The 53764-nt window shown below is 62.2% G+C and carries 63 protein-coding genes, 1 tRNA gene and 2 pseudogenes (2 of these 66 cut by a window edge); 45 read left to right on the top strand and 21 right to left on the bottom strand.

What is annotated here, in order from left to right; translation table 11 throughout:
* The 3 genes in view from trmB to nhaA are tightly spaced (at most 53 nt apart) and all read left to right on the top strand, a layout consistent with a single transcriptional unit that may run on beyond the window.
* Nucleotides 1–34, top strand: partial view of a tRNA (guanine(46)-N(7))-methyltransferase TrmB gene (trmB, locus tag ACZ5TB_RS01780; protein ID WP_464791787.1) — the final stretch only. 662 nt of this gene lie to the left of the window's left edge; only the last 34 of its 696 coding nucleotides appear in the window; its start codon lies off the left edge, out of view; it ends in the stop codon at nt 32–34.
* On the top strand, nt 35–292 hold the full coding sequence (locus tag ACZ5TB_RS01775) for a hypothetical protein (RefSeq protein WP_464791786.1): 258 nt from the start codon (nt 35–37) through the stop codon (nt 290–292).
* Between the two features lie 53 nt (nt 293–345).
* Nucleotides 346–1542, top strand: coding sequence for a Na+/H+ antiporter NhaA (gene nhaA / locus ACZ5TB_RS01770; RefSeq protein WP_464791785.1), 1197 nt, complete (start codon nt 346–348; stop codon nt 1540–1542).
* On the opposite strand, the gene ACZ5TB_RS01765 is transcribed toward nhaA, so the two are convergent.
* The gene (locus ACZ5TB_RS01765; protein WP_464791784.1) at nt 1520–2830 is read right to left on the bottom strand and encodes an SLC13 family permease; all 1311 of its coding nucleotides are present in this window, start codon (nt 2828–2830) and stop codon (nt 1520–1522) included. The genes nhaA and ACZ5TB_RS01765 overlap by 23 nt on opposite strands.
* 103 nt (nt 2831–2933) lie before the next feature.
* On the opposite strand from ACZ5TB_RS01765, the gene ACZ5TB_RS01760 reads away from it, so the two are divergent.
* The 3 genes from ACZ5TB_RS01760 (at nt 2934) to ACZ5TB_RS01750 (ending at nt 5199) form a co-directional block, all read left to right on the top strand.
* On the top strand, nt 2934–3800 hold the full coding sequence (locus ACZ5TB_RS01760; RefSeq protein ID WP_464791783.1) for a hypothetical protein: 867 nt from the start codon (nt 2934–2936) through the stop codon (nt 3798–3800).
* Between the two features lie 66 nt (nt 3801–3866).
* A complete protein-coding gene (locus ACZ5TB_RS01755; RefSeq protein ID WP_464779112.1) occupies nt 3867–4733 on the top strand; it encodes an SDR family oxidoreductase in 867 nt (288 codons plus the stop codon).
* On the top strand, nt 4726–5199 hold the full coding sequence (locus tag ACZ5TB_RS01750; RefSeq protein WP_464791782.1) for a hypothetical protein: 474 nt from the start codon (nt 4726–4728) through the stop codon (nt 5197–5199). Before ACZ5TB_RS01755 ends, ACZ5TB_RS01750 begins: the two co-directional genes overlap by 8 nt.
* 515 nt (nt 5200–5714) lie before the next feature.
* Here the strand turns inward: ACZ5TB_RS01750 and ACZ5TB_RS01745 are convergent.
* From ACZ5TB_RS01745 to ACZ5TB_RS01730, 4 genes are all read right to left on the bottom strand, one after another.
* Nucleotides 5715–6263, bottom strand: a complete 549-nt coding sequence (locus tag ACZ5TB_RS01745; protein WP_196225515.1) for a hypothetical protein — start codon at nt 6261–6263, stop codon at nt 5715–5717.
* Nucleotides 6264–6491: 228 nt separating this feature from the next.
* Nucleotides 6492–6857 (bottom strand): winged helix-turn-helix domain-containing protein, encoded by a 366-nt coding sequence (locus ACZ5TB_RS01740; RefSeq protein WP_464791781.1) that lies wholly within the window; start codon nt 6855–6857, stop codon nt 6492–6494.
* Between the two features lie 43 nt (nt 6858–6900).
* A complete protein-coding gene (locus ACZ5TB_RS01735) occupies nt 6901–7149 on the bottom strand; it encodes a hypothetical protein (protein ID WP_464791780.1) in 249 nt (82 codons plus the stop codon).
* Between the two features lie 107 nt (nt 7150–7256).
* Nucleotides 7257–7490 carry a hypothetical protein gene (locus ACZ5TB_RS01730; RefSeq protein WP_464779107.1) on the bottom strand — a complete coding sequence of 78 codons (234 nt, stop codon included), beginning with the start codon at nt 7488–7490 and terminating at the stop codon, nt 7257–7259.
* Nucleotides 7491–7900: 410 nt separating this feature from the next.
* Between ACZ5TB_RS01730 and uvrA the strand changes: the two genes are divergently transcribed.
* From uvrA to ACZ5TB_RS01685, 9 genes are all read left to right on the top strand, one after another.
* Nucleotides 7901–10846, top strand: coding sequence for an excinuclease ABC subunit UvrA (uvrA, locus tag ACZ5TB_RS01725; RefSeq protein ID WP_464791779.1), 2946 nt, complete (start codon nt 7901–7903; stop codon nt 10844–10846).
* 26 nt (nt 10847–10872) lie between these two features.
* Nucleotides 10873–12498, top strand: a complete 1626-nt coding sequence (locus ACZ5TB_RS01720; protein ID WP_464791778.1) for a hypothetical protein — start codon at nt 10873–10875, stop codon at nt 12496–12498.
* A gap of 47 nt (nt 12499–12545) precedes the next feature.
* Nucleotides 12546–12728: a type II toxin-antitoxin system RelB family antitoxin gene (gene relB, locus ACZ5TB_RS01715; RefSeq protein WP_464791777.1), complete on the top strand. Its 183-nt coding sequence runs from the start codon at nt 12546–12548 to the stop codon at nt 12726–12728.
* Nucleotides 12728–13003, top strand: coding sequence for a type II toxin-antitoxin system RelE/ParE family toxin (locus ACZ5TB_RS01710; RefSeq protein WP_464791776.1), 276 nt, complete (start codon nt 12728–12730; stop codon nt 13001–13003). Before relB ends, ACZ5TB_RS01710 begins: the two co-directional genes overlap by 1 nt.
* 95 nt (nt 13004–13098) lie before the next feature.
* A complete protein-coding gene (locus ACZ5TB_RS01705; protein ID WP_464791775.1) occupies nt 13099–14061 on the top strand; it encodes a hypothetical protein in 963 nt (320 codons plus the stop codon).
* Nucleotides 14062–14474: 413 nt separating this feature from the next.
* The gene (locus tag ACZ5TB_RS01700) at nt 14475–14687 is read left to right on the top strand and encodes a cold-shock protein (RefSeq protein ID WP_449471421.1); all 213 of its coding nucleotides are present in this window, start codon (nt 14475–14477) and stop codon (nt 14685–14687) included.
* Between the two features lie 64 nt (nt 14688–14751).
* Nucleotides 14752–14961 (top strand): hypothetical protein, encoded by a 210-nt coding sequence (locus ACZ5TB_RS01695; RefSeq protein ID WP_464791774.1) that lies wholly within the window; start codon nt 14752–14754, stop codon nt 14959–14961.
* Nucleotides 14962–15209: 248 nt separating this feature from the next.
* Nucleotides 15210–15449 (top strand): hypothetical protein, encoded by a 240-nt coding sequence (locus tag ACZ5TB_RS01690; protein ID WP_464791773.1) that lies wholly within the window; start codon nt 15210–15212, stop codon nt 15447–15449.
* Between the two features lie 217 nt (nt 15450–15666).
* On the top strand, nt 15667–16005 hold the full coding sequence (locus tag ACZ5TB_RS01685; RefSeq protein WP_464779097.1) for a glycine zipper 2TM domain-containing protein: 339 nt from the start codon (nt 15667–15669) through the stop codon (nt 16003–16005).
* Between the two features lie 65 nt (nt 16006–16070).
* Here the strand turns inward: ACZ5TB_RS01685 and ACZ5TB_RS01680 are convergent, their stop codons facing one another.
* The 4 genes from ACZ5TB_RS01680 to ACZ5TB_RS01665 all read right to left on the bottom strand — a co-directional run bounded on the left by ACZ5TB_RS01680 (nt 16071) and on the right by ACZ5TB_RS01665 (nt 19639).
* Nucleotides 16071–17000, bottom strand: coding sequence for an electron transfer flavoprotein subunit alpha/FixB family protein (locus tag ACZ5TB_RS01680; RefSeq protein ID WP_464791772.1), 930 nt, complete (start codon nt 16998–17000; stop codon nt 16071–16073).
* A gap of 107 nt (nt 17001–17107) precedes the next feature.
* Nucleotides 17108–17857: an electron transfer flavoprotein subunit beta/FixA family protein gene (locus ACZ5TB_RS01675; RefSeq protein WP_464791771.1), complete on the bottom strand. Its 750-nt coding sequence runs from the start codon at nt 17855–17857 to the stop codon at nt 17108–17110.
* 107 nt (nt 17858–17964) lie between these two features.
* Nucleotides 17965–19164 (bottom strand): ADP-forming succinate--CoA ligase subunit beta, encoded by a 1200-nt coding sequence (sucC, locus tag ACZ5TB_RS01670; protein ID WP_464791770.1) that lies wholly within the window; start codon nt 19162–19164, stop codon nt 17965–17967.
* Nucleotides 19165–19306: 142 nt separating this feature from the next.
* Nucleotides 19307–19639, bottom strand: a complete 333-nt coding sequence (locus tag ACZ5TB_RS01665) for a hypothetical protein (protein WP_464791769.1) — start codon at nt 19637–19639, stop codon at nt 19307–19309.
* Between the two features lie 62 nt (nt 19640–19701).
* Between ACZ5TB_RS01665 and ACZ5TB_RS01660 the strand changes: the two genes are divergently transcribed.
* Nucleotides 19702–20100 carry a low affinity iron permease family protein gene (locus ACZ5TB_RS01660; RefSeq protein ID WP_464791768.1) on the top strand — a complete coding sequence of 133 codons (399 nt, stop codon included), beginning with the start codon at nt 19702–19704 and terminating at the stop codon, nt 20098–20100.
* 15 nt (nt 20101–20115) lie between these two features.
* Here ACZ5TB_RS01660 and ACZ5TB_RS01655 read toward each other — a convergent pair whose 3' ends face one another.
* Entirely contained in the window at nt 20116–20295 is a 180-nt protein-coding gene (locus ACZ5TB_RS01655) for a hypothetical protein (protein ID WP_464779091.1), read from the bottom strand.
* Between the two features lie 274 nt (nt 20296–20569).
* Between ACZ5TB_RS01655 and ACZ5TB_RS01650 the strand changes: the two genes are divergently transcribed.
* Entirely contained in the window at nt 20570–21049 is a 480-nt protein-coding gene (locus ACZ5TB_RS01650) for a glycosyltransferase (RefSeq protein ID WP_464791767.1), read from the top strand.
* Between the two features lie 81 nt (nt 21050–21130).
* Here ACZ5TB_RS01650 and ACZ5TB_RS01645 read toward each other — a convergent pair whose 3' ends face one another.
* Together ACZ5TB_RS01645 and ACZ5TB_RS01640 are read right to left on the bottom strand one after the other, a co-directional pair.
* Nucleotides 21131–21973 (bottom strand): hypothetical protein, encoded by an 843-nt coding sequence (locus ACZ5TB_RS01645; protein ID WP_464791766.1) that lies wholly within the window; start codon nt 21971–21973, stop codon nt 21131–21133.
* 56 nt (nt 21974–22029) lie between these two features.
* Nucleotides 22030–22305: a DUF6471 domain-containing protein gene (locus ACZ5TB_RS01640; protein ID WP_464791765.1), complete on the bottom strand. Its 276-nt coding sequence runs from the start codon at nt 22303–22305 to the stop codon at nt 22030–22032.
* Between the two features lie 50 nt (nt 22306–22355).
* Here ACZ5TB_RS01640 and ACZ5TB_RS01635 point away from each other — a divergent pair, with 50 nt between their 5' ends.
* A complete protein-coding gene (locus tag ACZ5TB_RS01635) occupies nt 22356–23312 on the top strand; it encodes an IS1595 family transposase (protein WP_464792463.1) in 957 nt (318 codons plus the stop codon).
* Between the two features lie 170 nt (nt 23313–23482).
* Here the strand turns inward: ACZ5TB_RS01635 and ACZ5TB_RS01630 are convergent, their stop codons facing one another.
* Both ACZ5TB_RS01630 and ACZ5TB_RS01625 read right to left on the bottom strand, forming a co-directional pair.
* Nucleotides 23483–23761, bottom strand: coding sequence for a DUF3892 domain-containing protein (locus tag ACZ5TB_RS01630; protein ID WP_464791764.1), 279 nt, complete (start codon nt 23759–23761; stop codon nt 23483–23485).
* Nucleotides 23762–24035: 274 nt separating this feature from the next.
* On the bottom strand, nt 24036–24509 hold the full coding sequence (locus ACZ5TB_RS01625; RefSeq protein ID WP_464791763.1) for a hypothetical protein: 474 nt from the start codon (nt 24507–24509) through the stop codon (nt 24036–24038).
* Between the two features lie 68 nt (nt 24510–24577).
* Here ACZ5TB_RS01625 and ACZ5TB_RS01620 point away from each other — a divergent pair.
* The 4 genes and pseudogenes from ACZ5TB_RS01620 to ACZ5TB_RS01605 form a co-directional block, all read left to right on the top strand.
* Nucleotides 24578–25504, top strand: a pseudogene (locus ACZ5TB_RS01620) (glycosyl transferase family protein); the annotation flags it as partial.
* 8 nt (nt 25505–25512) lie between these two features.
* A complete protein-coding gene (locus ACZ5TB_RS01615) occupies nt 25513–26580 on the top strand; it encodes a hypothetical protein (RefSeq protein ID WP_464791762.1) in 1068 nt (355 codons plus the stop codon).
* Nucleotides 26581–26640: 60 nt separating this feature from the next.
* A complete protein-coding gene (locus tag ACZ5TB_RS01610; RefSeq protein WP_464791761.1) occupies nt 26641–27555 on the top strand; it encodes a sulfite exporter TauE/SafE family protein in 915 nt (304 codons plus the stop codon).
* 2 nt (nt 27556–27557) lie between these two features.
* On the top strand, nt 27558–28316 hold the full coding sequence (locus ACZ5TB_RS01605; RefSeq protein WP_464792462.1) for a TIGR02186 family protein: 759 nt from the start codon (nt 27558–27560) through the stop codon (nt 28314–28316).
* 4 nt (nt 28317–28320) lie between these two features.
* Here ACZ5TB_RS01605 and ACZ5TB_RS01600 read toward each other — a convergent pair whose 3' ends face one another.
* Nucleotides 28321–28752 carry a DUF488 domain-containing protein gene (locus tag ACZ5TB_RS01600; RefSeq protein WP_464791760.1) on the bottom strand — a complete coding sequence of 144 codons (432 nt, stop codon included), beginning with the start codon at nt 28750–28752 and terminating at the stop codon, nt 28321–28323.
* Between the two features lie 81 nt (nt 28753–28833).
* Between ACZ5TB_RS01600 and ACZ5TB_RS01595 the strand changes: the two genes are divergently transcribed.
* The 8 genes from ACZ5TB_RS01595 to ACZ5TB_RS01560 all read left to right on the top strand — a co-directional run bounded on the left by ACZ5TB_RS01595 (nt 28834) and on the right by ACZ5TB_RS01560 (nt 35514).
* Nucleotides 28834–29829 carry an aspartate carbamoyltransferase catalytic subunit gene (locus ACZ5TB_RS01595; RefSeq protein WP_464791759.1) on the top strand — a complete coding sequence of 332 codons (996 nt, stop codon included), beginning with the start codon at nt 28834–28836 and terminating at the stop codon, nt 29827–29829.
* Nucleotides 29826–31049: a dihydroorotase gene (locus ACZ5TB_RS01590; RefSeq protein WP_464791758.1), complete on the top strand. Its 1224-nt coding sequence runs from the start codon at nt 29826–29828 to the stop codon at nt 31047–31049. The genes ACZ5TB_RS01595 and ACZ5TB_RS01590 overlap by 4 nt, the downstream gene beginning before the upstream one ends.
* A gap of 57 nt (nt 31050–31106) precedes the next feature.
* Nucleotides 31107–31182: transfer RNA gene (locus tag ACZ5TB_RS01585), tRNA-Trp, on the top strand.
* Nucleotides 31183–31350: 168 nt separating this feature from the next.
* Entirely contained in the window at nt 31351–31557 is a 207-nt protein-coding gene (gene secE / locus ACZ5TB_RS01580; protein WP_464779084.1) for a preprotein translocase subunit SecE, read from the top strand.
* 57 nt (nt 31558–31614) lie between these two features.
* Entirely contained in the window at nt 31615–32151 is a 537-nt protein-coding gene (gene nusG / locus ACZ5TB_RS01575; protein WP_464779083.1) for a transcription termination/antitermination protein NusG, read from the top strand.
* 250 nt (nt 32152–32401) lie between these two features.
* Nucleotides 32402–32833: a 50S ribosomal protein L11 gene (gene rplK / locus ACZ5TB_RS01570; protein WP_007709087.1), complete on the top strand. Its 432-nt coding sequence runs from the start codon at nt 32402–32404 to the stop codon at nt 32831–32833.
* Between the two features lie 4 nt (nt 32834–32837).
* Nucleotides 32838–33536, top strand: a complete 699-nt coding sequence (gene rplA, locus ACZ5TB_RS01565) for a 50S ribosomal protein L1 (RefSeq protein ID WP_196225489.1) — start codon at nt 32838–32840, stop codon at nt 33534–33536.
* Between the two features lie 229 nt (nt 33537–33765).
* Entirely contained in the window at nt 33766–35514 is a 1749-nt protein-coding gene (locus tag ACZ5TB_RS01560; RefSeq protein ID WP_464791757.1) for a DEAD/DEAH box helicase, read from the top strand.
* Nucleotides 35515–35580: 66 nt separating this feature from the next.
* Here the strand turns inward: ACZ5TB_RS01560 and ybaL are convergent, their stop codons facing one another.
* Nucleotides 35581–37221, bottom strand: coding sequence for a YbaL family putative K(+) efflux transporter (ybaL, locus tag ACZ5TB_RS01555; protein ID WP_464791756.1), 1641 nt, complete (start codon nt 37219–37221; stop codon nt 35581–35583).
* An 813-nt stretch (nt 37222–38034) separates the two neighbouring features.
* Here ybaL and rplU point away from each other — a divergent pair.
* The 6 genes from rplU (at nt 38035) to ACZ5TB_RS01525 (ending at nt 42791) form a co-directional block, all read left to right on the top strand.
* A complete protein-coding gene (gene rplU / locus ACZ5TB_RS01550) occupies nt 38035–38331 on the top strand; it encodes a 50S ribosomal protein L21 (RefSeq protein WP_340265563.1) in 297 nt (98 codons plus the stop codon).
* A gap of 30 nt (nt 38332–38361) precedes the next feature.
* A complete protein-coding gene (gene rpmA / locus ACZ5TB_RS01545) occupies nt 38362–38631 on the top strand; it encodes a 50S ribosomal protein L27 (protein ID WP_007683600.1) in 270 nt (89 codons plus the stop codon).
* Nucleotides 38632–38904: 273 nt separating this feature from the next.
* Entirely contained in the window at nt 38905–39480 is a 576-nt protein-coding gene (locus ACZ5TB_RS01540) for a GNAT family N-acetyltransferase (RefSeq protein WP_464791755.1), read from the top strand.
* 111 nt (nt 39481–39591) lie between these two features.
* Entirely contained in the window at nt 39592–40686 is a 1095-nt protein-coding gene (obgE, locus tag ACZ5TB_RS01535; protein ID WP_464791754.1) for a GTPase ObgE, read from the top strand.
* Between the two features lie 54 nt (nt 40687–40740).
* The gene (gene proB, locus ACZ5TB_RS01530) at nt 40741–41871 is read left to right on the top strand and encodes a glutamate 5-kinase (protein WP_464791753.1); all 1131 of its coding nucleotides are present in this window, start codon (nt 40741–40743) and stop codon (nt 41869–41871) included.
* Between the two features lie 23 nt (nt 41872–41894).
* A complete protein-coding gene (locus tag ACZ5TB_RS01525; protein ID WP_464791752.1) occupies nt 41895–42791 on the top strand; it encodes an NAD-dependent epimerase/dehydratase family protein in 897 nt (298 codons plus the stop codon).
* 3 nt (nt 42792–42794) lie between these two features.
* Here the strand turns inward: ACZ5TB_RS01525 and ACZ5TB_RS01520 are convergent, their stop codons facing one another.
* Together ACZ5TB_RS01520 and radA are read right to left on the bottom strand one after the other, a co-directional pair.
* Nucleotides 42795–43313 (bottom strand): CvpA family protein, encoded by a 519-nt coding sequence (locus tag ACZ5TB_RS01520; RefSeq protein WP_464791751.1) that lies wholly within the window; start codon nt 43311–43313, stop codon nt 42795–42797.
* Between the two features lie 10 nt (nt 43314–43323).
* Nucleotides 43324–44691, bottom strand: a complete 1368-nt coding sequence (gene radA / locus ACZ5TB_RS01515) for a DNA repair protein RadA (protein ID WP_196225480.1) — start codon at nt 44689–44691, stop codon at nt 43324–43326.
* Nucleotides 44692–44838: 147 nt separating this feature from the next.
* On the opposite strand from radA, the gene ACZ5TB_RS01510 reads away from it, so the two are divergent.
* From ACZ5TB_RS01510 to ACZ5TB_RS01500, 3 genes are all read left to right on the top strand, one after another.
* Nucleotides 44839–45534, top strand: a complete 696-nt coding sequence (locus ACZ5TB_RS01510) for an endonuclease/exonuclease/phosphatase family protein (RefSeq protein WP_464791750.1) — start codon at nt 44839–44841, stop codon at nt 45532–45534.
* Between the two features lie 151 nt (nt 45535–45685).
* Nucleotides 45686–48079, top strand: a complete 2394-nt coding sequence (locus ACZ5TB_RS01505; RefSeq protein WP_464791749.1) for a patatin-like protein — start codon at nt 45686–45688, stop codon at nt 48077–48079.
* 58 nt (nt 48080–48137) lie between these two features.
* Complete coding sequence (locus tag ACZ5TB_RS01500) at nt 48138–48506, top strand: hypothetical protein (RefSeq protein WP_464791748.1); 369 nt, start codon at nt 48138–48140, stop codon at nt 48504–48506.
* A 13-nt stretch (nt 48507–48519) separates the two neighbouring features.
* On the opposite strand, the gene ACZ5TB_RS01495 is transcribed toward ACZ5TB_RS01500, so the two are convergent.
* A complete protein-coding gene (locus ACZ5TB_RS01495) occupies nt 48520–48813 on the bottom strand; it encodes a 4a-hydroxytetrahydrobiopterin dehydratase (protein WP_464791747.1) in 294 nt (97 codons plus the stop codon).
* 40 nt (nt 48814–48853) lie between these two features.
* On the opposite strand from ACZ5TB_RS01495, the gene ACZ5TB_RS01490 reads away from it, so the two are divergent.
* The 4 genes from ACZ5TB_RS01490 to ACZ5TB_RS01475 are packed head-to-tail and all read left to right on the top strand — an operon-like array spanning nt 48854 to nt 51391.
* Entirely contained in the window at nt 48854–49261 is a 408-nt protein-coding gene (locus ACZ5TB_RS01490) for a metallopeptidase family protein (protein ID WP_464791746.1), read from the top strand.
* The gene (gene ccmA, locus ACZ5TB_RS01485; protein ID WP_464791745.1) at nt 49258–49860 is read left to right on the top strand and encodes a heme ABC exporter ATP-binding protein CcmA; all 603 of its coding nucleotides are present in this window, start codon (nt 49258–49260) and stop codon (nt 49858–49860) included. The genes ACZ5TB_RS01490 and ccmA overlap by 4 nt, the downstream gene beginning before the upstream one ends.
* A gap of 5 nt (nt 49861–49865) precedes the next feature.
* Nucleotides 49866–50504, top strand: a complete 639-nt coding sequence (locus ACZ5TB_RS01480; RefSeq protein WP_464791744.1) for a heme exporter protein CcmB — start codon at nt 49866–49868, stop codon at nt 50502–50504.
* A complete protein-coding gene (locus ACZ5TB_RS01475; protein ID WP_464791743.1) occupies nt 50501–51391 on the top strand; it encodes a DMT family transporter in 891 nt (296 codons plus the stop codon). Before ACZ5TB_RS01480 ends, ACZ5TB_RS01475 begins: the two co-directional genes overlap by 4 nt.
* Nucleotides 51392–51427: 36 nt before the next feature.
* Here the strand turns inward: ACZ5TB_RS01475 and ACZ5TB_RS01470 are convergent, their stop codons facing one another.
* A complete protein-coding gene (locus tag ACZ5TB_RS01470) occupies nt 51428–51622 on the bottom strand; it encodes a helix-turn-helix domain-containing protein (protein ID WP_464792461.1) in 195 nt (64 codons plus the stop codon).
* A gap of 60 nt (nt 51623–51682) precedes the next feature.
* A pseudogene (locus ACZ5TB_RS01465) lies at nt 51683–51964 on the bottom strand (chorismate mutase); the annotation flags it as partial.
* 96 nt (nt 51965–52060) lie between these two features.
* Here ACZ5TB_RS01465 and ACZ5TB_RS01460 point away from each other — a divergent pair.
* Both ACZ5TB_RS01460 and ACZ5TB_RS01455 read left to right on the top strand, forming a co-directional pair.
* A complete protein-coding gene (locus ACZ5TB_RS01460) occupies nt 52061–53101 on the top strand; it encodes a polyprenyl synthetase family protein (RefSeq protein WP_464791742.1) in 1041 nt (346 codons plus the stop codon).
* Between the two features lie 124 nt (nt 53102–53225).
* Nucleotides 53226–53764: the 5' portion of a TSUP family transporter gene (locus tag ACZ5TB_RS01455; RefSeq protein ID WP_464791741.1), read on the top strand. Its footprint extends 208 nt past the window's final position; 539 of the gene's 747 nt are visible here — the first part of the coding sequence; the start codon lies at nt 53226–53228; its stop codon lies off the right edge, out of view.

Here is a 53764-nt window from a genome sequence, read left to right as displayed (position 1 = left end):
TGAAGTCTGGTATTTCCGTTACAGGCGCAAGTGAATGAACGAACATCCGACATACGCAATCCCCTGGGATCAGCCCGCCACCCTCATCGACCTTGAAGGCCGCGCCCCCGTCATCGGCACGATCCGTGACTGCGCCCAGCACTTCGCGGTCTTCAAGCCGCACGCCCGCGAACAGGCGCGCGTCCTCCTGACGCAACCCATTCACCGGGCGGGGCGCAAAACCCGCACCTGGATCCTCGAACCCTTCGAAATCGAGCAACTCGCCGACCGGCTCCGCACGGAAACGCACTGATCCACCGACCGGAAGCGGTGGCCCTGTGCCGAATTGGCCGTTAGAACAGCGGGATGAGCGTTCCTCCCCTGATCACCCGCCCCCTCTCGATGATGCGCGCCTTCCTCGCTGCGGAAGCGGCTGGCGGCATCATCCTGATCGCGGCGGCGACCCTGGGAATGCTCATCGCCAACTCCGCCCTGTCAGCCGCCTACTTCGACACGCTCCACATCGACCTTGCGGGGCTCAGCCTGCTCCACTGGATCAACGACGGCCTGATGGCGCTGTTCTTCCTGATCGTGGGCCTCGAAATCAAGCGGGAGGTGCTGGACGGGCAACTCGCCCGATGGCCCGACCGCCTGCTCCCCGGCCTCGCAGCGGCGGCGGGCGTGATCATGCCCGCCCTCATCTATGTCGCCATCAACAGGGGAGACGCGATCGGCCTTCGCGGCTGGGCGATCCCCGCCGCCACCGACATCGCCTTTGCGCTCGGCGTGCTCGCCCTCCTCGGCCCGCGCGTGCCCGGATCGCTCAAGATATTCCTGGCGGCGGTGGCGATCATCGACGATCTGATCGCCGTCCTCATCATCGCCCTCTTCTACAGCGGACAGCTGAGCCTCCTGCCCCTCGCCCTGGCCGTCGCAGGTCTCGCCTGCCTCGCGCTCTGCAATCGGGCGGGGGTCAACAGCCTCTGGCCCTATGTGCTGATCGGCGTCTTCGTCTGGTTCTGCGTGCTGCAATCCGGCATCCACGCCACGCTGGCCGGGGTGGCCGTCGCGATGACCATCCCCTTGCGAAAGACCCCAGCCGCCCCCGACGACCAGCATTCGCCGCTGTCCCGCCTCGAACATGGCCTCCACCCCTGGGTCGCCTACGCCATCGTGCCGCTGTTCGGTTTCACCAATGCGGGCGTATCCTTAAGCGGGGTCGCGCTATCCGACCTGGCTCAGCCCGTCCCACTGGGCATCGCGCTCGGCCTTTTCGCAGGCAAGCAACTCGGCATATTCGGCACCGTCTGGCTCCTGTCCCGCCTCGGCTGGGCCAGCCGCCCGGCCCATTCCACATGGGCGCAAGTCTATGGCGTCGCCCTCCTCTGCGGCATCGGCTTCACCATGAGCCTCTTCATCGGCGGCCTCGCCTTCGCGCCTCATCCGGACACAGGCGATGCGGCAAAGCTCGGCATCCTGCTCGGCTCACTCGCCTCCGCCACCGCCGGTTTCCTTATCCTGCGGCTGGCGCCCAGCCTGATCAGAACGGAAAAAACATACTGATCGCCGCCACCGCGACCACGCAAGTGATCAGATTCAAAGGCAACCCCACCCGCACGAAATCCATGTAGCGATAACCGCCCATCTGGTAGACGATCACATTGGTCTGATAGCCAAAGGGCGTCGCAAAAGCCGCGCTCGCCGCCATCATCACCGCGACCAGAAACGGCCGGGGACTGACCGCCAGACTATCCGCCAGCGCCACCGCAACCGGCGTCACCAGCACCGCCACCGTCGCGTTCGACAGCAACTCCGTCAGCACCAGCGTCACGATGTACAGCACGACCAGCGCGATCAGCGGGCTCAGCCCATGCACGCTGCCGATCAGCATCCGCGAGGCGTCCGCCGCAAGCCCGCTCTGCTCCATCGCGATGCCGATCACCACCATGCCCGCGATCAGGATCAATATCTGCGGCCGCAGCCCGCTATAGGCCTCGTCCGCGCTGATCACCCGCAGCAGGATCAGCACCACCGCCCCGGCAAAGGCGCTCGCCGCGATCGGCGCGACATCGATCGCCGCCAGCCCCACCGCCGCCGCAAAGACACCCAGCGCGATCGCCGCCTTCGCGGGCTTCAACGGCCGCGGCTCGGCGAACACCGCCGGGTCGCCCACCTGCGCGCTGTATACATGCATGGCATCGATCGGCTGCGCTTCCCCCTCCCGCTCATCCGCCTCATGACGCCCGCCGAGCAGCTTCTTGCTGAAGAGGAACAGGTACAGCCCACCCGCAAACGCCATCGGCAACCCCACCGGCGTAATCTCGAAAATGCCAAAGCGCGGCTGCCCCGCCACGCTCGCCATGTCATCCACCAGCAGATTGGTGGACGTGCCGATCAACGTGCAGCAGCCGGTCAGGATGGTGATATAGGACAACGGCATCAGGAACCGCTTGGGAGACAGGCCCAACGCATTGGCGACGTCACGCACGACCGGCGCGCCCAGCACCACGATCGGCGTCGAATTGAGGAAGCAGGACACCGCGCCGATCATCGACAACAGCAGCCACATGCCCGTCGCGCCCATCCGCCTGCACATCGCCACCGCCATCGCGATCGCCCGGTCCAACAGCCCCGACAGCTCCAGCGCATAGGCAATGACGAACAGCGACGCGAGCGCGATGATCGCCGGGCTAGCGAACGCACCCTGCACATCGACGGGCCGCACAACGCCCGTCATCAACAGCACCGCCGCCCCGGACAGCGCGACGACATCGGCGCGCACCTTGTCCCAGATCAGCGCCGCGACGACGGCGGCCAGCACCAGCAGCGTCAGAACTTGGTCAATCGTCATGCGCCCCCTGCCTCGTGCCTGCCGCCGCCCCTGTCAACGCAGCAAGCAGGAAAAAAGATGTTTATGCTCTGGAGGATGAAGCCATTTTTGCTATCAATGGCTTATGCGTGAACCCAGTGCCCGAACCAGCCGGCTCGCCATAGCCGCAGGGTTAGCCGCTTTCATCGCCATCGGCGCAGGCGGTTTCCTGCTGGGCCGCGCCACCGCGCCAAAGGCTCCGCCCCCTGCCCCCGCGCCGGTGGCCGTCATCCCTCCGCCATTCCCGGTCCAGCCGCAATTGCCGCGCCTCTGGGGCCGCGCGGAGATAGCTGACCTCGCCCGCCGCGCTGCCGACGCCCTGTCATCGGGCAAGCCGTTGCCGGACAACATCGCCGGGGCCGTGGGCCAGCGGTTCGATCTCTCACTCCCCTTTGGTTGCTCGGGCGCTGCGAAAAAGGACAGCACCACCCCCATGCGCTGGCGCTATGATGAAGCGGCTGGCGTGCTCCGCGTCCATGTCATGCCGATTTCGTGGCAAGCCGCCGATTTCGGACTCCCCAGCGAAGGGGAAGGCCATGATGCCGAGGGCTTCTGGATGCAGCGACCATGGTCGACCAGCGACGAATGCCCCGCCCTCTCAAAAGCCACCGCGCCCGAACCGGACGGAACCACGCCCACGCCCGACCAAAGCCTGGCCCTCGCCCAATTCGGCCAGAATGACGGCAACGACCTATGGCGCCACGGCCGTCCCTTCGAAAAAGTGCTGCGCCTCGCCCCTGAAGACTTCACCCCTTCGCGCGGGCTGAGGCTCAGGCTCATCGGCCGCATTGAACGCGTGCCCGGAAACGGCCCGGTCCACTGCGCCCAGCCGCTTGGGATCGAACAACGGCCCGTCTGCGTCCTCGCCGTCACCCTGCGTGAAGTCCGCATGGAAATGCCGGGCGCGGACGCCCCGATCGCCATCTGGGAAAATCGCAGCACCCGCGGTTAAGCCGTCCGTCGCAACGCCATGAACCATCCCCTCCCCCAAGTGTTGGCCGGGAAAAGGAGATGCGCCATGCCCGACACCCCATCCGACAATCATGAAGATATGATCCACGAAGACGGCTTGCCCGGCCACGAAAGCAAGCTGGAACCGAAGCCCGAATGGGAACCCCGCTATCCCGGCTCCGGCCGCCTCGAAGGAAAAGTCGCTCTCATCACCGGCGCGGACAGCGGCATCGGCCGCGCCGTCGCCGCCCTCTACGCCCGCGAAGGCGCCGACGTCGCCATCCTCTACCTGTGCGAACATGACGACGCGAAGAAAACGGCGCAGATCGTGGAAGCAGAAGGCCAACAGGCCCTCACCATCGCCGGAGACATTGGCGAAAAATCCTTCTGCGACGACGCCGTCAAACAGGTGGTCGACCGCTTCGGCCGCCTCGACATCCTCGTCAACAATGCCGGGGAACAGCATCCCGATCAGGACATAACCGACATCAGCGAGGAACAGCTGCGCCGTACCTTCCAGACCAACATCTTCGGCATGTTCTTCCTGACCCAAGCCGCCCGCCCGCACCTCAAAAAAGGCGCGACAATCGTCAACTGCACCAGCGTCACCATGTATCAAGGCTCATCGGAACTGCTCGACTATTCAAGCACCAAGGGCGCCATCACCGCCTTCACCCGCAGCCTGTCGGAAAATCTCGTGAAGGACGGCATCCGCGTCAACGCGGTCGCTCCCGGCCCCATCTGGACGCCGCTCAACCCATCCGGCGGCGCAAGCCCGGAAAAGCTGGAACATTTCGGCGAATCCACCCCCATGGGCCGCCCCGGCCAACCCAATGAAGTCGCCCCCGCCTTCCTGTTCCTCGCCTGTGAAGACAGCAGCTATATGTCCGGCCAGGTCCTCCACCCCAATGGCGGCACGATAGTGAATGGATGAACCTCTCACAAAAATCGCTCCCCACGACTTGACGCTACGGACCCTAGGCCAAACGACAGTTGCGCAGCGCGCCGTCATCCGACAAGTGAATCCGATGGCAGAGGAACGCTTTGAATTTGTGGCAGGACACAAGCCCGGGACGCTGCGAATCGTCTTTCGAGGCTTTTGGGATGGCGATGCCGTGGACAGCTATCTCGCGGCGCTACGGCAACGCGCCGCCATGACCGCCAGACCCTCACCGATCAACCGCGTCCTGCTCGATATGAAAGCATGCACCGTTCAATCCCAAAATGTCATGAACAGCTTCATGAAGATCATCACCAATTATGCCGCCCAGATCAGCGAATATGGAGTCCTTCTCCCCGAATCCGCTCTCCTCAGACTGCAGATGGAACGACTGATGCGAGACACCCCAGCGGTGTTCTTCAGCGAGGAAAGCCAAGCCTTGCAATGGCTGGCATCCTGAGTAGAGCAGGGAAAGCGCCCGAGAATAGCCTTCCCAAATCCTCCCTGCGCGAAGCCTGGGGAGGGGGACCAGCCGCAGGCTGGTGGAGGGGAAAATGGCACGACCTATGAGATTTCCCCTCCACCATCCGCTTCGCGAACGGTCCCTCCAATCTCGCGATGGGGGAAGGATGAACCTCCCCAAACCACCCACCTCCGTCATCCCAGCGCAAGCTGGGATCTTGGGAGGCTAGTCCGAACGCTATCGAGCTGGAAGGGAGACGGCGACTAACGACCAAAATCAGACGTTCCCCTCCCGCAAGCGGGAGGGGCTAGGGGTGGGCGCGAGCAACGCGAGCTTCTGCGTCGGCCGTCCTGAAAACACGTAAATACTGCGCCAGCCTCCCCCACCCTGCGCTCGCGGAAGGGAGTGACAGGACCAACCATCCCCGCCACCCCCAAAAAAGCAACAGCGCCACGAGCCCCGCTCGCAGCGCCGTCACACCCTCACCCCTCCACCGGAAGAACGCCCGGACCTCAGTTCGCCTTACTCATATCCACCTTCTCCACCCACTCAGGGTAGAAGGTCGGCTCCCGATTAGACCACCCCACAGCCGTCGCCGCCGCTTCGCTGATCGACTGCAACAACGCCCGGCGCTTTTCCGGATGGAGATGCGGCAAGCTCGCCGCCGCGCAGAACGCTCCCGGCAACCACGGCCTGGCCCCCGCCCCCAACAGCCGCTCATACAAAAACCGATAAGCCGAAAAGCTGCTCAGCCGGTCCTGCCCCAGGTCGAATGCCGAAACCGTCACCAGCGGCGCCATGAACGGCTCCATCTGGTCCAGCCCGCTGTCATCGGGAACCCGCGCCTTGATCTCGTCCAGCCGCCCATAAATGCGGGCCTGCGCGCGGATGCTCGCTTCCTCCACCATGTCGCGCGACCATAGCTTCATGGCGTCGCGACGGTGAAGGCCGATATCCAGCGACCGGCGGATATAGCGCTGCGTGGCAGACGGGAAACTGGCGAATTCGCGCAATTCAGCCAGGGTGATTGCCCCGTCAGCCGGTCTTGCATTGGTGCCCATGCTCTTGCCCTCCGACTTCAAGTCGATCAGCAGAACATGCGCTCAACATGGTTACTGTAAGATTAAGCGCCGGTTCTGCCGACAACCACAGGGAATCACGTTTCTTTGTGCGTCGCAACATGTAATTTTTGTGAATGCGCTAAATAGAAACGTTCCAGCTCCGAATCGGTTCGCTGTCAGCTGGTCAGAATGCATATTTTTGCAGGCCCGGATAAATCGGCAGGCCTTTTACTGCGCGCCCTGCTCCGGCAACGGCTCGCCCCGCAATTCCCGCGCAAGGTCAGGCCAATGCGACCGTCCCGCCGCACTCGCCGCCGCCTTCTGCAATCCACGATATTGCGCCAGGACAGCGCGCCCCAAATCCGTCAGCACCGCGCCCTCGCTGGACGTCGCCACCAGCGGCGCGGACCAGCATCGGTTCATCACATCCACCAGCATCCAGCACCGGCGATAACTCATCTTCAGCTTCCGACCGGCCGCCGAAATCGACCCCTCGCTGGCAATCGCATCCAGCAGGTCGGCCTTGCCCGGCCCCATGGCGATCTCGTCGCCACAATAAAGCTGTATCTTGATCTTCAGGGCCGGGCCGCTCATCCGCCCGTTATGGCATGGGCAGGCCGCCCCGCCAATCGCTGCGTCAGGTTCGCCGTTCCAGCACCGCGCCGATCATGCTTCGCCATATGGCGACATCGCCTGCCTGCGCCATCTGCTCATCGGGTTCGCGCAGCGTGTGAAGGATGGCATAGGCGTCATCCACATGGTCCTGCCAGCTTGCATCCACCGCGCCCGACGCATGGGGATCATCGCCCTCGCCATTCAGGCTCAGCTGGCGTCCGGCCAGCACCCGGGCAATGCGTTCGATCGCGGGAGTAGCGGAAGTCGGCATCAATAAGGCTCCTCTCACCTTGCAGCGTCGTGCGCTTGGCGAACCGCCCGGCCACCGCCGATCCGGTTCGCCTCGCCCTTGGATCATATCACCAATATCGCCGCCGTCTATCGCCCAGCCTTCTCATCCTCATCTTCTTCTTCGTGGAATCCCGACGAAGGAACCGGGTCGCCATGGTCGCCCGGCTTGGTGGCCGATGGCGGATCGGACGCATCCATGCTGTCCATCAAACCTTCCTCCAGCTGCTCCTCGGGGGTGACGGCATGGTCCTGCGCATCGGTGGGGCGCTCATCATGCGCTTCTTCACGGCTGTTGGGACGGATATCGGTCTTCTCGCTCATCTTGCTCTCCTCGGCGCAGCGAACGTCGCGCGCCACGCAGGATCAACGGCCAGTCCTGATAGCCGGTTCCCAGCGAGCATCCTCCGCCGAACGGGTGCAGGCAGGCCATCGCAGCAACCAGACAAGAAAACGCCCCCGGCGCAAGGGATGGCCGGGGGCGTATCCGGGATGCTGTCGGGCTATCCGGGATCTCACACATTTCCAAAAGTCGAGACGCCACCACCGCAGCTTTCCCGTCGCGACCCTTATACACCTGATCGGTTAATATCGCTCTATCTTTCGGCGACCCGCCGCCTGCTCGCGCTGGAAAGCATAGGCCGCTTGCGAGCCGCCACCTGCTATCCCATATCCGCAGCCATAGCCCGGCAACGACCTTGCCCCCAAAGAACAAATCTGGAACAACACGCCCCATGAGTCTGACCACTATTTCCGTGCGCGGCGCGCGTGAGCACAACCTCAAGGGCGTGGACGTCGATCTTCCCCGCGACAGCCTGATCGTCATCACCGGCCTGTCGGGCTCGGGCAAATCTTCCCTAGCCTTCGACACCATCTATGCCGAGGGTCAGCGCCGCTATGTGGAGTCCCTCTCCGCCTACGCCCGCCAGTTCCTCGAAATGATGCAGAAGCCCGATGTCGAGCATATTGACGGCCTCTCCCCCGCCATCTCGATCGAGCAGAAGACGACCAGCCGCAACCCGCGCTCCACGGTCGCCACCGTCACCGAAATCTACGACTATATGCGCCTCCTCTGGGCGCGCGTCGGCATCCCCTATTCCCCCGCGACCGGAGAACCGATCAGCGCCCAGACGGTCAGCCAGATGGTCGACCGCGTGATGCAGCTTCCGCAAGGCACCCGCTTCTACCTCCTCGCCCCCGTCGTGCGCGGCCGAAAGGGCGAGTATAAGAAGGAGCTGCTGGAATGGCAGAAGGCAGGCTACACCCGCGTCCGCATCGACGGCGAAATGGTCCTGATCGAAGACGCCCCCGCCCTCGACAAGAAGTACAAGCATGACATCGAAGTGGTGGTGGACCGCCTGGCCGTGGACGCCGACATGGGCACCCGCCTCGCCGACAGCTTCGAACAAGCCCTGAAACTCGCCGACGGCCTTGCCTATGTCGATTTGGCTGACGGCACCGTTGCGGACTTATCCCCCCTCCCGCAGGCGGGAGGGGCCGGGGGTGGGCCAGCGCCAACGCCCGGTAAAATGAAAAACGCAGGCATCCCCGAAAACCGCATAGTCTTCAGCGAAAAATTCGCCTGCCCCGTCTCCGGCTTCACCATCCCGGAGATCGAACCCCGCCTCTTCTCCTTCAACGCCCCCCAAGGCGCCTGCCCCGCCTGCGACGGCCTGGGCGAACGGCAAGAATTCGACCCCGAACTCGTAGTCCCCAACGAGCACCTCACCCTCAAAAAGGGCGCCATCGTCCCCTGGGCTAAGTCCAACCCGCCCAGCCCCTACTACATGCAAGTCCTAGGCTCCCTGGCCAAGGAATTCGGCTTCAACCTCGAAACCCCCTGGCAAGACCTCCCGCCAGAGGTAAAAATCATCATCCTCCACGGCACCGCAGGCAAGCCCGTCACCCTCCGCTTCGTAGACGGCAAAAAATCCTACGAGGTCAAGAAACCCTTCGAAGGCGTCATCGGCAACCTCAACCGCCGCCTCCTCCAGACCGACTCCGCCTGGATGCGCGAGGAACTGAGCAAATACCAAACCGCCATGCCGTGCGAGACCTGCCACGGCGCCCGCCTCAAACCCGAAGCCCGCGCCGTCAAGATCGCGGGCGAGGACATCTCCATGTCCACCCGCCGCTCGGTGGTGGACGCGCTCGGCTTCTTCTCCACCCTCCCCGCGCACCTCACCGACCAGCAGAACCAGATCGCCAAGGCCATCCTCAAGGAAATTGTCGAGCGCCTCGGCTTCCTCAACAATGTCGGCCTCGACTATCTGAACCTCGACCGCACCAGCGGCACCCTGTCGGGCGGCGAATCCCAACGCATCCGCCTCGCCAGCCAGATCGGCAGCGGCCTGTCGGGCGTCCTCTACGTCCTCGACGAGCCCAGCATCGGCTTGCACCAGCGCGACAATGACCGCCTGCTCGTCACCCTCAAACGCCTGCGCGACCTCGGCAACACCGTCATCGTCGTGGAGCATGACGAGGACGCGATCCGCATGGCCGACTATATCGTCGACATGGGGCCGGGCGCAGGCGTCCACGGCGGCACCATCGTAGCCCAAGGCACCCTCAGCGAACTGCTAGCCCACCGCGACAGCCTGACCGCGGACTATCTCAACGGCACCCGCCGCATCGAAGTCCCGCCAAAGCGCCGCAAGGGCAATGGCAAGAAGCTCACCGTCCACAACGCCCGCGCCAACAACCTGCAGAACGTCACCGCCAGCATCCCGCTCGGCACCTTCACCTGCATCACCGGCGTCTCCGGCTCAGGCAAGTCCAGCTTCACCATCGACACCCTCTACGCCGCGTCCGCCCGCACCCTCAACGGCGCGCGCATAGTTGCTGGCCCCCACGACAAGGTCACCGGCCTCGAACATTGCGACAAGGTGATCGACATCGACCAGTCGCCCATCGGCCGCACCCCCCGCTCAAACCCGGCCACCTATACCGGCGCCTTCACCAACATCCGCGACTGGTTCGCCGGCCTCCCCGAAGCACAGGCGCGCGGCTACAAACCCGGCCGCTTCAGCTTCAACGTCAAGGGCGGCCGCTGCGAAGCCTGCCAGGGCGACGGCGTGCTCAAGATCGAGATGCACTTCCTCCCCGACGTCTATGTCACCTGCGACGTCTGCCACGGCGCGCGCTACAATCGCGAGACGCTGGAGGTGAAGTTCAAGGGCCACAGCATCGCCGACGTACTAGACATGACCGTCGAGGACGCGGTGGAATTCTTCAAGGCCGTCCCCCCCATCCGCGACAAGATGGCCATGCTCGCCGAAGTCGGCCTCGGCTACATAAAGGTAGGCCAGCAGGCCACCACCCTCTCCGGCGGCGAAGCCCAACGCGTCAAGCTTGCCAAGGAACTCTCCCGCCGAGCCACCGGCCAGACCCTCTACATATTGGACGAGCCCACCACCGGCCTCCACTTCGAAGACGTCCGCAAACTCCTCGAAGTCCTCCACGCCCTGGTCGAACAGGGCAACAGCGTGGTTGTGATCGAGCATAACCTGGACGTCATCAAGACCGCCGACTGGATCATCGACATGGGCCCCGAAGGCGGCGTCAAAGGCGGCGAAGTCGTCGCCGAAGGCACCCCGGAAAAGGTAGCGAAGAACGCCCGGAGCTTTACCGGGCGCTACTTGGCGCCGTTGTTGGGGATGGAGGCTGTGGCGGCGGAGTAAGTGCATGATCGAAGGGGGAAGCGGTCTTGGAAAACGGAATTAAGCTAGCCGAAGCGTTGGCATGGCCGGTTGCGGCGAGCATCATCGCTGTAGTCGCACTGATTATTGTTTGGAGGGTTACGAGTTCCGCTGGCGATTTGAGTTTCAACTTCAAAGATTGGGTGAAACTCGACAGAAAGGCTTCTGCGGCAAGCGGAATGGGAACTGAAGTCGTCCCGCTTCACACAGAATCTATCGACGATACTCCTACGTCGGTTCAGACTCTTGCCGAAGTTGCTGAGGAGGACGTTTCGAAGAAGCGCGATTTGTTTTGGTTGTTTGATGACGCGGTTCAATTGGCCGAGAGTTTCAACAGATTCAAGGAGACCAGTTCATACCGAGACGACCCTGATTTTTGGGAAAGTCTGTATGTTGATCGTCGTCGAGAGCTTTCTTTGGGGGATGAAGGACCGGAACTTCGCAACCTTGCCGATGCGAATGTCACGTGGGTATGGCCGCTGATCTTTTTGATAAGGCGGTTTATGCGACTGCACGATGCCAATCGTGCAGAGCAAACACTTAATGAGGCGCTAGCTCGCCATAACCCAGACAAGCACTATTGGGTTCTGCGCGAAGGAGTTAGCTTCTATAACGACATCTTCGGCAACGAGCGCGCTCTGGAGTTTTGCCGCCGCCAGCTTGTTTCAGGCATCACCGATCGAGAAACATCTGCGATGTTTGACAAACTAGCAGAAGTTAGCGGTTCAGATGAAGATACATTTTCAAGAGCTATCTTGAGAGAGATCGTAGTTAACTATGATGCAAGCAACAAGAATGCGTTATTTAATTTAGCGTATTCTTACGGCAATAATTCAGAGACGAGAATCATCGCTTACCAGCGATACGCCGAGCTTGGGATAGGCGATAAGAGGTGGCAAAGCTCACCAAACAATATGGGCGTAGCGATTGGAAACGCTGACGAGTCAGTGCAGAACGAATACTTCGAACAAGCTCTAAAACTCGGTAGCGGAATCGCCGCAGCCAATTTGGCAAGATCGCTTGCCGAGAAAGGCTATGTCACGCGAGCAGAGATGATCCTCGAATCTGTTGATGATAGTAGTTGCGACGCTGTTGATATGGCTGCGCTCTTAGACGCACGATCTAAAGTATCTAACGCTCGAAGTGCGTTAGAAAAAGCGCGGACATCATTCGGGCAGCACGCTAAGGAGCAGGACCGAAAATATAGAGCGCTCCTTTTTGCCGCCTTTGATTTCTTCAGGGATCATGGCTCCGCCGAGAATGGCTCCTTCTGCTCAGATGACAAAACTTTCACCCTTGTCACAGATCCAGAGGGCGCAACTTGCACATATAAGCTGGGGGACATTACTCTCAGCGGACGCCTCGACAAGAAGCCATTATGCTATGAAGGTAGAATATCGGGGGGGAGTGGGGGACTCTTAAATTATACCTTTAAACGGGTATTAATTCTCCAAGTTTCGCAGGATACGGTGCGCGCGATTATATGGACCGATGCCATCAAAGAGCAGGATGCTATGCGCATCGTGACGCTGGCGAAAGTTGAAAGTATTGGAGCGAGTGCAACGGTGTTGCCGATGCTTGCCGTTGATCACAGCGTAGCGGCGGCCTTATCCGGTTTTAGCGCGCAGCCATAAACAGACAACACATTGGCATCGCAATTTCGACCTGATACATTATCGTTATGACCAAACTCACCCCCATCGAGTCCGAGTTCGCGACGACCGAGGAAGCCGAGGCCTATGACGCCTGGTTCCGCGCGCAGGTGGAGGCGTCCTTGGCCGATACCCGGCCCGGCATCCCGCACGATCAGGTCATGGCGGAACTGCGCGCGATCATTGAGGCGAAGAAAGCCAAGCACGCCTGATGCCGCACGTCATCTGGCGCCCGATCGCGCGCGAGGATGCGCGGCGCATCGTTGACTATATTTCCGATCGCAATCCCGCCGCTGCTGCTCGCCTCGCAGAATTGCTGGAATATACCGCCACTCGCTTGGCCGATCATCCATACATGTATCGCGCCGGTCGCGTCCCCGAGACGCGGGAAGCCCTCGTCACTCCCAATTACATGCTGGTCTACCGCGTCGGAGCCGACGTCATAGAAATACTGACCGTCAAACACACCCGCCAAGAATATCCCTGACGCCCCACCACCGTTCCCATTTTGTTCTGTCCTACAACCCCTCACCTGTTATACCGTCCCGGGCAAACCCTCCCATAAAAAGGAGCTTGCCGCCCATGTCCTACCACTTCTCCTCACTCCCCACGGCTGCCGATCAAGTCCGCGCCGACGGCTGGAGCCCCGCGCGCCAGCGGCTCTTCCTTGAAACCCTCGCCGCCACCGGCATCATCCGCTCCGCCTGCGACGCCGCGCAGATCAGCACCCGCGCCGCCTATGCCTTGCGCATCCGCCGCGACGGCGCGGCCTTTCGCCTCGGCTGGGACGCGGCCATCCTCATCGCCCGCGCGCGCCTCGCCGACGAACTGCTCGCGCGCGCCCTCACCGGCCATGAAGAAGTAATCCGCAAAGACGCCGACGCAGGCGAAATCACCCGCCACCGCCATGACAACCGCCTCGCCATGTCGATGCTCTCTCGCCTTGACCGCATGGCCGACAACCCGCCCGAAGGCTCCGACGCCGCCCTCGCCCGCGTCGTCGCGCAGGATTTCGCCGCCTATCTCGACATGCTCTGCCCGCCCGAAAAGGCCGAAGCCACCCACCCCGCCGCGCCGGATCGCCACGAAGACGCCCTTCCCGATCCCACCCAGTCCGACAGCATCGAAGCCACCGCCACCGCCCTCTCCCCCGGAGCCTCCGCCGCGCTCTTCATCGCCGCGCGCATGGCGCTGCATGACGGGAAAAAGGCCGATCCCCACCCCTCCCATGAACGGTGTGAACTTCGCCCCCAAATCGTCGATCGCGCCACCCTTCCACCCGACGAAGCCGCCGCCCGCCTGCGCGGCGCATGGTGGGATGAGGAGCGCGAAGCCTGGCGCACCGACTATCCCGCCCCGCCCGGCTTCACCGGCGAAGAGAGCGGCGACACCTACGACATAGACGCTTACGAACGCGCCCTGACCCCACAGGAAAGCGAAGCCCTGTCCGCGCTAGAGGAAGCCCAACGCCGCCCCTATGAAGCCGCCGCCGCGTTGGCCCGCGACGCCTTTTTCGGCTTCGCGGCGCTGGAAGAGGCCGGGTGATGGGAGGGGCAGGCCGAGCAATCAAGCCTGCGGGGCGTACGTCTCTTCTGCCCTACAACCCAACCTCCGTTCGGGCTGAGCTTGTCGAAGCCCTTCCCTTCTTCTTCTTCCCAGAAGGAAGTAGAGCCCTTCGACAAGCCTGTCCTGAGCCTGTCGAAGGGCTCAGGGCGAACGGAAGTGGATTGTCCCGTGACAAGCCCAGGCCGAACCGGAACCAGCCCCTCCAACCCCTCCCGCCAAGCCTCCACACGCCTCGCCCTTGCAATTTCCTCCCCCAAGCCCCACATAGGCCGGGCTACAGTCGCAAATCGACGGTCTTTCGGCGCTTTGCGGCACCAAACTTCCTTCTTTCCCTGCCCCTCTAGCGACCGGTCCGTCCACGCTGGACAGACCGTACGAACGAAGGAACTACCATGAGCATCACCGGAACCGTCAAATTCTTCAACGCCGACAAGGGCTATGGCTTCATCGCCCCTGACGACGGCACCCCCGACGCGTTCGTCCACATCACCGCTGTCGAGCGCGCTGGCCTGGCCACGCTGCGCGAAAAGGACCGCGTGACCTATGATCTGGAACAGGATCGTCGCGGCAAGATGGCGGCCGTAAATCTTCAGCACGCTGAATAAGCCATGCTGACCGTCCGGGCGCCGTTTCCATGGCGCCCGGGCACTATCTGACAAAGGAGCGCTTATGACGCACCCCGACTATCGCGCCCTCGCCGCCCAGGCTCGCAATGAAGCCCAGGCCGCCACCCTCACCAACGTCCGCGACCGCTGCCTCCGTTCGGAAGCGACCTTCCTCGCCATGGCCGAACGCCAGGACCTCGCCGACCGCAACCGCGCCCGCCGCGAAGCTGCCTCAGCCGCCGCGCTTGCACAAAGCACCGCCGCCAACGCCTGAAAGGCGAAGGCTGCGCCGCGACCCTGCCCCGCCCGAGACGATCGATCACCCGGCCGGGAAATGCGCCCTGAATGAAGCGCGGATTCCTGCGGCTCTGCCTTGTGACATCCCCGCCCGACGCCACGCGCTCCGGCACATCGCCACAGCCGCTCATCTTGTCGAATACTCCAAAGCGTCCGGAACCCGACGCCTCCTGACCGGTTATCTTCGCGACCCTGACAGGAACATCCGGCAAGGAGCTAGACGCAATGATCCGCACTCTGATTTTCGGCGCCATCGCAGGTTATGTCGGCAAAAAGCTGTATGACGAAGGCAAGCTGACCGAGTTCAAGGAAGACCTCGTCACCCGCTATAACAAGGCCCGCGACGACATCTCGAACCGCACCAGCAGCTCCACCAGCAGCACCCTCGGCGGCAGCAACATGCCCCCGGCGATCACGCCCACACAACCGCGCCACGCGACGTCGGGTTCACCCCTCGCCAGCTGACATCCGGCTGACACTTTAAAAATCCCAATCCGGCGGCTTATCCCTCTGGCCGCTGGCCACCGCCCGCCCGGCCCGCGTTTCCCCCCTTTCGCGGCGCCGTGGCGGGTGGACTATTTCCGCCCGCCCCTCTCTCCACAAAGCCGTTCCGCTCACGCAACTTACCCCGATTTGAAGGGTTGTTACGCAACCGGGGGGCCAAAGAATAGGAGAGTGACTGATGCGCACCCCGATAATCGCCGCTGCCTTGCTGGCCCTGCCGCTGGCGGCCTGCACCACGGATCGCTACGGCGACCGCTATGGCTACAACCGCCCCGCAGGAGGCTATTACGGCCGGGTGATCACCGATGACGACTATATCTACCGCGACAATGACGGCCGCTATTATTGCAAGCGCAACGACGGCACCACTGGCACGATAGTCGGCGCAATCGCGGGCGGCGTTTTGGGCAACATCATCGCCCCCGGTGGCTCAAAGACGCTCGGCACCATCCTCGGCGCAGGCGGCGGCGCAATCGCGGGCAACGCCATCGACCGCAGCAGCGTCCGCTGCGAATAAGAAAAAGGGCGCGACCACCGGCCGCGCCCTCTTCACTACCTTTACGGAATGTGACTTCCGAAGCCTTACAGCTTGCCAGTCAACTCCGGCACAACCTTGAACAGATCACCGACCAGGCCGATGTCCGCGACCTGGAAGATCGGCGCATCCTCGTCCTTGTTGATGGCGATGATGGTCTTGCTGTCCTTCATGCCCGCCAGATGCTGGATCGCGCCGGAAATACCCACCGCGATATAAACTTCGGGAGCAACAATCTTGCCGGTCTGACCAACCTGATAGTCGTTGGGCACATAGCCAGCATCGACAGCAGCGCGCGAAGCACCCACCGCCGCGCCCAGCTTGTCCGCCAGAGGATAGATGACTTCCTCAAAAGTCGGCCCATCCTTCAGCGCGCGGCCACCCGACACGATGATCTTGGCCGAGGTCAGTTCCGGACGCTCCTGCTTGGCGATCTCAGCGCCAACGAAGCTCGACAGCCCCTTGTCACCCGTCGAGGCCACAGCTTCCACCGCGCCCGAACCACCCTCGCGCGCCGCCTTCTCAAAAGCCGTGCCGCGCACGGTGATGACCTTCTTCGCATCCTTCGACTTGACGGTCGCGATCGCATTGCCCGCATAGATCGGGCGCGTGAACGTGTCTTCGCTCTCCACCGACAGGATGTCGCTGATCTGCATGACGTCCAGCAGAGCCGCAACGCGCGGCGCGATGTTCTTGCCGTTGCTGGTGGCAGGCGCGACGAACGCGTCATGGCTGCCCATCAGCTCGACGACCAGCGGCGCGACATTTTCGGCCAGCGCATGACCGAATGCCGCGTCGTCGGCGACATGGACCTTGCCCACGCCAGCGATCTTCGCGGCAGCCTCACCCACGCCGCCGACGCCAGCGCCAGCGACCAGCAGATGCACTTCACCCAGCTTTGCAGCGGCGGTGACGGCGGAAAGGGTCGCGTCCTTGACGGCGCCGCCCTCATGTTCAACCCATACCAGAGTCTTCATAATCTCGATCCTCTATCACCGTTCGCCCTGAGCCTGTCGAAGGGCCTTTCTTCTCTTCAAGAAAAGAGGCTTCGACAGGCTCAGCCCGAACGGGCTTGGAATGATGGTCAGGCAGCGACGCCCAAAGCTTTCAGCTTCGCGACCAGTTCATCGACATCGGCAACCTTGACGCCAGCCGAACGCTTGGCGGGCTCGGTAACCTTCAGCGTCTCCAGACGCGGCGCAATATCGACGCCATAATCGGCAGGTGCCTTGGTCGCGAGCGGCTTGCTCTTCGCCTTCATGATGTTCGGCAGCGAAGCATAGCGCGGCTCATTGAGACGCAGGTCGGTGGTGACGATCGCCGGAACGTTGAGCTTCACCGTCTCCAGGCCGCCATCGACTTCGCGGGTCACGCTGACCTTGTCGCCCTCAACCTCGACCTTCGATGCGAAGGTGCCCTGCGGCAGGTTCAGCAGAGCCGCTAGCATCTGGCCGGTCTGGTTGCTGTCATCATCGATCGCCTGCTTGCCCAGGATGATCAGGCCAGCCTGTTCTTCTTCCTGCACCTTGGCGAGCAGTTTGGCGACGCCCAGCGGTTCGACTTCGTCATCGGTCTGGATCAGGATCGCACGATCCGCGCCCATGGCCAGCGCCGTGCGCAGCGTTTCCTGCGCCTTGGCAACGCCGATCGACACCGCCACGACCTCGGTCGCCACGCCCTTTTCCTTGCACCGGATGGCTTCCTCGACCGCGATCTCGTCGAACGGGTTCATGCTCATCTTGACGTTCGCCAGATCGACGCCCGTCCCATCCGCCTTCACGCGCGGCTTCACATTATAGTCAATGACCCGCTTCACGGGCACAAGGATCTTCATCGCAACATCCTTTCGTTTAACGCCACAGCCCGCATATGCGGACAAGGACGCAGGCGGCCTCTAAAGACCGCCTGCGCCCCATGGTGTTCGATTAAGTGGCTTGGAAATCAGGCTGCCTTCCTCACTTCCGCCACGATCTTCTTGGCCGCGTCGCCCAGATCGTCCGCCGGGACGATGGCGAGGCCGGACGAGGCCAGAATGTCCTTGCCCTGCTGGACGTTCGTGCCTTCCAGGCGAACGACCAGAGGAACCGACAGGTCAACTTCCTTGGCGGCGGCGACGATGCCCTCGGCAATGATGTCGCACTTCATGATGCCACCGAAGATGTTGACGAGAATGCCCTTCACCGCCGGGTCCTTCAGGATGATCTTGAAGGCCGCGGTCACCTTTTCCTTGTTGGCGCCGCCACCGACGTCCAGGAAGTTGGCGGGGAATTCGCCGTTCAGCTTGATGATGTCCATCGTCGCCATGGCCAGGCCCGCGCCATTCACCATGCAGCCGATGTTGCCATCCAGCTTGATGTAGGCGAGATCATATTCGCTCGCTTCGACTTCCGCCGGGTCTTCCTCGGTCAGGTCGCGCAGTTCGGCAAGATCCTTGTGACGGAACATGGCGTTGCCGTCGAAACCAACCTTGGCGTCCAGAACCAGCAGATTGCCCTGCTCGGTCAGCGCCAGCGGATTGACTTCGATCTGCTCGGCGTCGGTGTCGAGGAACGCGGCGTAGAGCGACGATGCGACCTTGGCGGCCTGCTTCGCCTGATCGCCGGTCAGGCCCAGAGCAGCAGCGACCGAACGGCCGTGGTGCGGCTGGAAACCGGCTGCGGGATCGACGGTGAAGGTGTGGATCTTTTCCGGGGTCGAATGGGCGACCTCTTCAATGTCCATGCCGCCTTCGGTCGATACGACGAACGCGACGCGGCTGCTGCCACGATCGACGAGCAGAGCGAGGTAAAATTCCTTCGCGATGTCGGCGCCATCGGTGATGTACAGACGGTTGACCTGCTTGCCCGCTTCGCCGGTCTGGATCGTAACCAGCGTGTTGCCCAGCATGTCGGTTGCGTGGGCTTTAACCTCATCCAGGTTGAACGCCAACCGGACGCCGCCCTTGGCTTCGGGGGCCAGCTCCTTGAACTTGCCCTTGCCGCGGCCACCGGCGTGGATCTGCGACTTCACGACATAGAGCGGCCCGGGCAGCTTCTTGGCGGCTTCGACGGCTTCATCGACCGAGAAAGCGGCGTAACCGGCGGCGATCGGCGCGCCATATTTCGCCAGCAGTTCCTTCGCCTGATATTCGTGAATGTTCATGGGCCTGGCCCGTCCTTTCGCCTGAAAAGCTGTTGGCGGGGCTAAAGCACAGGGACGGGGGGGACACCAGCCTCATTTCGCAAATCAACTTTGCAAAATTGCAAAATCACTTTCCGGAATCGCGTTCAATTCACCACTTCCTTCATTCAATCGCACACACAAGCGCCGCCTTGCTCGTCACCATAAATATCTCCGGATCCTCCAGCGCCCGCACCTTGTAGAGGAATCGATCGACCGTCATCTCCCCCATGTGCGACTTGCGGAGCGACGCCAGCGACTGCAACCGCCGCAGCTGCATCAGGCTCAACCGATCGACCATCCGTTCCGCCATGCACCCGGCCATTCGCGGCGAAAGCCCCGCTTCAATCAGCCCCGCCCGTACTTTCGATTCGGGCGACATCGTCGCGCAGGAAGACAGCAGCATAGCAGCGGCAGGCAAAGCGAGCGCAAAGGCGCGAATGGATATGGTCGTCATGCGCGCTTCATGGCAATCAGACCCTGAACACAGGGTAAATGGGCCGCGACAGGGAGAAGAGGATGGACAGAATTTTCGGCGCCTTCGCACATCGGGTCGCAAGCTGGTCGGGACAGCCGCTCGCCTTCATTCTCGCGGCAACGGTGATCATCGGCTGGATCGCGACAGGCCCGATCTTCCATTATTCCGACACTTGGCAGCTCATCATCAACACGGGTACGACGATCGTGACCTTTCTCATGGTCTTCCTGATCCAGAACGCTCAAAATCGCGATGGGTCGGCGATTCAGGCAAAGCTTGACGAACTCATTCGCGCCGTCGGCGATGCCCGAAACGACTTCATCGGCATCGAACATCTGACCGAAACCGATCTTGATCGCCTGAAAGCTATGCTGGAAAGGGAATATGGCAGCGAAGAAAGCCACCACCAGTCAATAGAGCGGCTGATTCAGCGGCGCTGACGAGCGCCGCCGCCATCAGTGCGCGGTTCTCACCAGGCGAACATTCTCCTCGCGATATGCGACGATCTGGTCACTATAGCCACGAGCGAGCCCCTCATAGGCGGCGCGCCCCTTTTTGGAATGGCTCATCTGTGCTCGTATCAACGATACCTGCTGCCTGTGCAGGAGGTAATTGACATCCATATCTCCGGTCATTCAAGCCCTCCTACCTATCGTTGATGAGACTGGTTGGGGTGCCGCGACTCTTTAGACGAGTCGTCTTTCCGGCAGTAGAGACGTTAGCACCGCCGCGTCAGCGAGGCCATTCCATCCAACGCGCTGCTGGAGCAACTTGACGGAAATTGCGCCCGGTCGGAGCCTTCAGTGAAATAGTCAAAGCTTTTCGCCCTGCGCAAAAAATATGCGCGAGGGCTATGAAATCCCATGGTAATTTGCCAATGCGCCCCGGCTTACAGGGGGGCATTTCAACATGGCGCAATCGCTGACGGCGGTTCTGGCGATCATTTATCATGAGATTTTATTGTTCGCCGTGGTGGGATTGGCCATTGGCGGGATCGACGATTTTCTCGTGGATGTCCTGTTCCTGGGCCGCCGCTGGTGGCGAAACATAGCGGTCTATTCTCGCCACACACGGATGACGACGGCCACGCTGCCTGCCTCTTCAAAACCTGGCAAGATAGGCATCTTCGTTCCCGCCTGGGGTGAAGCGGACGTGATCGGCCCGATGTTGCGCAATGCGCTCAACCAATGGTCCGTTGGCGACTATCGCATTTTCGTCGGCGTCTATCCCAATGACCTTGCCACCTTGGCGGCCGTCAACCCGATCGCGGATCAGGACGACCGTCTCGTCGTCTGTATTAACGAACGTCCGGGTCCCACGACCAAGGCGGACTGCCTCAACCTCCTCTGGCGCGCCATGCAGGAAGAGGAAGCACGCGGCATTATGTAGCAAACGCACCAAGGCGGTTACGGCTGTCATCGCCTATGATGGCGAACGCCTCCAGATGGGAGGCGGGGCGTGATTAACCTGTTACGCTTCTTTTCGGCAGTAGTTATATTCGTCTGCTGCGTGACCGCTGTTATATACGGCGTTAGGCCAGACAAAGCCCCAACTGGCATCTTTGCGAGGCTCTATGAAATAACTGAACCCAGCAACGTATCGCTCGCCCGTCGCGTCATGGAACCGAATGAAACCCTGAAAAACGAGGCGCTCGACTTTGCTATAGCCGAAATCCTTGATCTGTCGGTCGTCAGCCCAAATCTCCTCGGTTTCGCTTTGGGCGGGGACAGTGCGGGAAATTTTCTTACCCCGTTTCTGGCTAGGGTCTACTGGCCTTGGCAAAGCAGCCGGGTCTTCTCCATAATGCCATTCTCTATAGATTTCGGTGACGGTCGCATAGGATCGCCCCATGTTGACGATCTGGAATTTAACGGGCCGATCAATAAAACCCTGCTCATGAAATCCAATTCGCCCTTCTGGCATCTTAATGCCAAGGATGGGGCGCTCGAGAGCTTTGGCAAACTTATTGGCGTCCCGCATGGCGGCGGTGGCTTCGCCGGTATCCTTAACCGCCTTTCTGGTGAGAATGATCTGGTGGTAGAGAAGAATAGTGCCAATCCCGGTAACGGTGGCGGACGCGGCAGAGACTACCAAAGCCCAAAAAGCCCAATCAGCCATTTGCCGTTGGGCGCTAAGATCGCTCTCGGCGCGTTGATTTTCATGGCTGGCCTTTACAGCATCGCTTATGCAATCCTCAACGTAAGCAGGATCGGGCTTGGACCAGCAATCACGTATCAGCTTGCCGGTTTCATGGGGATACTGAGCGGCATAGCCATAGGCTTCAGCATCCTTACGACCTGAGAGATCACCCATATAAAACGTGTAAGACAGTAAGCCTACCAGAACGAAAAGAGCGGCCAGCGCGCTACCTATAGCCGCAGTTCGGTTGCTCCGATCGCTTCCAGACATTGTATGAGAAACACCGCTGTGAATTTGCCCCGGCTCAGCTTGTTCCTGATATTCGGCTCAGAGTCCACCACGCCTACAGCGGCCAGCTTCTCAACTAGCTGAGCATACGACACATTCCGGCGCTTTAGCTCTGCCTTCAGCAGCCCCTTAACCTTCGCTTCCCATTCTGTATCTGGCACGTTTGCACTCCATTCATCGCAAACGTCATCATACACGATGCATTTGCCCTTGCGCAAGATACAGCGTTGTCATTATATACGATGCATAAGCAACGGATACGATGACAATGCAGCACTTCCTCCTTTCCTCCAAAGCCCGCACGATCAGCCTCAAGGCTGTTTTCACCATGGGCGAGGATAAGGCGTACCAGACCTTTTGCGAACTGCGCTGGCCGGAGACGGACGGCGAAGCCGTATGCCCGCGTTGCGGCTGCACGGAGAGCTACAGCATTGCCACGCGTCGCAAGTTCAAGTGCGTTGCCTGCCATCACCAGTACAGCGTCACCAGTGGCACGATCTTCGCAAGCCGCAAGATGAGCTTTACCGATCTGCTGGCTGCTATCGTGATCTTCGTGAACGGCGCGAAGGGCGTTGCCGCTCTCCAACTGAGCCGCGATCTGGATTGCCAGTATAAGACGGCCTTCGTACTCACGCACAAACTGCGCGAGGCAATGGCGCGTGAGCAGATGGGCCGCGAACTGAATGGCATTGTGGAAATCGACGGGGCGTATTTCGGCGGTTACAGCAAGCCGGAAAACCGCAAGGAAGATCGTAAGGACCGCCGCTTGAAGGCAAACCTCACCGGCAAGCGCCAGTGCGTTGTCATCATGCGCGAGCGAAACGGTAAGTCGCTGCCCTTCATCGTCCGCAACGAAGGCGATGCCGTTCCTTACGTCCGCGACCATGTTGGTACGCTCACCACGATCATGGCTGACGAAGGCACCGGATGGGATGCGCTGCATGCCGGTTGGGATACGCGCCGCGTCAATCACTCTGTCGCCTTCCTCGACAACGGCGCTTGCACCAATCAGGCCGAAAGCTACTTCTCGCGCCTGCGTCGCATGGAAGTCGGTACGCACCACCACATCGCTGGCCCGTACCTGTTTGCTTATGCTGGTGAAGCCTCGTGGCGTGAAGATAACCGCCGCGTCGATAACGGCGCACAGGCTGCGATGGTTACGGTTGCTGCGATGGAAGCGCCGGTGTCGCGCACGTGGAAGGGCTATTGGCAGCGCGGCGCATGAGTGGTATTATGATACCACTATGAAGCACATCGAAGTAGAGCTAGAGAGGATCAGCAACCGTTTAGCGGCGTATCCTGATCCGTTCGAACATGCCGGGTTGTACACAGCCCAACAAGCGTTGCGTTGGGCTGTGCAACCTACTGCCTTTGCTTCCCCCTATAGCGTGGTTACTAACCGGGGCAGCGGGGGAGATTTAGGAGATTGTTCGACGGGAAGCTGTCGGCAACCGTAGTAAGGTAATTCCGCCGCGAAACCGGGTGCTGCCTTACTACAATCAAGGCGACTTCGCCGCGCACCATCGTATAGAAAATATCCCCCTTGCCGATCATGCTGATGATGGTGTCGATGCCGTACCACCAATTAAAAGGCGATGTACCACCAAGCCCCTGGATGCGTCGATCAGTGTCATAGTTGTCGGGTGAGTGACAATCAGCTCGAAACGTAGTCATATGCGCTTCCCTCATTCGGGTTGTCGCAATCGCCTTGACGCTTCGCTCTAAAGGAGTACGATTCTCCCTGCTTAATTGCTCAGTCCACCGGCGATTGCATGATCGTGGTGGTTGATCGAGGGGTCGGACCACGAATCCGGCCCCTTAATCATGTCGGGTACGGATCATGAACGTGCGGGCGAAAGAGTCTAGGGACGTTTAACCATTTCGATATAATACTTAATAATTGTTGTATCGGCGCAACAATTCAAGCTGTTGTTATATGCAGCTTTCTTTAAGTAGAACCATTCCTCCACCCGCCCGCAGGCTCGCCCGTTTTCCCCGTAAGCTGCCACCGCAGCAACCCGCCCGCATTGGCCTTCTCAGCCACGACAAAGCCCTTCCGGCGCAAGCTGGACAAGCTATGCCCCGTCCGCGTGGAAATGAGCTTGAGCAGCGCCTTGTCAGCCGTATTGAGGCCGCGCGCTTCCATGATGGCGCGGGCAAGGTCATGGGTAGTCAAGGCAATGTCGCTCTTGCGTACTGCATCCAACAGGAAGCGTTGAACCTCCCCACGAAAGGCTGCGTTCGCTGGTGGCACCGGCTTTACCGGCGCATCGGCTAGATCAATGTCAGGCTCGAATATGCGGATAGATCGCTCCAGGCTGTCTAGGTCCGCCATGTGTTGGGCAAGCTGCGCCTGTAGCGCCTCTATCTTTCCCACGGTTTCTGCCCGCTTGTCGATCAGGCCATGCACTACGAGTTTCATATGATGACATTACGCAACGCAGGCGATTACATCTATCTAGAGCTTGGTGCGTTTGCTACATAATGCCGGAAGCACGCACCGGCAGAATGTTCAAGGCCGTAGTCTTGCATGACGCCGAAGATGTCGTCCACGCCGACGAAGTCCGGCTGTTCGATGTGATGATCGATCGCTTCCAACTGGTTCAGTTGCCGGTTCTTCCACTCACGGGAGAAGGCAGCTGGTGGGCACGCTCCATCGCCAATCATTATTGCGACGAGTTTGCCGAAAGCCACGGGAAGTATTTGACGATCCGCGAAGCCATGGGTGCGTCGGTTCCATCCGCCGGAGTTGCCTGCGCATTCGAACGACTGACACTCGAACGGCTTGTCAATCCGGCGAACGGGGGTCCGTTCGACCCCGCTTCGCTGACCGAGGATTATGAAGTCGGCCTCCGGATCAAGAATATGGGCGGGCGCGGCGTTTTCGTGCGGATGCGTGATGCCTCAGGCGAGCTTGTCGCCACGCGTGAATATTTTCCGGACAGCCTGGATGGCTCCGTCCGCCAGAAAGCCCGCTGGATGGTCGGAATCTCGCTTGCTGGTTGGGATCGCATGGGCTGGCAGGGCGGCCCCACCGAATGGTGGATGCGCATCCGTGACCGGCGCGCGGCGATCGCCGCCTTCGTTCTCTTCGCTGCTTACGTCGCCTTTCTGCTTTGGGGCTTGCTCCTCATGGCAAGCTGGTTCGGCCTCGAAACCGCTTACCAGCCTTCCCCATTTGTCGAACTGCTGCTTTGGCTGAACTTTGCCTTCATGACCTGGCGCGCTGCGATGCGGGCCATCTTCGTCGGTCGCAGCTATGGATGGCATTATGGGGTCGGCGCGATCCCCCGTTCCATTCTCGCCAATCTGATTGCGATGCTTGCGGCCCGCCGCGCGGTGTTCCTCTACCTCCGCTCCCTGTTCGGAAAGCCGCTGGTCTGGGACAAGACGCAGCATCGCTTCCCCCAGCTTTAAAGATCAACATGACCAACAGCGCCAGCGGACGGCCTGTCCGCTTTTTCCTGGTGCTTATGACCGGCTGGGTGGTCATCCGGGTCGCAAGCGCCTTGTTCGGAGGAAGCGCCGTCGCGCCCTTGCCGCTACGACCGATCCCGGTTGCGGCAACACGCCTGACGGGACCTCCTCCGCCAAAGATTACGCCGATTGTGGCCTCGTCCGACCAATTGCTTGTCCCGCATTGGCCAGTGAACAAGATACGCGCTGCGAAGCCAAGATGGGGCATTGCCCCCGCCTTTATCACTTCGTTTCAAAGTGCCACAGGCAAGTCCGAGGGCGGCCAGACGCCCTTCGATCCGGAAATCGAAAAAGCCGCGCAGGCCAGCAGGCCATCCAACTTTGCTCAGCCCCCCTCGCCCGCGTGGCCGCTAATGCCCTCGGACGGCACCAAAGTGCGCCGTTGGCGCGGCAGCGCGTGGCTCCTCTGGCGCGACGGCAGCGCAAATCCGCAGGATCTCGTCACAGGCGGCAGGCTCGGCGGGTCGCAAGCGGGGCTCCGACTTGATTATGATCTGACGCCAGCCAGCACCGGCCGCGCGGCCCTCTATGGCCGTGTAAGCCGCGCCTTCAATCGCCCCGCCTCGCCTGAGGCTGCCGCAGGGATAGCTTGGCAACCTTTCAGATCAATTCCGCTCTCCATCGCGGCGGAACGGCGGATCTCTCTGGGAGATGGCGCACGCAATGCCAACGCGGTGTTTGCGGTGAGCGGCTTCGGCCCCACTCCAGTTCTGGGCAAATTGGAAGCAGAGGCTTATGGACAAGCAGGCTTGGTCGGGTTCAACCGGCGCGATCTGTTCGCTGACGGCAAACTTTCCCTGCTCACGCCTATATCGGGGACGCCCGTACGCACCGGCCTCAGCGTATCGGGAGGCGCGCAACCGCGGGTGGAGCGCGTTGATATCGGACCGGAGGTTCAGTTCCGCCTGCCACTCCCCCCTGTTGCATCTCGGCTCAGCATCGAATGGCGGCAGCGCATAGCTGGAGAGGCATCGCCCTCATCCGGCCTAACTCTTACCCTCGGCGCGGATTTTTAACGCGGGGCGGACGCGCAGCGCCTTTATCTTGCCATCCATTCAGCCTAACCCTGTCGGCACATGGATCTCTACCTGCCCATCGCCAATCTGTCGGTGAACGCGCTGGTGATCATTGCCCTGGGCGGTGTGGTCGGCCTCCTCTCCGGCATGTTCGGCGTCGGCGGCGGCTTCCTGACCACGCCCCTGCTGATATTCTACGGCATTCCGCCAACCGTGGCGGCCGCATCCGCCGCGTCCCAGGTCACTGGTGCCAGCGTATCGGGGGTCGTCACTCACATGGCGAGGGGCACCGTCGATTTCCGGATGGGCGGCGTTCTGATCGGCGGCGGCGTGATTGGGGCAGGCATCGGCGTGCTGCTGTTTCGGCTGCTCCAGTCCATAGGGCAGATCGATACGGCGATCGGCATCCTTTACGTCCTGATGCTCGGCGGCATCGGCATTTTGATGGCCAAGGAATCCGTTCAGGCCCTTGTCATGTTGAAGACGGGCAAACGCATGCAGGCCCGCAAGCGCCGCCATCACCCCCTGGTCGCCGCGCTGCCGATGCGGTGGCGCTTCTATCGCTCGGGGCTCTATATCTCTCCCCTCGCGCCGTTGCTGCTCGGTGTTGCGACGGGAATACTGACAACCCTGCTGGGCGTCGGCGGCGGCTTCATTCTTGTGCCCGCCATGCTGTACCTACTTGGCATGACCACCCAGTCGGTGGTGGGCACTTCGCTGTTTCAGATATTGTTCGTCACCATGGCAACGACGATGATGCACGCAATGACGACGAAGGCGGTCGATCTTGTCCTCGCGATGCTGCTTCTGATCGGCAGCGTGACGGGGGCACAGATCGGCACCCGCATCTCGATGACCGTTCGCCCCGAATATCTGCGCATATTATTGTCCGTGATCGTGCTCCTGGTCGCCGCGCGCATGGCGTTGGGTCTCGGCTTCCGCCCGGATGAGATTTACACGGTGGAAGTGCGTTGAACCTGCGCGCCCGTCTTGCGCTTCTGCTTCCCCTCTCGCCGCTGCTTGGCGCGGCAGGGGAGCCGATGCTCGTCCCCGACGTCTCGCAACGGGAAGTGGAAATCCAGTACAGCTTCACCGGCGCCGACCTCCTGCTGTTCGGAGCGATCGTCTATCCCGACGGTCGTCGGCCCAGCAAACCCGCAGACATATTGGTTGTGCTGAAAGGTCCCGACCAGTCCATCACCATGCGCGAAAAACAAAAGGTCGCTGGCATCTGGGTCAATGCGGACAGCGCCCGCTTCCGCTCCGCACCCAGCTTTTATGCGGTCGCCTCTTCCCGTCCGATCGCCAACGTAGTCGATGAACGGACGGCAGCCATTTACGAGTTGGGCGTGGACAAGTTGCAACTGTCCCCGTCCTCTCTCAATGACAGCGCAGAGCTTGATCGCTTCCAGGCCGGATTGATCGACCTGCGCGAACGATCGGGATTGTTCGCCGAAAGGCCCGGCTCGGTGGAGATCACCGATGGAGTGTTATACCGGGCACGCATCCCGCTCCCCGCGCGCGTGATCGTCGGCGATTATACAGCGGAAACCTTCCTCGTGCAGGACGGGCGGGTCGTTGCCGCCGCCGTCCGCGACATCACCATCCGCAAGTCGGGGTTCGAACGCTTCATGGCGGTCGCCGCCGAACGATGGTCCTTCTTGTACGGCCTTACAGCCATTTTGCTGGCGGTCGGCATGGGCTGGACCGCCGGAGCTATCGCGCGACGCTTCTGACGATTCAGGGCGTCAGGTCCACACGCTCGTCATCCGGGAAAAGATACTCCAGCAATAGGGAGCGATGGCATCCGTCCGCCTGCCGCTCGAAACACAGCAAAGCCGTGGGCCGCTCTCGCGCCAAGTCGCGCAACTGCTCCGCCTGGACGATAGCTTCCGGCAGATCGAGTTGCCCCGAATAAATCTCCCGAAGTTTCGCATGATTGCCCTTGCGAGCCGCCTCCCGCCCCTCGGCGGGCGTACCCAGCGCCTTCAGCCCAACATAGTCGATCCCGGCCTCCTTCAGCCCCGCCGCCAGAATGTTCTTGGAAAATCCCGGCCGCCGCGACAGCGGAACCGCCCTGATGTCTGCGAGCAGCTTGACGCCTGCCTTCTGCAACGCCGCTATCAGCTCGCCTTGCGTAGCCCCTTCATACCCGATCGTGAAAATTCGCATCCCATGCAGATAGGAAAGCGGACGGAACTTCCAAGCTTCCCGACTTGCCCTCTTTCCTGCCCTCGCCTAAAGGGTCCGTTCATGCCCGACATAACCGTTCCCCCCACCTCGTCCGACCTGACCGGCCGGGCGTTGTTTCCGCATCGGCATCTTCTCTCCATCGCCGACTTGAAGCCTTGGGAAATCCGCTTCCTGCTGGATGAGGCGGAACATTGGGCGCGGACCAACCGGGATAATGCGCGCAAGCATGACGACCGCCTCGCCGGAATGACGCAAATCAACGCCTTCTTCGAAAACAGCACCCGCACCCTGCTGTCGTTCGAGATTGCGGGCAAACGTCTGGGCGCCGACGTCGTGAACATGCATGCCGGGCAATCCAGCGTGAAGAAGGGCGAGACCCTGATCGACACGGCGATGACGCTCAACGCCATGGCCGCCGACGTTATCGTCATCCGTCATGCCAGTTCGGGCGCCGTTGCCCTGATATCGGACATGGTGGACTGCCCGGTCCTCAATGCTGGCGATGGCTGGCACCAACATCCGACCCAGGCCCTGCTCGACGCCCTCACCATCCGCCGCCGCAAGGGAGGGTTTGAGGGCCTTGTCGTCGCGATTTGCGGGGATGTGCTGCACAGCCGCGTCGCGCGCTCCAACATGCTCTGCCTCGCCGCTTTGGGCGCACAGGTCCGCGCCGTCGCGCCGCCGACCCTGATGCCGCCCGAAGTGGAGATGCTGGGCGCCACGCCCTATAATCGGATGGACGAAGGGTTGGATGGCGCCGATGTCGTGATGATGTTGCGCCTTCAGAATGAACGGATGGACGGCGCCTTCATCCCCTCGCCTCGCGAATATCACATGCTTTACGGCCTGACGCCCGAGCGGCTTGCCATTGCCAAGCCGGACGCTTTGGTAATGCACCCCGGCCCCATGAACCGGGGCGTTGAGATATCGAGCGTGGTGGCCGATGATCCGAACCGTTCCGCCATCACCGAACAGGTGGAAATGGGCGTCGCCATCCGCATGGCCTGCCTGGATGTGCTGACCCGTGGCGCGCGCGGTGTGGAGGGTTGGGCATGAGCAAGCTTGCCATCATCAACGCGAAGCTGGCCGACCCCGCTGCCCGCGACGTCCGCACTGGTGCGATCCTGATCGAAGGCGACCGGATCATCGCCTCGGGCAATGTCGATGTGCCTGACGATGCTGAAAAGATCGACGCCGCCGGGCTGGTGGTGGCTCCGGGCCTCATCGATCTGGGCGTGTTCGCTACCGACAAGCCCGCCTTCCACTTCGGCGGGATCACGCGGGCCGCCCTGATGCCCGACCAGTCCTCCCCGCTGGACGACGCCGGTCTCATCCGTCAGGCCGCGCGCGCGGGAAAGCCCGACTTCTGGGTGCATCCGATCGCTGCCGCCACGCGGGGCCTCAAGGGGGGCGAGCTGGCGGAAATCGGCATGATGCAGGCAGCGGGCGCCAAGGCTGTGGCTACGGGTCGGCAATGGATCGCGGATTCAGGCGTGATGATGCGGGTACTCGCCTATGCCTCCGGCCTCGGCCTGACGGTCATCACGCATGCCGAGGACAGCGGCCTCGCAGGCAAGGCAGTCGCAACCAGCGGCGAAACGGCGACCCGGCTGGGCCTGCCCCACGCACCGGCCTGCGCCGAAGCGATCGCGATCGCGCGCGACCTCATGCTGGCGAAGGAAACGGGCGCCGCCATCCATTTCCGGCTCGTGACGACCAAGGCGGGCTTTGATCTGATACGCGCGGCAAAGGCCGAAGGCATAAGGGTCACCTGCGGGATCAGCCCTGCCTATCTTTACCTCGCCGACAATGCCGTCACCAACTTCCGCACCTTCGCGCGCCTGTCGCCTCCGCTAAGGTCGGAGGATGACCGCAGGGCCTCGGTCGTCGCGGTCGCCGACGGCACGGTCGATGTGATCACCTCCAGTCACGATCCCCGTGGCCCCGAAGATAAGAGGTTACCCTTCGCCGACGCTTCTCCCGGCATGGCTGGAGCCGAGACCCTGCTGGCCTTGTCGCTGAACCTGGTGCGCGAAGGACATCTGTCGATGACGCGCCTGATGATGCTGCTCAGCGCCAATCCTGCCCGCATATTGGGGGTCGATGCAGGAAGCTTCGCGGGCGGTAGCGCCGCCGACCTCATCTTCATCGATCCCGATGCGCCATGGATCATAGATTCTGCAAAAATGGCCGCACAGGCAGGCAACACACCCTTCGATCGGATGCCGGTACAGGGCCGCACCCGCCGCGTGATGAAGGGCGGCATTTTCCTCTAAAGTTTCCTGCTTGCTCTCCCCCGCAGGCCACGCTAAAGCGCCCTCCTTCGCCGGTACAGGAGTGTAGCTCAGCTGGTAGAGCGTCGGTCTCCAAAACCGAATGCCGGGGGTTCGAGTCCCTCCACTCCTGCCAGGTCGCTGAGCGCTGATCCTTGATTTTTCAAAGGTTCGCGGTTAGTTGCCCCAGCGAAGATGGGTCGCGGAGCCAGCGGCCGCACCCCGGGACGCCGACATGGCGGGGTCCGGAGGGCGGACTGTTGCTTCGCGCTTTGGTGTTTGTTCGAAAGTTGTTGAGGCAGTGATGGCGAAGGTTTCTCCGGGCGAATTCGTCAATCAGGTGAAGACCGAAGCGTCGAAGATCGTGTGGCCCACCGGCCGCGAAACGGTCATGACTGCGGTGATGGTCGGTATCATGACCACGCTGCTCGGCCTCTTCTTCTTCGGCATCGACACCTTTTTCGGTGCGGTTGTTCAGTGGCTGCTGAGCTTCGCCGCCGGAAGAGCTTGAGTTTTTTATCTGCCGCGGTTTCCCGGGAAATCGCTTGTGGGAGTTTGAAACGGTAACATGGCGCGCTGGTACATCATCCACGCCTATTCGGGCTTCGAAAACAAGGTCAAGGAATCGATCCTGTCCGAAGCCGAGCGCATGGGCCTCTCCCAGCTGGTCGAGCAGGTGGAAGTCCCCACCGAGACCGTGACCGAAGTGAAGCGCGGCAAGAAGGTGCAGGTCGAACGCAAGTTCATGCCGGGCTACGTTCTCGCAAAGCTGGCGATGAACGACGACATCTACCATCTCGTCAAGAACACGCCCAAGGTCACCGGCTTCCTCGGCTCGTCGGGTAAGCCGCAGGCGATCAGCGAGGGCGAGGCCGCCCGCTATTTCGGCGCGCAGAAGGCCGCCGAAGCCGCGCCCAAGCACAAGGTCAACGTCGATTACGAAATCGGCGACAGCGTCAAGGTGCTGGACGGCCCCTTCGCCAGCTTCAACGGCACCGTCGAGGAACTGGATTTCGAAAAGAACCGCGTCAAGGTGTCCGTGTCGATCTTCGGCCGCGCCACCCCGGTCGAACTGGACTTCGAGCAGGTCGAACTGTCGAAGTAACCCCTTTCCCTCTCCCGCAAGCGGGAGAGGGCAGCGAGACTTGGCGGCTCCGCCGCCTAGTCGCAGCGGGAGAGGGCACAACCCCCTCTCCAACCTACGCTAGCCAGCAAACTGGCAAGCTACGGTGTCCTCTCCCCTAAAGGGGCGAGGATAATACAGTGCGGAAGGCATCCTCAGGGATCGCTGCTTGACCGCTAAACTTGAACCGGGCGGGTCGCTTGCGATCCTCCCAGCAATAGAGTGAGTGAAAATGGCCAAGAAGATTACGGGCTATATCAAGCTCCAGGTGCCCGCTGGAGCCGCCAACCCCTCGCCGCCGATCGGTCCGGCGCTGGGTCAGCGCGGTGTAAACATCATGGAATTCTGCAAGGCGTTCAACGCCTCGACGGAAAAGATGGAAAAGGGCACCCCGCTGCCGACCATCATCACCGTTTATGCGGACCGTTCGTTCAGCTTCGTCACGAAGCAGCCGCCCGCCACCTACCTGATCAAGAAGGCCGTCAACCTGAAGTCGGGTTCCAAGGAACCGGGCAAGGTCGTCGCTGGCAAGATCACCCGCGCCCAGCTCGCTGAAATCGCCCAGGCCAAGATGGTTGACCTGAACGCGAACGACATCGACGCAGCGACGAAGATCATCGAAGGCTCCGCTCGCGCGATGGGCCTCGAAGTGGTGGAGGGCTAAGACCATGGCAAAGCTGACAAAGAAGGCGAAGGCTCTCGCCACTGCGGTTGACCGCGAAAAGCTGCACGGCGTTGACGAAGCGCTGGGCCTCATCAAGACCCACGCGACCGCCAAGTTCGACGAAAGCGTCGAAATCGCGATCAACCTGGGCGTCGATCCGCGTCACGCCGACCAGATGGTCCGTGGCGTCGTCACCCTGCCCGCAGGCACCGGCAAGGACGTTCGCGTCGCCGTGTTCGCTCGTGGCGACAAGGCTGAAGCCGCAACCGCCGCTGGCGCCGACATCGTGGGCGCCGAAGACCTGCTGGACAGCATCCAGGCTGGCAACATCGATTTCCAGCGCGTGATCGCGACCCCCGACATGATGGGTCTGGTCGGCCGCCTCGGTAAGGTTCTGGGTCCCAAGGGCCTGATGCCGAACCCGAAGCTCGGCACCGTCACCCCGAACGTCGCCGAAGCCGTGAAGGCCGCCAAGGGTGGTCAGATCGAATTCCGCGTCGAAAAGGCTGGCATCATCCACGCCGGTCTCGGCAAGGCGAGCTTCTCAGCCGAAGACCTGCGCAAGAATTTCGACGCTTTCGTTGACGCCATCGTCAAGGCGAAGCCGTCGGGTTCGAAGGGCAAGTACGTCCGTAAGATCGCCCTGTCGTCGTCGATGGGTCCGGGCGTGAAGGTCGATGTGGCGGAAGTCGCTTCGGTCTGATCCCTCGCAATAGTTAATATAGGGGCCGCCTTCCCTCTTTGCGGGGGAAGGCGGCCTTCTTATTTGGGTGCCTTCCGGCACCCATTCTGCCTTTGGCAGAAGTCCTTCAGGGACGGTGTGAACTTCGGGGTGTGTGACCTTGCATCCCGGGCTCCAGCAACAGCCGGAGCACATCAGGTCCTCATGTATCCGTCGGGAATGGCGGGTCGCTTTACCGACGGAAAATATAATGTCTTTTGAACATCTCCCGCCCCTCCTCTCAGACGCCCTGACGCGAAAAGGCTATGAAAGCCTGACCCCCGTTCAGGCCGAAGTCACCCAGCCCGAAGCGGAAGGCCGCGACCTCATCGTCTCGGCGCAGACCGGTTCAGGCAAGACGGTCGCTTTTGGCCTTGCCATGGCAGGCGAATTGCTGGGTGAAGAGATGCGCCTGCCCGTGGCAGGAAAGCCGCTCGCGCTCGCCATCGCCCCCACCCGCGAACTGGCGCTGCAAGTCAGCCGTGAACTGGAGTGGCTCTACGGCGAAGCCCGCGCCCGCATCGCCACCTGCGTCGGCGGCATGGACGCCGCCAAGGAACGCCGCGCCCTTTCCCACGGCGCGCACATCGTCGTCGGCACGCCCGGCCGCCTACGCGACCATCTCGAACGCGGCGCACTGGACCTGTCAGGGCTCAAGACCGTCGTTCTCGATGAAGCTGACGAAATGCTCGACATGGGCTTCCGCGAAGATCTGGAAGAGATTCTCGACGGCGCGCCCGAAGGCCGCCGCACCCTCCTCTTCTCCGCCACCATGCCAAAGCCGATCGTTGCGCTCGCCAAGCGCTACCAGCAGGACGCGCTGCGCATTTCGACTGTCAGTGACGAGCGCGGCCATGGCGACATCAGCTACCAAGCCGTGACCGTCGCCCCCGCCGACATTGAGAACGCGGTGGTCAATCTGCTGCGCTATCATGAGGCGGAAACGGCGATCCTCTTCTGCGCCACCCGCGACAATGTCCGCCACCTCCACGCCAGCCTCACCGAACGCGGTTTCGCCGCCGTCGCGCTGTCGGGCGAACACAGCCAGAATGAGCGCAACCATGCGCTGCAAGCCCTGCGCGACCGCCGCGCCCGCGTCTGCGTCGCCACCGATGTAGCCGCGCGCGGCATTGACCTTCCCAACCTCAGCCTCGTCGTGCACGTCGAAATCCCGCGCGATGCAGAAACGATGCAGCACCGTTCCGGCCGCACCGGACGCGCAGGCAAGAAGGGCACAGCCGTGCTGATCGTCCCCTATCCACGCCGCCGTCGCGTCGAATCGATGCTGCGCGGCGCGAAAATTCCGGTCGAATGGGGCACTCCGCCGAGCAAGGAAGCGATCCAACAGCAGGACAATTCTCGCCTTCGCGAGAAACTGATGGAGCGCGCCGAGCTGGACGAGCAGGATTGGACACTGGGCGCCGAGTTGCTGGAAACCAAGTCCGCCAAGGAGATCGCGGCGATGCTGGTGAAGAGCGCCCGCGCCGCCCTTCCCGCGCCCGAAGAACTGCTCGACGCCAGCGAAGCCCCGCCCCGCCGCGATGGACCTCGTCCAGGCTTTGAGGATACCGTCTGGTTCCGCATGGACATCGGCCGCCGTCACAATGCCGACCCGCGCTGGATCCTGCCGCTGATCTGCCGCCGAGGCCATGTGTCACGCCAGGACATCGGCGCGATCCGGATCGCCGCCAACGAGACGCTGTTCGAGATTCCAAGCGCCATCGTTTCCCGATTCATCGGCTCGGTAAAGCGCACGGGCGAGGCGAGCGACGAGGGCGCAGAAGTCCAGTTCGAACAGATTGAGGGAACCCCTCGGGACACCGCGCGCGAGAACCGCCGCGAAGGGCCGCCGCGCGGCAAGGGACGTCCCAATGAAGGTCGTGGTCCAAAGCCAGCCTATGGCGCCCGACCGTTCAAAGGCGGCCCCCGCAAAGGCCCGCCTCGCAAGCCACGCGGATAAGACACCCGCTCCCAAAACGATGTGCTCCTAGCTTCACAGGAGCACATCGTTGACTGAGACAGCCGTTCAGCCCGCGCCGGACAACTGAAGCATCCGCGCTGCGAGCTCGCGCTCTCCCATGACGACATGGGGTACGCCTATCCCCTCCAGATGCGCGACCTCAGCATCACTATGCGCTCGCGCAATCACCTGCAGGTCGGGATTGAGGCGGCGCGCATGTTCATGGATCGCACCACCTTCAAACCCTTCCGGCACGGCAATCAGCAACCGCCGAGCCTCGCAAATGCCCGCAGCCATCAAATAACGGTCCTCCAGTGCACTTCCCCGCACTACCGAATGGCCCGCCTCCGCTGCTTCCTCCGCCCGTTCCGGGTCCGTTTCCAGCACAACGAAATGGGCATTGCGTTCGGACAGGCGCCCCGCGATCATCTTGCCGACCCGGCCATATCCGACCAGGATCACATGGCCGATGTGCGGCCGCTGGCGCGCCCTTTCTGCTTCCGCCTCCTCCTCAATCTCCTCCTTCTTGTGCGCCCGCACGATCATCGAGAAGATGAACGGATTTAGAAAGATCGACACGATCGCCCCGGCAAGGATCAAGTCGCGTCCTTCCGCAGGCAGCACGCCTAGGCCAGTGCCCAATGTAGCAAGGATAAAGGAAAACTCGCCGATCTGCGCCAGGCTCGCCGCAATCGTCAGCGCCGTATCCCCCGGGTGGCCGAAGGCGCGTACGATCGCGAACGCGGCGATAGACTTACCGACGATGATGATCGCCACGGTCGCAAGCAGGGGCAACGGCTGTTCGACAAGCACCGATGGATTGAACAGCATGCCCACGGACACGAAGAACAACACCGCGAATGCATCGCGCAGCGGCAGCGTTTCCTCCGTCGCGCGGCGACTGAGCGGCGTCTCGCCCAGTATCATGCCCGCGAAGAAGGCGCCCAACGCAAATGACACATCGAACGCCACGGCCGCGCCGAAGGCCACGCCAAGGGCGATCGCCAGCACAGCCAGGCGAAACAACTCCCGCGATCCGGTGTGAACTACCCAGTGCAGCGCCCAAGGAATGACTCGTCGGCCCACCACGAGCATCAGGGCTACAAAACCGGTGACCTTCAGCAAGGTGCTGAGCAGCGGTGCCAGCAGGTCACCCATTCCGGCCGATGCGTCTGCATTGTTCATAACCTTCGCCAGCGCCGGTAGCAGTACCAACGCCAGCACCATCACCAGATCCTCGACGATCAGCCAGCCAACAGCTATGCGCCCCCGCCGCGTCTCCACAAGATCGGCCCCCTGCAAGGCGCGCAGCAAAACGACCGTACTCGCGACCGAAAGAGCGAGGCCAAACACAATGCCGCCCATCACTGGCCAGCCCATATAGTGCGACAGCCCCATGCCAAGCAGCGTTGCAACCGCGATCTGCCCAATGGCGCCGGGTACGGCGATGTTCTTCACCGACAACAAATCGCGTAGCGAAAAATGAAGTCCCACCCCGAACATCAGCAGAATGACACCGATCTCCGCCAGTTCGTTAGCCAGACTCGTGTTGGCGACAAATCCCGGGGTGAAAGGACCAACTATGATCCCTGCTATAAGATAACCGACCAGCGGCGATAGCTTGAGGCGATGGGCAATGGCACCCATTATGAAAGCAACAACGAGGCCCGCGACGATTGTTCCGATCAGGGGCGTGTGATGAGGCATGGACGTCCTTCCCTGTCTGCCGGTGCGGCCCTCTGAACCTTCACCGGCAGCCTATCATATTTTCATGCTGCGACCGCTAGCATAGCGGCTGACAATAAGGCTCCGGCAGCACCCAGCCCAGTGAACACGGCGGGTACGAACCACCATGGCGGCCGTCGGTTGCTGCGGCGTGACCGTCTGCGGGTCATGGATCTCTCCTGTCTGACGATTAACGGAGTGCGCGTTAAGTCAGAACTGGCGGAGCGCGAGCGTGAAAGGAGTGTGTAATACCCCCGCGTAAGAGCGAGGGACGGGTGCGGACATATAAGGGATTAGATCGCGACCACCCCACGGCGGCCAGCAGTCCCGCAACAGATACCATCCATGGCATCAATGAAGATAACAAGGGGTTGTCGCCCGAGCCATCGGGCTGGGTCAGACGGTAGTCGGCCGGTGCCGATTGGGTCCGGGCCTTCAGCACAACGTCTGTGGTGGCAGGATTGAACGCCGAGCCCGTGGCTATGCTGGACGGCGGCCCCAATGGCGTCAGGGCACTTAATAACGCAACACTGATCGCCATCCACAGGGTCAGCATGAAGAGAAGCCTGCCTCTCATGCTGTCAGTCCTGTACGATGTCGGCATCATGCGCGGCGGGTTCCCTTCGACACGGGAAGATAGGCACTGGCTCGCGCAAAAACCACCCCTAAGAAGGGGGCTTCCCGGTTGACAGAAGCGAGTCAGTCCACTACCGGGCCACATTCCCGCGCGGGTCAACAGGACGTCATGTCCTCGGCGATTTGCGTAAAGCAGATTTGAACGAGAAGAGAAGAGCCATGTTCGCAGTCGTGCGCACGGGCGGCAAGCAGTATCGCGTAGCCGCCGGAGACAAGATCGTCGTCGAGAAGCTGGCCGGTGAGGCCGGTGACAAGGTGACGCTGGATGACGTCCTGTTCGCGGGCGAAGGCAGCGACGTGAAGGACGCCAGCAAGCTGACCGTCGCCGCCGAAATCATCGCGCAGGCGAAGGGCGAGAAGGTCATCGTCTTCAAGAAGCGCCGTCGTCACAATTACCGTCGCAAGAACGGCCATCGCCAGAACCACACGATCCTGAAGATCGTGTCGATCGCCTGAGCCGCAGTAGAGTTTCGAGGAGTTTGAGTCATGGCACATAAGAAAGCTGGCGGTTCATCGCGCAACGGTCGCGATTCGGAATCCAAGCGCCTTGGCGTGAAGAAGTTCGGCGGTCAGGAAGTGATCGGCGGCAACATCATCATTCGCCAGCGCGGCACGCGCGTATATCCCGGCCGTAATGTTGGCATGGGTAAGGACCACACCCTCTTTGCCCTGGGCGAAGGCCGCGTGGTATTCCACACTGGCAAGCTCGGCCGCAAATATGTGTCGGTCGATGCCATGGCTGAAGCAGCCGAATAACGGACGATCAATGACGGATCGTCCCTCATTATTGGGGCGATCCTTCCGGAAGATGGTCTTCGACCATTTCTGATAATCCGAGGGAAAAAGGGGCGCCCCATCCGGGAGCGCCCCTTTTTCCATTCGGCGGCACCTCCCCTCATTTTCCCTCAAACCTCTGGAACCCTGAGCCTTCTCACGCGTCATGCGGGCGGGGCACAGCCAGAGGAAAGAAGTCGTCAAGCCGTAACTTTTTACGGCCATTGGCGTGTCGATCAGAGGAGAGATTTTCAAATGTTCGCCCGTACCCCCCGCCTGCTCCTAAGACCCGGCTGGATGGAAGATGCATCCGCGCTGGCCGAAGCGATTGGCAATCCGGCGGTCCTGCGCAACCTTTTCCGCGTGCCCACGCCATATGGCATTGATGACGCGCGCAGCTTCCTTGCCCTTCCGCAAGATACACGCCTGCCGCGTCTTCTGGCTTTTTCCCGCACTCGCGGTGCTCCGCGCCTGGTCGGCGGGTGCGGCGTCCATTTGACCGAAGATGGCACGCCTGAACTCGGCTATTGGATAGCGCGTCCCTATTGGGGGCTGGGCTTTGCGACGGAGGCCGCCAGCGCGGTGTACGGCATGGCCCGAGCAGCAGGCGTCAGCGGGGTTCGCGCGGCGCATTTCGCTGACAATCCGGCGTCAGGCAATGTGCTTCGGAAAATCGGCTTTCGTTACACCGGCCGGGTGGAGCAACGTTACAGTCCGGCGCGTGGAAATGCGGCTGAATGCCTGGTCTTTGAAGAAGGTGTGCCCGGACGCATGATGATTGATCCTGCAATGGACCTTTATCACGACGCCATGCCCGCGCTCGCGGCCTGAACGAAGAAGGGACGGCGCCAGCGGACGCCGTCCCGCATGGAAAAGGTGAGTTTCGAGCGATAGCAGACGGCAAGGTTTAATTCCGCGTCATAAGCGGCTATGGGCCAGCCCATGCATTTTCTGGATCAGGCGAAGATATACATAAAATCCGGCTGGGGCGGCCCCGGCGCGGTCAGTTTCCGGCGGGAAAAATATGTCGAATATGGCGGCCCTGATGGCGGCAATGGCGGCAAGGGTGGAGATATCATCTTCGAAGCCGTAGCTGGCCTCAACACCCTCATAGACTTCCGCTACACTCAGCATTTCAAGGCACAGCGCGGCATGCCGGGCGCCGGGAAGAATCGCTATGGCGCTGGCGGCAACGACCTCGTCATAAAAGTTCCCGTAGGAACGCAGATCCTGTCCGATCCCCAGCCTATCGAGGGCACCGAGGACGAGGATGGTTATCCCGACTATGAAGATCAGGAACTGCTCGCCGACTTCACAGAGGTCGGACAACGCTTGGTCCTGTTGCGCGGCGGCGATGGCGGCCGGGGCAACCTGTCTTACAAGACAAGTACTAATCGTGCGCCACGTCAGCATGGAACGGGCTGGCCGGGACAGGAAATGTGGGTCTGGCTCCGGCTGAAATTGCTCGCCGACGTCGGCTTGGTCGGTATGCCTAATGCTGGCAAGTCGACCTTCATCAATCAGGTAACCAATACCAAGGCCAAGGTGGGGGCCTATGCCTTTACCACCACCAAGCCACAGCTCGGCGTCGTCACGCACCGTGACAAGGAATTCGTCCTGGCAGACATCCCCGGCTTGATCGAGGGTGCAGCCGAAGGTGCTGGCATCGGCGACCGCTTCCTTGGCCATATCGAGCGCTGCCGCGTGCTGCTGCACCTGGTCGATGCCACTGGCGACGATCCGGTCGAACAGTTCCGGATCGTGCAGGATGAACTGGAAGCCTATGGCGAGGGGCTAGCCGACAAATCGCAGATCGTGGCCCTCAACAAGGGCGACCTACTCGGGCCGGAATTGATGGAGGACATCGCCGCCCAGCTCCGGCGCGAGGCTGGCGTGGAGAAGATATTTATCATCTCGGGCGCGACAGGCGAAGGTGTGCAACCGCTACTGGATGCTGTCCTGCCATTGCTTGCGGACGGCAGACCGATGGAGGAAGAGGCCAGTGACGAAGGCGACACTTCATGGTCGCCGATCTGAACACTCATCAATCGCCACTTATTCTTCACGTTCCAGGCGAACGGAACTGATCCCGTGACTTCCTCTCTTTCAGGCTTCCCCCCCTCTCAAGTTCGGCGACTGGTCATCAAGATCGGCTCGGCCTTGCTGGTCGATGGGAATGGCGAGGTTCGCGAAGCCTGGCTCCGAACCTTGGTCGAAGATGTCGCTGCCCGCAAAGCCGCCGGGCAGCAAATCATTATCGTTTCGTCAGGCGCAATCGCGCTGGGCGCACGGCGATTGAAGCTGCCAAAGGGTGGGCGAGGCAGTCTGGAAGACGCTCAAGCCGCAGCGGCAACAGGACAAATCGCACTGTCGCAATGCTGGGCTCGTTTGTTGCAGGACAAGGGGATTACGGCCGCGCAGATGCTGGTGACGCTGGACGATCTTGAGCATCGGCGGCGCTATCTGAATGCGTCTGCGACTTTGGAACGCCTGATCACGCTCAATGTGGTGCCGGTGGTCAATGAGAATGACAGCGTCGCCACAGCGGAGATCCGTTTTGGCGACAACGATCGGCTGGCGGCACGTATCGGACAGGCAGCACGGGCCGACGCGGTGGTGCTGCTTTCCGACGTCGATGGGCTTTACACCGCCAACCCGCATGTCGATGCGAGCGCCATGCTGATAGACACAATCGAGCGCATCGACGCGCGGATCGCAAATATGGCGGACAGCGGATCCGCGTCCGGAATGGGGTCGGGAGGCATGACCTCCAAGATCGAGGCGGCGCGGATCGCGACGGGGGCCGGAGCGCATCTCGCGATCATTTCCGGCAAGGTCGATGCTCCGCTGTCACATTGGATCAATGGCGGAAAGGGATCGATCTTCATCGCAGCCCCTGCCAAGCGGGCGCGTAAGGGATGGCTTGCGGGGCGTTTGACCGTTCGCGGGCGCATCATCGTCGACGCAGGTGCGGAAAAGGCGTTGGGGCGCGGCAACAGCTTGCTGCCTGCCGGTGTGGCGAAGATAGAGGGCGCATTCGTGCGAGGTGATGTCGTTGATATCGTCGCGCCGGACGGCCGGGTGATCGCGCGTGGGCTGAGCGAGTATGACAGCGAGGAAGCGGCGAGGATCGCGGGCAAACGCAGTGAGGATATCGCGGCTCTGCTGGGCCACCTGCCACGATCCGTACTCGTTCATCGCGACCAGATGGCCATGGTCTGATCCCCATGAAATTACGCATTGCCATGACCGGCGCGACAGGTTTTGTCGGCGCCGAAACGCTCAATCAGGCTTTGGACGCTGGGCATCATGTGACAGCCATCACCCGAAAGGCGCAGCCGCCCCGCGCCCGGCTGAAATGGGTGCCCGGATCGCTTGAGGACCGTGCGGCGCTGAACACGCTGGTACGGGACGCCGACGTGGTGGTCCATATAGCAGGCGTCGTAAACGCGGCCGATCGCGACGAGTTCGAGGCCGGGAACGCGCGTGGGACGATGGCCGTCATCGATGCCATGCGTCAGCGTGGCGTCCGGCGATTGGTCCATGTGTCATCGCTGGCCGCGCGGGAACCTAAACTGTCCGACTATGGCTGGTCCAAAGCGCTCGCCGAACGTCACGTCAAGGCGAGCGGACTGGATTGGACGATCGTGCGGCCCCCAGCGATCTATGGGCCGGGTGATCGGGAAATGCTGGAGCTCTTCCGGATGGCTAAACGGGGCGTCATGCTGCTCCCCCCCGGCGGCCGACTGTCGCTGATCGAGGTGAGCGACCTCGGCCGACTGCTGCTGCGGCTGGCGGGCGAGACAGAGATGAGCCTCACGCACTGTTATGAGGCGGACGACGGCACGCCGGGCGGTTGGGACCACCTGGACTTCGGACAGGCGATCGGGCGAGCAGTCGGAAGGTCCGTGCGGACTTTTGCCACGCCCAACTGGGCGCTGGGATTGGGTGCTCGGCTGGATCGCATGTTGCGAGGCAAGACGGCGAAGCTGACGCAGGATCGGGTGAGCTATTTCTGCCATCCCGATTGGGTGGTCACGAAGCGAAAGCAACCTCCCAAAAAACTGTGGGTGCCCGAAGTTGCTACCGAAGAGGGATTGAAAGCAACAGCGGACGCTTACCGCGCAAAAGGCTGGCTGTAGCGATTAGTCGCTTTCGGCGTCCGGCTTTCTGGCGCGGCGTTCGGCTACGAATTCGCTGATCGCCTGGCCGCTGGCGTTGAGCAGCGGATAGGTGCGGGCGTCGGACAACCAATCGGGGCGGCGCTCTCCGCTGCCGTAGAATGTGTCGTAGGTCAGGCTGAACGCGAGGAAGACCAGCGTTGCCCCGATCAATCCCTTGATAGCGCCGAAGCCACCGCCGAGGACGCGGTCGATGGGGCCAAGAATCGACTGACGGGTACGGCGGCCGATGGCGTGGGCGAGGAGTTTTCCTGCGCCGAAGGTGATGCCGAAAACAAGAAGGAATGCGAGAATTGACGCGCCTCCGGTGGTTCCGACCAGGGGGGTGAGGAGTTCGGTGGCGGAGGGGTGGAAGAGGCGGATGGCGAAGATGCCGAGGACCCAGGCGATCAGCGAAAGGGTTTCAAGAACGAAACCACGAAGCAAGCCCAATACGGCGCAACCGCCGATGGCGAGAAGGACGAGGATATCGACGGCGTTCATGAACGCGGGGCTATCCGCGGCCGAGCATCTGGTCAACCAGTTGGCTTAACGCGCGATAGCCGCTGACGGCGATCCCCTTCACTCCGTCGGCGACTGCGGAAGGCACATAGGCCCGTTCGAAGCCCAGCTTGGCCGATTCGCGCAGGCGCAGCGGAGCATGAGCGACGGGGCGTATTTCCCCCGAAAGCGCGATTTCGCCGAAGAGGACCAGATCGGCGGGCACCGGCCGTTCCGCGAGTGCCGATATGAGCGCAGCGGCGACGGCGAGGTCAGCGGCGGGATCGGACAGGCGATAACCACCCGCGACGTTCAGATAGACTTCGCAGGTGGAGAAGCTGAGGCCGCAGCGCGCCTCCAGCACGGCGAGGACCATGGCGAGACGGCCGCTGTCCCATCCCACCACCGCGCGCCGGGGGGTGGCCCCGCTCGACAACCGGACGACGAGCGCCTGTATCTCCACCAGCACGGGCCGCGTGCCTTCAAGCGCAGGGAAGACGGTCGCGCCGGTTACGGTTTCGTCCCGATGGGTGAGGAACAGCGCCGATGGGTTGGAGACTTCCTCCAACCCTTCCGCCACCATCGCGAAGACGCCGATCTCGTCCGTGCCGCCGAAGCGGTTCTTGATCGCCCGCAGGATACGATATTGATGGCTGCGCTCGCCCTCGAAGCTCAGGACCGTATCGACCATATGTTCGAGCACGCGCGGCCCGGCGATGCTGCCATCCTTGGTGACATGGCCGACGAGGATGACGGCTGTGCCGCGCTGCTTGGCGAAGCGGATGAGTTCCTGGCTGGATGCGCGAACCTGGCTGACGGTGCCCGGCGCGCCTTCGATCAGGTCGCTGTGCATCGTCTGGATGGAGTCGATGACGAGCAGCGCGGGCGGCTCCCCCTCCCCCAGCGTGGTCAGGATGTCGCGGACGGAGGTCGCGCTGGCGAGTTGCACGGGCGCGTTGCCAAGGCCGAGGCGCTGCGCCCGCAGGCGCACCTGATCTGCCGCTTCCTCGCCACTGATGTAAGCAACGGAAAGGCCGCGCGCGGCAATGCGGGCGGCCGCCTGAAGCAACAGGGTGGACTTGCCGATCCCCGGATCGCCACCGATCAGCGTGGCGGAGCCCGGAACGATGCCGCCTCCCAGTGCGCGGTCAAATTCCGCGATGCCGGTGCTGGTGCGCTGGGGCAGTTCGACCTGACTGTTCAGCCCGACAAGAGTCAGAGCGCGTCCGCCGCTTTGCAGATCATGGCGCGCGGAAAAGATGGTTTCGGACGCTTCCTCGACAATGCTGTTCCATTCGCCGCAGTCATCGCATTGCCCCTGCCAACGGGAAGAGAGCGTGCCGCACTGCTGACAGACGAATTTGCGCTTTGCCTTGGCCATGGGGGAGCTATGACTTGCCACGGTGAACGTTTCAAGAACAAAGAATGATGGGACTATCCGCCCGCCCGTTCAGACCTATGGCGAGGAAGTTGAGAGCACTGTCCAACAGTGCTGGAAACTCATGCGGATGTGGCGCATTGTTTCGCCATGAAGTCGTTACGCGTTGCCAGCTACAATATCCGCAAAGCCATTGGCACCGATCGCCGCCGCAGCCCCGAACGAGTGCTGGAGGTGCTGGGAGAGTTGAACGCGGACGTGATCGCGCTTCAGGAAGCGGATCGCCGTTTTGGCGTCCGATCGGCCGCCATTCCCCCTTGGCTGCTGGAATCGATGAGCCAGTACAAGCCGGTGCCGTTGAACGTGCATGTCGATTCGATGGGTTGGCATGGCAACGCGATATTAGTGCGGAAGGAGGCGGATATCCGCACCCATGACGTGCTGCACCTTCCCTGCCTGGAACCGCGTGGCGCGACGATGGCGGAGGTGGAACTGGGCAAGGCGAAGCTGCGCGTCTTTGGCATGCATCTCGACCTGTCGGGCCTGTGGCGGCGCAAGCAGGCGGCGGCGGTCATCCACGCGGCAGCCCAACGCGACGCCATGCCAACCGTGCTAATGGGCGACCTCAACGAATGGAGCGCCAATCGGGGGTGTCTGGCGGACTTTGCGCGCCATTATAGTTTCGCGCCTTGCGGACGGAGTTTCCACGCGCGGCGGCCGGTCGCGCATCTCGACCGGATCATGCATTGCGGGCAATTGAAGCTGATGGACAGCGGCGTGCATGACAGTGCGGCGTCGCGTAAGGCTTCGGATCATTTGCCGATCTGGGCGGAGTTTCGGTTGTGAGTTCGGTGTTTTCGTTTGGACTGGACCATACGAAGCCTTTGCCTGCGGCATCAAAGACAAGTGAAGCCCTTCGACAGGCTCAGGGCGAACGGGGGATGGGTTCGGGACAAGACTGCGGCACCTGCAGCATAAGGCCTGAGGGCTACGCATCATGAAGGAGCGCGAACTTCGACTGGCGCTGGTCTGCTATGGGGGGATCAGTCTGGCCGTCTATATGCACGGCATCACCAAGGAAGTGTGGCGGCTGGCGCGGGCAAGCCGAAGTTTTCATGACGGCACCCCTAGCAGCAAGGGCAGCGAGGCGGTTTACAGGAAGCTGCTGGAAGAACTGGAAGCCGCCAGTGGAGTCCGGTTGCGCGTGATGCCCGACATCATCGCCGGGGCGAGCGCGGGCGGCATCAACGGTATATTTCTGGCGCAGGCGATCGAAACGGGGCAATCGCTGGAGCCATTGACCGACCTGTGGCTGGAAAATGCCGATGTGGAGCAGCTGCTGCACCCGGATGCGCGTCCCGCGCGGCGGATCAGCAAATTCTGGGCGACGCCGCTGGTGTGGATGGCGGCGCGGCGGCCCGGCGACACGATTGAACGCACGGTCGCCCCGGACACGCGCGAGGAGGTGCGGCACAAGCTGTCCCACTTCATCCGCTCCAGATGGTTCGAACCGCCCTTTGGCGGCGAAATCTTCACCGGCATGATGCTGGACGCCTTCGACGCGATGGAAGCGGCAGAGCGCGGGCCGCCGCTGTTGCCCGAGGGACACCCGCTGGACCTGTTCGTCACCGTCACGGATTTCGAAGGCCATCCGCAAAGCCTGAACCTGAACAGCCCACCACAGGTGGTGGAGACCGAACATCGCCTTTCCATCGGTTTCCACGCGCGGGGGCGTGGCGACCGCCTGTTCGCCGATCCGGCCGAGCTGGTATTCGCCGCGCGGGCGACGGCGAGCTTCCCCGGCGCATTCCCCCCCTTCACCGTGCGGGAGCTGGACCGCGTGTTGAAACAGCGGCATCGCGCATGGCCGACCCGGGATGCATTTTTGGCCCATGCCCTGCCCCGCCACTGGGCGCGCGGCAATGCAGAGGACGCGATATTGATCGACGGATCGGTGCTGGCGAATGCTCCCTTCGCACAGGCGATCGGCGCGCTGCGTAACCGTCCGTCGCGGCGCGAAGTGGATCGGCGTTTCGTCTATATTGATCCGAAGCCGGGCCGTCGATCCATCCGGCTGAACCGGGAGGGCGAGCAGGAAGACGCCACGCCAGAGGACAAGGCTCAGCTGCCCGGTTTTTTCCGCACCATCTTCGGCGCTCTGAGCGATATTCCGCGCGAGCAACCGATCCGCGACAATCTGGAAGCGATTGATCGTCATTCTTCGCGCATCCGCCGAATGGTGCGCATTCTGAATGCTTTGAGACCGGGGATCGAGGCGGAGGTCGAAAACACGATTGGCGGCATGCTGTTTCTCGACCGTCCGACTCCCGCGCGGCTTTCCGCCTGGCGAGCGAAGGCGCAGTTGCGGGCTGCGAACTCGGCAGGCTTTGCCTTCCCGGCCTATGGTCATCTGAAACTTTCGGGCATCGTCGAGGATCTGGCCGGTCTGCTGTTCCGCCTGAGCGACGAGGACAGTCCATTGATGCGGGAAAATTTCCGGCAGGCGCTGTGGTCGCACGTCCGGACGATCGGCGCGGACAAGCTGATCGAGGATGTCGGGCCGGGATCACCGCCGGTCGCCTTCTTCCGCACCCATGACCTGAGTTTTCGCATCCGCCGCCTGCGCTTTTTGGCGCGGCGGCTGGCCGAAACGCTGGAGATCGATTCTGAGGCTGGCGACGCCGCGATCCAGAAAATGCACGACGCCATCTATCAATCCATGGCGCATTATACGGAATGCGAAGGCACCGATTTCTATAATGGCGCGATCCGCGCCGCAGCCAAGGAGGTGCCGTCCGATCCGGCGGCAGCGCTGGACGCCATCGCACAGGCACGCGACCTGAAGGCGCGGGATGACATAGCGGAGATGATGCTGGCCGACGCGCTCGCGGGACTTCCCAAGGCGGAGCGGCGGATCATGCTGCTCTCCTATCTAGGCTTTCCCTTTTACGACATCGCCACCCTACCGTTGCTCCAAGGCCACGCCATGGAAGAATATGATCCGGTGAAGGTGGACCGGATTTCCCCGGAGGATTGCAGCGCGATCCGATCAGGTGGGGCCGAAGCGACGTTAAAAGGCATTGAATTCAATAATTTCGGTGCGTTTTTTAGCCGGACCTATCGGGAGAATGACTATTTGTGGGGACGCCTTCATGGTGTCGAACGGCTGCTGGATATCGTAATTTCCGCATTACCCGCAGCAAGCCGCCTTTCGGAAGAACGCGTGCGCGATTATAGGCAAGCCGCATTCATGGCGATTCTCGATGAGGAGGAACAGCGGCTGCCGCATGTCGCTGATCTCATTGCCATTTTGCGGGAGGAAATCGGTGGGCGCACGGGTGGGGCTGGTTCCATTGGTGATGATTCTGGCGCTGACCGCGGCTTGCCGTGATGCGTCGGGCGATGCCGCGTCCGCGGACAATGCCTCGGTCCCGCCACCAGCGCTTTCCATGAACGCCATCGAGGGCGAGCCGATCGAGGTGGTCGCCGCGCCGCAGCGCCCGTCCGCCGAAGTCACCGTGCAGGCGCAGCCCGCGCCGCGCGGATCGCTGGACCTGCCCCCCTCTCCCGATGCCGCGCTGGCCATGCCCTTCCCGCAGGAAGTCACCAGCTTCATGGTCGATCGGGACAGTTGCGACCATTTTCGGGGTGAGGAGCCCTATGATGGGGAGAGGCGTGTGTTCCTGATGGAAAGTATCGCCGAACTATGCACCGGCACCGACGCAAAACTCGCCATGCTGCGCCGCCGCTATGCCGGTGACCCGGCTGTGACCGCTGCGCTGCATGGTTATGAGGATCGCATCGAAGGGCGACCCTGATCAAGCCGTCCGCTCAGGCGGTGAGCAGCGCGTCGATCGCCTTTGCGAGATCTATGTCACGGCGCGACAGGCCGCCGGCGTCATGCGTCGTCAGGGTGATATCCACGCGATTATAGACGTTGGACCATTCGGGATGGTGGTTCGCCTGCTCCGCCAGAAGCGCGACGCGGGTCATGAAGCCGAACGCGGCATTGAAATCCGCAAAGGTGAAGCGCCGCTGGATGCCCTCAGGGTCATTCACCAGCGTCCAATCGGCAAGAGAAGCAAGCTCCTGCGCCCGTTCGTCGCCGGACAGTTTACCAATCATGGCTCTATCCTCATAATATTGTTTCGCCTATGTCGCAGCCATGTCAGACACCGGTCAACCCCCTCTTTTCGCGCCAACCATAGCGCAGATCGAACGACTGGCGCTTGAGGCGCTGGGGCGGTTGCCCGATCCTTTCCGGTCCCATCTGTCCAACGTGGTCCTGTTCGTCGAGGATTTTGCCGACGAACGGATATTGAAGGAGATGGAGATTGACGACCCGTTCGGTCTGACCGGCCTTTATACCGGGCGGCCGGTGGGCGAGCCCGAGCAAACTGGCGACGCCCCCCCCACGGTGCATCTTTTCCGGCGGCCGTTGCTGGACGAATGGGTGGAAACGGGCGTGCCGCTGAACGCGCTGATCACGCATGTGGTGGTGCATGAGATCGGCCATCATTTCGGCCTTTCCGACATCGATATGCATGTGCTGGAGGACATGGTCGCGCCATGAGCGACGCGTCGCTGCGCCTGTCGGGCATCGCCTGCGCGCGTGGCGGGCGGCTGTTGTTCCGGGGCGTCGACCTGGCGCTGGAGCCGGGGGGCAGCGCGTTGCTGCGCGGGCCGAACGGGATCGGCAAGTCGAGCCTGATGCGCATCTGCGCGGGGCTGCTGCGGCCAATGGCGGGGACGATCGAGCGGCGGGGCAGGATCGCGCTGGCCGATGAGCGGCTGGCGCTGGATGTGGAAGAGCCTTTGCGCGAGGCGCTTGGTTTCTGGGCGCGGCTGGACGGTGCGGATGCTGGTGCGCTGGACGGCGCGCTGGAGGCGATGGCGCTGGGGCCGCTTGGCGGGATTCCGGTGCGGATGCTTTCGACGGGGCAGCGCAAGCGGGCGGCGCTGGCGCGGGTGATTGCGAGTGGCGCTGGGCTGTGGCTGCTGGACGAGCCGGGTAACGGGCTGGACGATGCGTCGCTTGGGCTGCTTGGCGCGGCGGTGGCGGCGCATCTGGCGGGGGGCGGGATCGTGGTTGCGGCGTCGCATCAGCCGCTGCCGATGGCTTCGCCCGTGGTGATCGACCTTAGCGCCTATGTCGCGGAGGAGGCGGCGTGAGGGTGATGGCGCTGCTGGTCATGCGGGATTTGAGGCAGGCGTGGCAGTCGGCGGGCTTGTGGTTGCCGGTGGCTTTCCTGCTGCTGGTGGCCAGCCTGTATCCGTTCGCGGTTGGGCCGGATGCCGCGCTGTTGCGGCGGTCGGGTGGCGGGATGTTGTGGATCGCGGCGCTGCTGGCGAGCCTGTTGCCGGTGGACCGGCTGGTCGCGCCTGATCGGGATGCGGGGGTGCTTGACCAGATTGCGCTGCGCGGCGTCGGCGATGAAATGGTGATGCTGGCGCGGCTGATCGCGCATTGGCTTGGCTTTGGCCCGGCGCTGATGATTGCTACGCTGCCCGCTAGCGCGCTGCTGAAGCTGGATGGCGCGACGGTCGGGATGCTGGAACTGGGGCTGCTGATCGGGACGCCCGCGCTCGCGGCGCTGGGCCTGCTGGTGGCGAGCCTGACGGCAGGGCTGCGGTCGAGCGGGGCGCTGGCCGGACTGCTCGCGCTGCCGTTGGCGGTGCCGTTGCTGATATTTGGCGCGGGGACGCTGGGCGATGGGAGCGGAGCGGCGCTCAAGTTCCTGGGGGCTGCGTCGCTGCTGCTCGTCGCGATCACGCCCTTTGCGGCGGGCGCGGCGATACGGGCGGGGCGCGAGTGATAGGTTTCGGCGCTTCGCTGCTGTTTGTCCTGATCTGGTCGACAGGATTCATCGTCGCGCGTGGGACGGTGCCCCATGGCGCGCCCGAACTGATCCTGAGCGTGCGCATGACGCTGACGGCGCTGCTGCTGGGGTTCGTCGCGTGGCGGGCCGGGCAGAAGCTCCCTGGTCGCAAGCGACTGATGCTGCACCTGGTGGCGGGCGCGATGCTGCACGGCGTTTACCTGACCGTTAGCTGGTGGGCAGTTTATAATGGCATGCCCGCTGGCATCATGTCGCTGCTCGGCGCGCTGCAACCATTGATGGTGGCGGTGGCGGGCGCGTTCCTGCTCGGCGACCGGCTGCTGGCGCGCGGATGGGCGGGACTGGCGATCGCCATTGCGGGCGTGGTTTGCGTGCTGCTGCCGGCCATCGAGAAGTCGGGCGCGGGGGCGGTGCCGGTTTTGCCTGCGTTCGCTGGATTGCTTGCGGTGGTCGCCATGGCTGGGGGCACACTGGTGCAACGTGGATCGATAGCGGGGGACGGCATCTGGATTTCCGGCGCGGCGCAAAATGCGGGCGGTGCGTTCGTCGCGATTGCCGCCGCCCTGATTGCGGGGGAAGCCCGCTGGGATGGCGCACCGATATTATGGCTGGGGCTGGCTTGGTCAGTGCTGGGTCTGTCGGCGGGCGGTCTGTCGCTGCTGGTTTGGCTGGTGCGGACTCAGGGTCCGACACGGATGTCGATGCTGTTGCTGCTGGTCCCGCCGCTTGCTGCGGTGGAAGCCTGGCTGCTGTTCGGCGAGAAGCTGGTGCCGGTTCAGTTGACAGGCTTTGCGTTGGCGCTGACCGGGGTGCTACTGGGGCGGTCGCAGGGCAAAAGGGAAACGGTTAGCGAACCGGCTTAGGACAGTATGACCTAACCAAGCCGAGGCTATTGGCAGTTAAGTGCTAATCTCGACGCCAGCGTGTTTGAGCACCTCTTGAACATCGACTCTAAGGAAGGAAGCGATCGAGTTTACTTCTTCCATCCTCATCCTCCGTCCACCAGAGAACATTCTCGACACCGCTGAAGGATCGACTCCCAAATGCCGAGCTAAACCGCGAAGGCTCCTGTTATTCTCCTCAAGTTGGTCCATAAACCAAGCCTTGTCGATCGCGCTTTTTGTCCGAAGATTTTCGGCTGGAGAAGCCGATCCGCCTTCCCGCAACCGCTCATGGTGGCGGATCACCTCGTCGATGATGAAGCGCAGGAACTTTTCCGTGAAGTCGGGATCGAGATTGGCGTCCGTCGCGAGCTGGCGAAGGCGGCTGATCTGCCGTTCTTCCCGGCCCGGATCGGCGGGCGGCAGTGCGTGCGTCGCCTTATATTCGCCGACAGCCTGCGTGATCTTGAAGCGCTCGGCGAGCATGAACACGAGGGCGGCGTCGATGTTGTCGATGCTCTCACGATACCGCTTCAAAGTGTCGTCCACGCTCATCCTCCAAATATCCGCGCGCTTTTTGCTCCATCCGTCGCTCCGTGCAAGCTATTCCCGCTTGCCATCTGCATTTTGCACCGCCACATGGGCCACGTCATGACCGCACCCGCCTCCGGCCCCATATCCGGCAACGTCCACCCCATCGGCCGCGCCAACGGCGCGCCTTCGCTCACCCCCATGATGGCGCTGGTTGCCGACGGCATGAACCAGGTCAATGCGGTGATCCTGGACCGGATGCAGTCGCGCATTCCTCTGATCCCCGAATTGGCTGGCCATCTGATCGCGGGCGGCGGCAAGCGGATGCGGCCGATGCTGACCCTCGCCTGCGCGCAGCTGGTCGGTTATGCGGGCAGCCGCCATTACAAGCTGGCGGCGGCGGTCGAGTTCATCCACACCGCAACCCTGCTGCATGATGATGTGGTCGATGGGTCTGGCCTGCGCCGGGGCCGCAAAACGGCCAACATCATCTGGGGCAATAGCGCCAGCGTATTAGTGGGCGACTTCCTCTTCTCCCGCGCTTTTGAGCTGATGGTCGAGGCCGAGTCGCTCAAGATCCTCAAAATCTTGTCCAATGCATCGGCGGTGATCGCCGAGGGCGAGGTCAATCAGTTGACCGCCCAGCGTCGTATCGACACCAGCGAAGAGCAATATCTGGACATTATCGGCGCCAAGACTGCTGCCCTGTTCGCCGCCGCCTGCCGCATATCCGCCGTGGTCGCGGATCGGGACGAGGCCGAGGAAACGGCGCTGGACGTCTATGGCCGGAACCTGGGCATCGCATTCCAGCTGATCGATGATGCCATCGATTATGAATCGGACGGCGCGACCATGGGGAAGGATGCGGGTGACGATTTCCGCGACGGCAAGGTGACGCTGCCGGTGATCCTGGCCTATGCGCGCGGCTCCGAGGAGGATCGCGCCTTCTGGAAGCAGGCGATCGCAGGCAACCGAGTGAGCGACGAGGATCTGGCGCATGCGACCGGGCTGCTGCGCAAGACGGGTGCCATTGACGATACGCTCGCTCGCGCGCGACTTTATGGCCAGCGCGCCATTGATGCGCTGGGCCGGTTCGATACGGGCAAGGCAAAGGCCGCTCTGACCGAGGCCGTAGAGTTCGCAATCGCCCGCGCTTATTGAGCCACGCCGCCTCCTGCTCCAGCGGCGGCAGGCTCGGCGCGCATCGACGCCAAGTGGCGCGGCGGATAGCTGAGGTGAGGCGCCGTTGGACTTAATCCTTTCTCCTGAAACGCTGGCCTTCCTGATGGCTGCGGCTTTGATATCCGGGTGCATCGACGCCATGGCGGGAGGCGGCGGGCTGATCTCCCTGCCCGCATTGCTGGCGGCGGGCGTCCCGCCCGTTGCCGCCGTGGGCACCAACAAGCTGCAATCATCACTGGGCACCTTTGGCGCCTGCGTCGCTTATGCGCGCGCCGGGCACATGGACTTGAGAGCCTATCGCTGGCCCATTGTTGCGGCATTTATAGGGTCAGTGGGTGGCGCCTGGCTGATCCAGCGGATGGACCCGGCCATTTTGGCGGGATTGATGCCCGCGCTGCTGATCGCGCTGGCGGGCTATTTCACCTTCTCCCCCCGAATCAGCGAAATGGATCGGCACAGCCGGGTGGGACTGGCGGGACTGAGCCTGCTGATCGGTATCGTCGGCTTTTACGATGGCTTCTTCGGCCCTGGTGCCGGAGCATTTTACGCGACCATTTTCCTGGCGCTGGGGGGCCTCGGCCTCGTCCGCGCGACGGCTCAGACAAAGGCCGCCAATTTGGCTAGCAATGTGGCGGGCCTGTT

This window comes from Sphingobium sp. TomTYG74 (genome assembly GCF_055393875.1).
Note: the sequence above shows the minus strand (reverse complement) of the source record. Positions and strands in the feature narration are given on the sequence as shown.

Excerpts from the sequence above, each read along its gene's own strand:
- ACZ5TB_RS01755 (WP_464779112.1), top strand. The coding sequence starts at position 3,867 with ATGCCCGACACCCCATCCGACAATCATGAAGATATGATCCACGAAGAC.
- ACZ5TB_RS01765 (WP_464791784.1), bottom strand. The coding sequence starts at position 2,830 with ATGACGATTGACCAAGTTCTGACGCTGCTGGTGCTGGCCGCCGTCGTC.
- ACZ5TB_RS01520 (WP_464791751.1), bottom strand. The coding sequence starts at position 43,313 with ATGAACGCCGTCGATATCCTCGTCCTTCTCGCCATCGGCGGTTGCGCC.
- ACZ5TB_RS01700 (WP_449471421.1), top strand. The coding sequence starts at position 14,475 with ATGAGCATCACCGGAACCGTCAAATTCTTCAACGCCGACAAGGGCTAT.
- ACZ5TB_RS01680 (WP_464791772.1), bottom strand. The coding sequence starts at position 17,000 with ATGAAGACTCTGGTATGGGTTGAACATGAGGGCGGCGCCGTCAAGGAC.
- radA (WP_196225480.1), bottom strand. The coding sequence starts at position 44,691 with ATGGCCAAGGCAAAGCGCAAATTCGTCTGTCAGCAGTGCGGCACGCTC.
- ACZ5TB_RS01710 (WP_464791776.1), top strand. The coding sequence starts at position 12,728 with ATGCCGCACGTCATCTGGCGCCCGATCGCGCGCGAGGATGCGCGGCGC.
- ACZ5TB_RS01495 (WP_464791747.1), bottom strand. The coding sequence starts at position 48,813 with ATGATTGGTAAACTGTCCGGCGACGAACGGGCGCAGGAGCTTGCTTCT.
- ACZ5TB_RS01525 (WP_464791752.1), top strand. The coding sequence starts at position 41,895 with ATGACCGGCGCGACAGGTTTTGTCGGCGCCGAAACGCTCAATCAGGCT.
- ACZ5TB_RS01505 (WP_464791749.1), top strand. The coding sequence starts at position 45,686 with ATGAAGGAGCGCGAACTTCGACTGGCGCTGGTCTGCTATGGGGGGATC.
- rplU (WP_340265563.1), top strand. The coding sequence starts at position 38,035 with ATGTTCGCAGTCGTGCGCACGGGCGGCAAGCAGTATCGCGTAGCCGCC.
- ACZ5TB_RS01610 (WP_464791761.1), top strand. The coding sequence starts at position 26,641 with ATGGATCTCTACCTGCCCATCGCCAATCTGTCGGTGAACGCGCTGGTG.
- ACZ5TB_RS01735 (WP_464791780.1), bottom strand. The coding sequence starts at position 7,149 with ATGCCGACTTCCGCTACTCCCGCGATCGAACGCATTGCCCGGGTGCTG.
- ybaL (WP_464791756.1), bottom strand. The coding sequence starts at position 37,221 with ATGCCTCATCACACGCCCCTGATCGGAACAATCGTCGCGGGCCTCGTT.
- ACZ5TB_RS01655 (WP_464779091.1), bottom strand. The coding sequence starts at position 20,295 with ATGACCGGAGATATGGATGTCAATTACCTCCTGCACAGGCAGCAGGTA.
- rpmA (WP_007683600.1), top strand. The coding sequence starts at position 38,362 with ATGGCACATAAGAAAGCTGGCGGTTCATCGCGCAACGGTCGCGATTCG.
- ACZ5TB_RS01690 (WP_464791773.1), top strand. The coding sequence starts at position 15,210 with ATGATCCGCACTCTGATTTTCGGCGCCATCGCAGGTTATGTCGGCAAA.
- ACZ5TB_RS01760 (WP_464791783.1), top strand. The coding sequence starts at position 2,934 with ATGCGTGAACCCAGTGCCCGAACCAGCCGGCTCGCCATAGCCGCAGGG.
- ACZ5TB_RS01500 (WP_464791748.1), top strand. The coding sequence starts at position 48,138 with ATGAACGCCATCGAGGGCGAGCCGATCGAGGTGGTCGCCGCGCCGCAG.
- ACZ5TB_RS01490 (WP_464791746.1), top strand. The coding sequence starts at position 48,854 with ATGTCAGACACCGGTCAACCCCCTCTTTTCGCGCCAACCATAGCGCAG.
- rplK (WP_007709087.1), top strand. The coding sequence starts at position 32,402 with ATGGCCAAGAAGATTACGGGCTATATCAAGCTCCAGGTGCCCGCTGGA.
- ACZ5TB_RS01645 (WP_464791766.1), bottom strand. The coding sequence starts at position 21,973 with ATGGGTGATCTCTCAGGTCGTAAGGATGCTGAAGCCTATGGCTATGCC.
- ACZ5TB_RS01685 (WP_464779097.1), top strand. The coding sequence starts at position 15,667 with ATGCGCACCCCGATAATCGCCGCTGCCTTGCTGGCCCTGCCGCTGGCG.
- ACZ5TB_RS01615 (WP_464791762.1), top strand. The coding sequence starts at position 25,513 with ATGACCAACAGCGCCAGCGGACGGCCTGTCCGCTTTTTCCTGGTGCTT.
- ACZ5TB_RS01595 (WP_464791759.1), top strand. The coding sequence starts at position 28,834 with ATGCCCGACATAACCGTTCCCCCCACCTCGTCCGACCTGACCGGCCGG.
- ACZ5TB_RS01590 (WP_464791758.1), top strand. The coding sequence starts at position 29,826 with ATGAGCAAGCTTGCCATCATCAACGCGAAGCTGGCCGACCCCGCTGCC.
- rplA (WP_196225489.1), top strand. The coding sequence starts at position 32,838 with ATGGCAAAGCTGACAAAGAAGGCGAAGGCTCTCGCCACTGCGGTTGAC.
- ACZ5TB_RS01650 (WP_464791767.1), top strand. The coding sequence starts at position 20,570 with ATGGCGCAATCGCTGACGGCGGTTCTGGCGATCATTTATCATGAGATT.
- uvrA (WP_464791779.1), top strand. The coding sequence starts at position 7,901 with ATGAGTCTGACCACTATTTCCGTGCGCGGCGCGCGTGAGCACAACCTC.
- ACZ5TB_RS01730 (WP_464779107.1), bottom strand. The coding sequence starts at position 7,490 with ATGAGCGAGAAGACCGATATCCGTCCCAACAGCCGTGAAGAAGCGCAT.
- ACZ5TB_RS01540 (WP_464791755.1), top strand. The coding sequence starts at position 38,905 with ATGTTCGCCCGTACCCCCCGCCTGCTCCTAAGACCCGGCTGGATGGAA.
- secE (WP_464779084.1), top strand. The coding sequence starts at position 31,351 with ATGGCGAAGGTTTCTCCGGGCGAATTCGTCAATCAGGTGAAGACCGAA.
- relB (WP_464791777.1), top strand. The coding sequence starts at position 12,546 with ATGACCAAACTCACCCCCATCGAGTCCGAGTTCGCGACGACCGAGGAA.
- ACZ5TB_RS01510 (WP_464791750.1), top strand. The coding sequence starts at position 44,839 with ATGAAGTCGTTACGCGTTGCCAGCTACAATATCCGCAAAGCCATTGGC.
- ACZ5TB_RS01635 (WP_464792463.1), top strand. The coding sequence starts at position 22,356 with ATGCAGCACTTCCTCCTTTCCTCCAAAGCCCGCACGATCAGCCTCAAG.
- ACZ5TB_RS01665 (WP_464791769.1), bottom strand. The coding sequence starts at position 19,639 with ATGACGACCATATCCATTCGCGCCTTTGCGCTCGCTTTGCCTGCCGCT.
- ACZ5TB_RS01740 (WP_464791781.1), bottom strand. The coding sequence starts at position 6,857 with ATGAGCGGCCCGGCCCTGAAGATCAAGATACAGCTTTATTGTGGCGAC.
- nusG (WP_464779083.1), top strand. The coding sequence starts at position 31,615 with ATGGCGCGCTGGTACATCATCCACGCCTATTCGGGCTTCGAAAACAAG.
- ACZ5TB_RS01705 (WP_464791775.1), top strand. The coding sequence starts at position 13,099 with ATGTCCTACCACTTCTCCTCACTCCCCACGGCTGCCGATCAAGTCCGC.
- ccmA (WP_464791745.1), top strand. The coding sequence starts at position 49,258 with ATGAGCGACGCGTCGCTGCGCCTGTCGGGCATCGCCTGCGCGCGTGGC.
- ACZ5TB_RS01630 (WP_464791764.1), bottom strand. The coding sequence starts at position 23,761 with ATGACTACGTTTCGAGCTGATTGTCACTCACCCGACAACTATGACACT.
- ACZ5TB_RS01750 (WP_464791782.1), top strand. The coding sequence starts at position 4,726 with ATGGATGAACCTCTCACAAAAATCGCTCCCCACGACTTGACGCTACGG.
- ACZ5TB_RS01695 (WP_464791774.1), top strand. The coding sequence starts at position 14,752 with ATGACGCACCCCGACTATCGCGCCCTCGCCGCCCAGGCTCGCAATGAA.
- ACZ5TB_RS01470 (WP_464792461.1), bottom strand. The coding sequence starts at position 51,622 with ATGGACCAACTTGAGGAGAATAACAGGAGCCTTCGCGGTTTAGCTCGG.
- ACZ5TB_RS01675 (WP_464791771.1), bottom strand. The coding sequence starts at position 17,857 with ATGAAGATCCTTGTGCCCGTGAAGCGGGTCATTGACTATAATGTGAAG.
- ACZ5TB_RS01625 (WP_464791763.1), bottom strand. The coding sequence starts at position 24,509 with ATGAAACTCGTAGTGCATGGCCTGATCGACAAGCGGGCAGAAACCGTG.
- ACZ5TB_RS01660 (WP_464791768.1), top strand. The coding sequence starts at position 19,702 with ATGGACAGAATTTTCGGCGCCTTCGCACATCGGGTCGCAAGCTGGTCG.
- ACZ5TB_RS01480 (WP_464791744.1), top strand. The coding sequence starts at position 49,866 with ATGGCGCTGCTGGTCATGCGGGATTTGAGGCAGGCGTGGCAGTCGGCG.
- sucC (WP_464791770.1), bottom strand. The coding sequence starts at position 19,164 with ATGAACATTCACGAATATCAGGCGAAGGAACTGCTGGCGAAATATGGC.
- ACZ5TB_RS01775 (WP_464791786.1), top strand. The coding sequence starts at position 35 with ATGAACGAACATCCGACATACGCAATCCCCTGGGATCAGCCCGCCACC.
- ACZ5TB_RS01745 (WP_196225515.1), bottom strand. The coding sequence starts at position 6,263 with ATGGGCACCAATGCAAGACCGGCTGACGGGGCAATCACCCTGGCTGAA.
- ACZ5TB_RS01460 (WP_464791742.1), top strand. The coding sequence starts at position 52,061 with ATGACCGCACCCGCCTCCGGCCCCATATCCGGCAACGTCCACCCCATC.
- obgE (WP_464791754.1), top strand. The coding sequence starts at position 39,592 with ATGCATTTTCTGGATCAGGCGAAGATATACATAAAATCCGGCTGGGGC.
- ACZ5TB_RS01560 (WP_464791757.1), top strand. The coding sequence starts at position 33,766 with ATGTCTTTTGAACATCTCCCGCCCCTCCTCTCAGACGCCCTGACGCGA.
- nhaA (WP_464791785.1), top strand. The coding sequence starts at position 346 with ATGAGCGTTCCTCCCCTGATCACCCGCCCCCTCTCGATGATGCGCGCC.
- ACZ5TB_RS01600 (WP_464791760.1), bottom strand. The coding sequence starts at position 28,752 with ATGCGAATTTTCACGATCGGGTATGAAGGGGCTACGCAAGGCGAGCTG.